This window comes from Streptomyces sp. NPDC026575 (assembly GCF_055567415.1).
The window spans coordinates 344,203-400,522 of sequence record NZ_JBVHQM010000003.1 but is presented as its reverse complement, the minus strand read 5'-3'; the positions used below and the strand labels follow the sequence as shown (position 1 = coordinate 400,522).

General features: G+C 71.8%; 50 protein-coding genes and 7 tRNA genes (2 of these 57 running past the window's edge). 22 read left to right on the top strand and 35 right to left on the bottom strand.

What is annotated here, in order from left to right; genetic code table 11:
- The 3 genes from ACZ4NB_RS06065 to ACZ4NB_RS06055 form a co-directional block, all read left to right on the top strand.
- Positions 1–31 (top strand) — tRNA-Glu (locus tag ACZ4NB_RS06065) (it extends 42 nt beyond the left edge of the window).
- A 48-nt stretch (positions 32–79) separates the two neighbouring features.
- Positions 80–154: transfer RNA gene (locus tag ACZ4NB_RS06060), tRNA-Asp, on the top strand.
- A gap of 4 nt (positions 155–158) precedes the next feature.
- Positions 159–232: transfer RNA gene (locus ACZ4NB_RS06055), tRNA-Phe, on the top strand.
- Between the two features lie 50 nt (positions 233–282).
- Here ACZ4NB_RS06055 and ACZ4NB_RS06050 read toward each other — a convergent pair.
- Positions 283–516, bottom strand: coding sequence for a hypothetical protein (locus ACZ4NB_RS06050; protein WP_467658602.1), 234 nt, complete (start codon positions 514–516; stop codon positions 283–285).
- Between the two features lie 184 nt (positions 517–700).
- Between ACZ4NB_RS06050 and hrpA the strand changes: the two genes are divergently transcribed.
- From hrpA to ACZ4NB_RS06035, 3 genes are all read left to right on the top strand, one after another.
- A complete protein-coding gene (hrpA, locus tag ACZ4NB_RS06045; RefSeq protein ID WP_467658600.1) occupies positions 701–4,786 on the top strand; it encodes an ATP-dependent RNA helicase HrpA in 4,086 nt (1,361 codons plus the stop codon).
- A gap of 95 nt (positions 4,787–4,881) precedes the next feature.
- Positions 4,882–4,956, top strand: a tRNA-Asp gene (locus tag ACZ4NB_RS06040).
- 351 nt (positions 4,957–5,307) lie between these two features.
- Complete coding sequence (locus ACZ4NB_RS06035; protein ID WP_467658598.1) at positions 5,308–5,541, top strand: DUF6274 family protein; 234 nt, start codon at positions 5,308–5,310, stop codon at positions 5,539–5,541.
- 531 nt (positions 5,542–6,072) lie between these two features.
- Here ACZ4NB_RS06035 and bldC read toward each other — a convergent pair.
- Both bldC and ACZ4NB_RS06025 read right to left on the bottom strand, forming a co-directional pair.
- Positions 6,073–6,279: a developmental transcriptional regulator BldC gene (bldC, locus tag ACZ4NB_RS06030; protein WP_003949541.1), complete on the bottom strand. Its 207-nt coding sequence runs from the start codon at positions 6,277–6,279 to the stop codon at positions 6,073–6,075.
- Between the two features lie 510 nt (positions 6,280–6,789).
- Positions 6,790–7,626 (bottom strand): DUF8083 family protein, encoded by an 837-nt coding sequence (locus ACZ4NB_RS06025; RefSeq protein WP_467658597.1) that lies wholly within the window; start codon positions 7,624–7,626, stop codon positions 6,790–6,792.
- Between the two features lie 200 nt (positions 7,627–7,826).
- On the opposite strand from ACZ4NB_RS06025, the gene ACZ4NB_RS06020 reads away from it, so the two are divergent.
- Both ACZ4NB_RS06020 and ACZ4NB_RS06015 read left to right on the top strand, forming a co-directional pair.
- The gene (locus ACZ4NB_RS06020) at positions 7,827–8,945 is read left to right on the top strand and encodes a Leu/Phe/Val dehydrogenase (RefSeq protein ID WP_467658596.1); all 1,119 of its coding nucleotides are present in this window, start codon (positions 7,827–7,829) and stop codon (positions 8,943–8,945) included.
- A gap of 330 nt (positions 8,946–9,275) precedes the next feature.
- Positions 9,276–9,527, top strand: a complete 252-nt coding sequence (locus tag ACZ4NB_RS06015) for a DUF3073 domain-containing protein (protein WP_399150382.1) — start codon at positions 9,276–9,278, stop codon at positions 9,525–9,527.
- A gap of 170 nt (positions 9,528–9,697) precedes the next feature.
- Here the strand turns inward: ACZ4NB_RS06015 and purM are convergent, their stop codons facing one another.
- The 6 genes from purM to purS form a co-directional block, all read right to left on the bottom strand.
- On the bottom strand, positions 9,698–10,792 hold the full coding sequence (gene purM / locus ACZ4NB_RS06010) for a phosphoribosylformylglycinamidine cyclo-ligase (RefSeq protein ID WP_467658594.1): 1,095 nt from the start codon (positions 10,790–10,792) through the stop codon (positions 9,698–9,700).
- Positions 10,793–10,825: 33 nt separating this feature from the next.
- Positions 10,826–12,385: an amidophosphoribosyltransferase gene (gene purF, locus ACZ4NB_RS06005; protein WP_467658593.1), complete on the bottom strand. Its 1,560-nt coding sequence runs from the start codon at positions 12,383–12,385 to the stop codon at positions 10,826–10,828.
- A 471-nt stretch (positions 12,386–12,856) separates the two neighbouring features.
- Positions 12,857–13,651, bottom strand: a complete 795-nt coding sequence (locus ACZ4NB_RS06000; protein WP_467658591.1) for a maleylpyruvate isomerase family mycothiol-dependent enzyme — start codon at positions 13,649–13,651, stop codon at positions 12,857–12,859.
- Positions 13,652–13,788: 137 nt separating this feature from the next.
- Positions 13,789–16,038 carry a phosphoribosylformylglycinamidine synthase subunit PurL gene (purL, locus tag ACZ4NB_RS05995; RefSeq protein ID WP_467658590.1) on the bottom strand — a complete coding sequence of 750 codons (2,250 nt, stop codon included), beginning with the start codon at positions 16,036–16,038 and terminating at the stop codon, positions 13,789–13,791.
- Positions 16,038–16,718: a phosphoribosylformylglycinamidine synthase subunit PurQ gene (gene purQ / locus ACZ4NB_RS05990; RefSeq protein WP_467658589.1), complete on the bottom strand. Its 681-nt coding sequence runs from the start codon at positions 16,716–16,718 to the stop codon at positions 16,038–16,040. Before purQ ends, purL begins: the two co-directional genes overlap by 1 nt.
- The gene (gene purS / locus ACZ4NB_RS05985) at positions 16,715–16,978 is read right to left on the bottom strand and encodes a phosphoribosylformylglycinamidine synthase subunit PurS (protein WP_393499192.1); all 264 of its coding nucleotides are present in this window, start codon (positions 16,976–16,978) and stop codon (positions 16,715–16,717) included. The genes purQ and purS overlap by 4 nt, the downstream gene beginning before the upstream one ends.
- Positions 16,979–17,278: 300 nt before the next feature.
- On the opposite strand from purS, the gene ACZ4NB_RS05980 reads away from it, so the two are divergent.
- The 3 genes from ACZ4NB_RS05980 (at position 17,279) to ACZ4NB_RS05970 (ending at position 17,941) form a co-directional block, all read left to right on the top strand.
- Positions 17,279–17,599 (top strand): histone-like nucleoid-structuring protein Lsr2, encoded by a 321-nt coding sequence (locus tag ACZ4NB_RS05980; RefSeq protein WP_026170169.1) that lies wholly within the window; start codon positions 17,279–17,281, stop codon positions 17,597–17,599.
- Positions 17,600–17,718: 119 nt separating this feature from the next.
- Positions 17,719–17,790: transfer RNA gene (locus ACZ4NB_RS05975), tRNA-Gly, on the top strand.
- 75 nt (positions 17,791–17,865) lie between these two features.
- A tRNA-Gly gene (locus ACZ4NB_RS05970) sits at positions 17,866–17,941 on the top strand.
- Positions 17,942–18,094: 153 nt separating this feature from the next.
- Here ACZ4NB_RS05970 and ACZ4NB_RS05965 read toward each other — a convergent pair.
- The 5 genes from ACZ4NB_RS05965 to ACZ4NB_RS05945 form a co-directional block, all read right to left on the bottom strand.
- Positions 18,095–18,853 carry a class I SAM-dependent methyltransferase gene (locus ACZ4NB_RS05965; RefSeq protein WP_467658587.1) on the bottom strand — a complete coding sequence of 253 codons (759 nt, stop codon included), beginning with the start codon at positions 18,851–18,853 and terminating at the stop codon, positions 18,095–18,097.
- Positions 18,850–19,053, bottom strand: a complete 204-nt coding sequence (locus ACZ4NB_RS05960) for a hypothetical protein (protein ID WP_467658586.1) — start codon at positions 19,051–19,053, stop codon at positions 18,850–18,852. The genes ACZ4NB_RS05965 and ACZ4NB_RS05960 overlap by 4 nt, the downstream gene beginning before the upstream one ends.
- Before the next feature lie 407 nt (positions 19,054–19,460).
- Entirely contained in the window at positions 19,461–20,447 is a 987-nt protein-coding gene (locus ACZ4NB_RS05955) for a helix-turn-helix domain-containing protein (protein WP_467658584.1), read from the bottom strand.
- Between the two features lie 191 nt (positions 20,448–20,638).
- A complete protein-coding gene (locus ACZ4NB_RS05950) occupies positions 20,639–20,878 on the bottom strand; it encodes a helix-turn-helix domain-containing protein (RefSeq protein ID WP_467658583.1) in 240 nt (79 codons plus the stop codon).
- 220 nt (positions 20,879–21,098) lie between these two features.
- Positions 21,099–21,227 carry a hypothetical protein gene (locus ACZ4NB_RS05945; RefSeq protein ID WP_467658581.1) on the bottom strand — a complete coding sequence of 43 codons (129 nt, stop codon included), beginning with the start codon at positions 21,225–21,227 and terminating at the stop codon, positions 21,099–21,101.
- Positions 21,228–21,745: 518 nt separating this feature from the next.
- Between ACZ4NB_RS05945 and ACZ4NB_RS05940 the strand changes: the two genes are divergently transcribed.
- From ACZ4NB_RS05940 to ACZ4NB_RS05920, 5 genes are all read left to right on the top strand, one after another.
- Positions 21,746–22,867, top strand: coding sequence for an ABC transporter ATP-binding protein (locus ACZ4NB_RS05940; protein WP_467658580.1), 1,122 nt, complete (start codon positions 21,746–21,748; stop codon positions 22,865–22,867).
- Positions 22,864–23,691 (top strand): ABC transporter permease, encoded by an 828-nt coding sequence (locus tag ACZ4NB_RS05935; protein WP_467658579.1) that lies wholly within the window; start codon positions 22,864–22,866, stop codon positions 23,689–23,691. Before ACZ4NB_RS05940 ends, ACZ4NB_RS05935 begins: the two co-directional genes overlap by 4 nt.
- Positions 23,692–23,693: 2 nt before the next feature.
- A complete protein-coding gene (locus tag ACZ4NB_RS05930) occupies positions 23,694–24,995 on the top strand; it encodes a sensor histidine kinase (RefSeq protein WP_467658577.1) in 1,302 nt (433 codons plus the stop codon).
- Positions 24,992–25,609 carry a response regulator gene (locus ACZ4NB_RS05925; RefSeq protein WP_467658576.1) on the top strand — a complete coding sequence of 206 codons (618 nt, stop codon included), beginning with the start codon at positions 24,992–24,994 and terminating at the stop codon, positions 25,607–25,609. The genes ACZ4NB_RS05930 and ACZ4NB_RS05925 overlap by 4 nt, the downstream gene beginning before the upstream one ends.
- 54 nt (positions 25,610–25,663) lie before the next feature.
- Positions 25,664–25,736, top strand: a tRNA-Gly gene (locus tag ACZ4NB_RS05920).
- Positions 25,737–25,778: 42 nt separating this feature from the next.
- Here ACZ4NB_RS05920 and ACZ4NB_RS05915 read toward each other — a convergent pair.
- From ACZ4NB_RS05915 to purD, 4 genes are all read right to left on the bottom strand, one after another.
- A complete protein-coding gene (locus tag ACZ4NB_RS05915) occupies positions 25,779–26,678 on the bottom strand; it encodes a phosphoribosylaminoimidazolesuccinocarboxamide synthase (RefSeq protein WP_467658575.1) in 900 nt (299 codons plus the stop codon).
- A gap of 210 nt (positions 26,679–26,888) precedes the next feature.
- Entirely contained in the window at positions 26,889–28,367 is a 1,479-nt protein-coding gene (locus ACZ4NB_RS05910; protein ID WP_467658573.1) for a N,N-dimethylformamidase beta subunit family domain-containing protein, read from the bottom strand.
- A gap of 288 nt (positions 28,368–28,655) precedes the next feature.
- On the bottom strand, positions 28,656–30,479 hold the full coding sequence (locus tag ACZ4NB_RS05905) for a hypothetical protein (protein ID WP_467658572.1): 1,824 nt from the start codon (positions 30,477–30,479) through the stop codon (positions 28,656–28,658).
- A 396-nt stretch (positions 30,480–30,875) separates the two neighbouring features.
- Entirely contained in the window at positions 30,876–32,150 is a 1,275-nt protein-coding gene (gene purD / locus ACZ4NB_RS05900; RefSeq protein ID WP_467658570.1) for a phosphoribosylamine--glycine ligase, read from the bottom strand.
- A 326-nt stretch (positions 32,151–32,476) separates the two neighbouring features.
- On the opposite strand from purD, the gene ACZ4NB_RS05895 reads away from it, so the two are divergent.
- Entirely contained in the window at positions 32,477–33,238 is a 762-nt protein-coding gene (locus ACZ4NB_RS05895; RefSeq protein WP_467658569.1) for an SLATT domain-containing protein, read from the top strand.
- Between the two features lie 473 nt (positions 33,239–33,711).
- On the opposite strand, the gene ACZ4NB_RS05890 is transcribed toward ACZ4NB_RS05895, so the two are convergent.
- From ACZ4NB_RS05890 to ACZ4NB_RS05875, 4 genes are all read right to left on the bottom strand, one after another.
- The gene (locus ACZ4NB_RS05890; RefSeq protein ID WP_467658567.1) at positions 33,712–34,362 is read right to left on the bottom strand and encodes a hypothetical protein; all 651 of its coding nucleotides are present in this window, start codon (positions 34,360–34,362) and stop codon (positions 33,712–33,714) included.
- A 140-nt stretch (positions 34,363–34,502) separates the two neighbouring features.
- Positions 34,503–35,171: a GntR family transcriptional regulator gene (locus ACZ4NB_RS05885; protein ID WP_467658566.1), complete on the bottom strand. Its 669-nt coding sequence runs from the start codon at positions 35,169–35,171 to the stop codon at positions 34,503–34,505.
- Positions 35,172–35,252: 81 nt separating this feature from the next.
- Positions 35,253–36,617 (bottom strand): aminotransferase class III-fold pyridoxal phosphate-dependent enzyme, encoded by a 1,365-nt coding sequence (locus tag ACZ4NB_RS05880; RefSeq protein ID WP_467658564.1) that lies wholly within the window; start codon positions 36,615–36,617, stop codon positions 35,253–35,255.
- A gap of 277 nt (positions 36,618–36,894) precedes the next feature.
- A complete protein-coding gene (locus ACZ4NB_RS05875; protein ID WP_467658563.1) occupies positions 36,895–37,689 on the bottom strand; it encodes a VTC domain-containing protein in 795 nt (264 codons plus the stop codon).
- Between the two features lie 633 nt (positions 37,690–38,322).
- Here ACZ4NB_RS05875 and ACZ4NB_RS05870 point away from each other — a divergent pair.
- Positions 38,323–39,969: a serine/threonine-protein kinase gene (locus ACZ4NB_RS05870; RefSeq protein ID WP_467658656.1), complete on the top strand. Its 1,647-nt coding sequence runs from the start codon at positions 38,323–38,325 to the stop codon at positions 39,967–39,969.
- Positions 39,970–39,981: 12 nt separating this feature from the next.
- A complete protein-coding gene (locus tag ACZ4NB_RS05865) occupies positions 39,982–40,191 on the top strand; it encodes a hypothetical protein (RefSeq protein ID WP_467658561.1) in 210 nt (69 codons plus the stop codon).
- A gap of 32 nt (positions 40,192–40,223) precedes the next feature.
- Here ACZ4NB_RS05865 and ACZ4NB_RS05860 read toward each other — a convergent pair whose 3' ends face one another.
- Both ACZ4NB_RS05860 and ACZ4NB_RS05855 read right to left on the bottom strand, forming a co-directional pair.
- Positions 40,224–40,808, bottom strand: coding sequence for a Uma2 family endonuclease (locus tag ACZ4NB_RS05860; protein WP_467658560.1), 585 nt, complete (start codon positions 40,806–40,808; stop codon positions 40,224–40,226).
- 154 nt (positions 40,809–40,962) lie between these two features.
- Positions 40,963–42,249: an adenylosuccinate synthase gene (locus ACZ4NB_RS05855; RefSeq protein WP_467658559.1), complete on the bottom strand. Its 1,287-nt coding sequence runs from the start codon at positions 42,247–42,249 to the stop codon at positions 40,963–40,965.
- A gap of 206 nt (positions 42,250–42,455) precedes the next feature.
- Between ACZ4NB_RS05855 and ACZ4NB_RS05850 the strand changes: the two genes are divergently transcribed.
- Positions 42,456–43,472 (top strand): diacylglycerol kinase catalytic domain-containing protein, encoded by a 1,017-nt coding sequence (locus ACZ4NB_RS05850; RefSeq protein ID WP_467658557.1) that lies wholly within the window; start codon positions 42,456–42,458, stop codon positions 43,470–43,472.
- Between the two features lie 47 nt (positions 43,473–43,519).
- Here ACZ4NB_RS05850 and ACZ4NB_RS05845 read toward each other — a convergent pair whose 3' ends face one another.
- The gene (locus tag ACZ4NB_RS05845; protein WP_467658556.1) at positions 43,520–44,032 is read right to left on the bottom strand and encodes a GbsR/MarR family transcriptional regulator; all 513 of its coding nucleotides are present in this window, start codon (positions 44,030–44,032) and stop codon (positions 43,520–43,522) included.
- Positions 44,033–44,125: 93 nt separating this feature from the next.
- Between ACZ4NB_RS05845 and ACZ4NB_RS05840 the strand changes: the two genes are divergently transcribed.
- Entirely contained in the window at positions 44,126–45,085 is a 960-nt protein-coding gene (locus ACZ4NB_RS05840) for an ABC transporter ATP-binding protein (RefSeq protein WP_467658555.1), read from the top strand.
- Positions 45,082–46,722 (top strand): ABC transporter permease, encoded by a 1,641-nt coding sequence (locus tag ACZ4NB_RS05835; RefSeq protein WP_467658554.1) that lies wholly within the window; start codon positions 45,082–45,084, stop codon positions 46,720–46,722. The genes ACZ4NB_RS05840 and ACZ4NB_RS05835 overlap by 4 nt, the downstream gene beginning before the upstream one ends.
- A gap of 113 nt (positions 46,723–46,835) precedes the next feature.
- On the opposite strand, the gene ACZ4NB_RS05830 is transcribed toward ACZ4NB_RS05835, so the two are convergent.
- The 10 genes from ACZ4NB_RS05830 to ACZ4NB_RS05785 form a co-directional block, all read right to left on the bottom strand.
- Positions 46,836–47,492: a response regulator gene (locus ACZ4NB_RS05830; protein ID WP_393485355.1), complete on the bottom strand. Its 657-nt coding sequence runs from the start codon at positions 47,490–47,492 to the stop codon at positions 46,836–46,838.
- Positions 47,489–48,808: a sensor histidine kinase gene (locus ACZ4NB_RS05825; protein ID WP_467658654.1), complete on the bottom strand. Its 1,320-nt coding sequence runs from the start codon at positions 48,806–48,808 to the stop codon at positions 47,489–47,491. Before ACZ4NB_RS05825 ends, ACZ4NB_RS05830 begins: the two co-directional genes overlap by 4 nt.
- A 133-nt stretch (positions 48,809–48,941) precedes the next feature.
- Complete coding sequence (locus ACZ4NB_RS05820) at positions 48,942–49,703, bottom strand: alpha/beta hydrolase (protein ID WP_467658552.1); 762 nt, start codon at positions 49,701–49,703, stop codon at positions 48,942–48,944.
- Positions 49,700–50,971, bottom strand: a complete 1,272-nt coding sequence (gene kynU, locus ACZ4NB_RS05815) for a kynureninase (RefSeq protein WP_467658550.1) — start codon at positions 50,969–50,971, stop codon at positions 49,700–49,702. The genes ACZ4NB_RS05820 and kynU overlap by 4 nt, the downstream gene beginning before the upstream one ends.
- A complete protein-coding gene (locus tag ACZ4NB_RS05810) occupies positions 50,964–51,806 on the bottom strand; it encodes a tryptophan 2,3-dioxygenase family protein (RefSeq protein WP_467658549.1) in 843 nt (280 codons plus the stop codon). The genes kynU and ACZ4NB_RS05810 overlap by 8 nt, the downstream gene beginning before the upstream one ends.
- A 148-nt stretch (positions 51,807–51,954) precedes the next feature.
- A complete protein-coding gene (locus tag ACZ4NB_RS05805) occupies positions 51,955–52,368 on the bottom strand; it encodes a DUF3151 domain-containing protein (RefSeq protein ID WP_393485364.1) in 414 nt (137 codons plus the stop codon).
- Positions 52,369–52,846: 478 nt separating this feature from the next.
- Entirely contained in the window at positions 52,847–54,367 is a 1,521-nt protein-coding gene (locus ACZ4NB_RS05800) for an MFS transporter (protein ID WP_467658548.1), read from the bottom strand.
- 87 nt (positions 54,368–54,454) lie between these two features.
- Positions 54,455–55,477: a class II fructose-bisphosphate aldolase gene (gene fbaA / locus ACZ4NB_RS05795; protein WP_467658546.1), complete on the bottom strand. Its 1,023-nt coding sequence runs from the start codon at positions 55,475–55,477 to the stop codon at positions 54,455–54,457.
- Positions 55,478–55,692: 215 nt separating this feature from the next.
- Positions 55,693–56,235 (bottom strand): orotate phosphoribosyltransferase, encoded by a 543-nt coding sequence (gene pyrE / locus ACZ4NB_RS05790; RefSeq protein ID WP_046931064.1) that lies wholly within the window; start codon positions 56,233–56,235, stop codon positions 55,693–55,695.
- 10 nt (positions 56,236–56,245) lie between these two features.
- Positions 56,246–56,320: the 3' end of an aldose epimerase family protein gene (locus ACZ4NB_RS05785; protein ID WP_467658544.1), read on the bottom strand. Its footprint extends 780 nt past the window's final position; 75 of the gene's 855 nt are visible here — the last part of the coding sequence; its start codon lies off the right edge, out of view; the stop codon is at positions 56,246–56,248.

The following is a 56,320-nucleotide window of genomic DNA, read 5'->3' as shown; positions in this document are numbered from 1 at the left end:
GGTAGCACGGGTTCGAATCCCGTTGGGGGCACGCATCACCGTGTGCGAGACTGGCTTCGGCCGCTTTCGCGCAATGCAAGGTCCTGTGGAGCAGTTTGGAGTGCTCGCCACCCTGTCAAGGTGGAGGCCGCGGGTTCAAATCCCGTCAGGACCGCTGCGGCTGGGTAGCTCAGTTGGTACGAGCGATCGCCTGAAAAGCGATAGGTCGCCGGTTCGACCCCGGCCCCAGCCACACCCATTGGGAGAAGGCCCCGATTCCTCGAATCGGGGCCTTCTTCGTGTCTACTCGACGGCGGCTTCCCCGGCGGACCGGGCGAGCTCGCTCTCCGGCTGCCAGAAGATCAGCCGGGCGCCGCCGGTGATGGCGCCCGTGGAGCCGAGACCCATCGCCAACTTCAGCAGCCGCTCTCCCGAGCCTTCCCAGTCGTGCGGCGCACCGAAGACCAGCCACGCGCCCAGGGCGATGCCGACGACCATCAGAAGACCGCCCGCGATCCGTCGTATTCCTTTGTCCATGCGGACATCGTCCCTGGTCGGCGGGGGCGAGTTCCACCCGGTTGCGGCGAGGGCGGCGCCCGGCCCCGCCATGATCACCGTGTGCGCGGACGCGCCGCCTGCGGTGCGGCACCGGCGCCCGCGATCGGCCGCGCGGTCAAATGGTTCGCCAGTCGATTCGGTGAGGTGAGATCCTGGGGGACGTATGTCCAGTCAGCCTGCCTCCGCCCTGCCCGACGGCGCTGCCCCCACCCTGCCCTCCTTGCTGGAGCGTCTGCCCGAGCTGACGCTGCGCGATCAGCAGCGGCTGGGGCGCCGGCTTGAGGGCGCGCGCCGGATCCGTAAGCCCGAAGCCCGGGCCGCCGTGCTCGCCGAGATCGCCGACGGCATCGACGAGGCGGAGCTGCGGGTCGCCCAGCGGCGCGCCGCGATGCCGGAGATCACGTATCCGGAAGAGCTGCCGGTCAGCCAGAAGAAGGACGAGATCCTCGCCGCGATCCGCGACCACCAGGTCGTGATCGTCGCCGGTGAGACCGGCTCGGGCAAGACGACCCAGATCCCGAAGATCTGCCTGGAGCTGGGGCGGGGCGTACGCGGCCTGATCGGGCACACCCAGCCGCGGCGGATCGCGGCCCGTACGGTCGCCGAGCGGGTCGCCGAGGAGCTGAAGACCCCGCTGGGCGAGGCGGTCGGCTGGAAGGTCCGCTTCACCGACCAGGTCGGCGGCGACACCCTCGTCAAGCTGATGACGGACGGCATCCTGCTCGCCGAGATCCAGACGGACCGCGAGCTGCGCCAGTACGACACGATCATCATCGACGAGGCGCATGAGCGCAGCCTCAACATCGACTTCATCCTCGGCTATCTTTCGCAGCTGCTGCCCCGGCGCCCGGACCTGAAGGTCGTGATCACCTCCGCGACCATCGACCCGGAGCGGTTCGCGCGGCACTTCGGCTCCTTCGCCTCCGTGGCCGCCTCGGCGGAGCCCGAGGCGGGCGACGGCGGGGCCGAGAAGCCCGGCGCGCCGATCGTCGAGGTCTCCGGCCGTACGTACCCGGTCGAGGTGCGCTACCGCCCGCTGCTGGAAGAGGGTGGCCAGGACGCCGACCGCGACCAGATCACCGCGATCTGCGACGCCGTGGACGAGCTGCAGGCCGCCGGCCCCGGCGACATCCTGGTCTTCCTCTCCGGTGAACGGGAGATCCGCGACACCGCGGACGCGCTCAACAAGAAGGCGCTGCCCCGCACCGAAGTGCTCCCCCTGTACGCGCGGCTGTCGCACGCCGAGCAGCACCGCGTCTTCCAGCGGCATACGGGCCGGCGGATCGTGCTGGCCACGAACGTCGCCGAGACCTCGCTGACCGTCCCGGGCATCCGCTACGTCATCGACCCGGGCATGGCCCGGATCTCCCGCTACAGCTACCGCACCAAGGTCCAGCGGCTGCCCATCGAGCCGATCTCGCAGGCCAGCGCCAATCAGCGCAAGGGCCGCTGCGGCCGTACGAGCGACGGCATCTGCATCCGCCTGTACTCCGAGGACGACTTCCTCTCCCGGCCCGAGTTCACCGACGCGGAGATCCTCCGTACGAACCTCGCCTCCGTCATCCTGCAGATGACCGCGGCCGGCCTGGGCGACATCGAGAAGTTCCCGTTCATCGACGCACCCGACCGCCGCAACATCAAGGACGGCGTCGACCTGCTGAGCGAGCTGGGCGCGCTCGACACCCGGCAGAAGGACCCCCGGAAGCGGCTGACCCAGCTGGGCCGGCGGCTCTCCCAGCTGCCGGTCGACCCGCGGCTGGCGCGGATGGTGCTGGAGGCGGACCGCAACGGCTGCGTCCGCGAGGTCATGGTCATCGCGGCGGCGCTGTCCATCCAGGACCCGCGCGAGCGGCCCTCCGACAAGCAGCAGCAGGCCGATCAGCAGCACGCCCGCTTCAAGGACGAGAGCTCCGACTTCCTCGCCTTCCTCAACCTCTGGCGCTACGTCCGCGAACAGCAGAAGGAGCTGTCCTCCTCGGCCTTCCGCCGGATGTGCCGCAGCGAGTTCCTGAACTACCTCCGGATACGCGAGTGGCAGGACATCTACTCCCAGCTGCGTACGGTCGCCAAGACCATGGGGATCCACCTCAACGAGGAGGACGCGGCACCGGACCGCATCCACACCTCCCTGCTGGCCGGTTTGCTTTCGCACATCGGACTGAAGAACGGTGGGACCGAGGGCGGCAAGGACGGGGCCGGCAAGAACGAGTATCTGGGCGCCCGCAGCGCCAAGTTCGCGGTCTTCCCCGGCTCCGCGCTCTTCAAGAAGCCCCCGCACTGGGTGATGTCCGCGGAGCTGGTCGAGACCTCCCGCCTGTGGGCGCGGGTGAACGCCAAGATCGAGCCCGAGTGGGTCGAGCCCCTCGCCCAGCACCTGGTCAAGCGCACGTACAGCGAGCCGCACTGGGAACAGAAGATGGCCGCGGTGATGGCCTACGAGCGGGTGACCCTCTACGGCGTCCCGATCGTCTCCCAGCGCAAGGTGAACTACGGCCGGATCGACGCGGAGACCTCGCGCGATCTGTTCATCCGCAACGCCCTGGTCGAGGGCGACTGGCGCACCCACCACCAGTTCTTCCATGACAACCGCAAACTGCTCGGCGAGGTCGAGGAGTTGGAGCACCGCGCCCGGCGCCGCGACATCCTCGTGGACGACGAGACGCTCTTCGACTTCTACGACCAGCGCATCCCCGCGGACGTCGTCTCCGGGGCGCACTTCGACTCCTGGTGGAAGCAGAAGCGCCAGGACGAGCCGGAGCTGCTCAACTTCGAGCAGTCGATGCTCATCAACGAGTCCGCCGAGGCCGTCACCAAGGACGACTACCCGGACTCCTGGCGCCAGGGAAAGCTGAAGTTCAAGGTCACCTACCAGTTCGAGCCGGGCGCGGACGCGGACGGCGTGACCGTCCACATCCCGCTCCAGGTGCTCAACCAGGTCTCCTCCGAAGGCTTCGACTGGCAGATCCCGGGCCTGCGCGAGCAGTTGGTGACCGAGCTGATCCGGTCGCTGCCCAAGCCGATCCGGCGCAACTACGTCCCGGCGCCGAACTTCGCGGCCCGCTTCCTGGACTCCACGGTTCCGCTGCAGGGCGCCCTGACGGCCTCTCTGGCGGCCGGGCTGCAGCGGATGGTGGGCGTCCCCGTCGAGGCCGCGGACTTCGACCCGGGCCGGATTCCCGACCACCTCAAGATCACCTTCCGGGTGGTCGACGAGCGGCGCCGCAAGCTCGCCGAGGCCAAGGACCTGGAGGCGCTGCGGCTGAAGCTCAAGCCGAAGACCCGCGCGGCGATCTCCAAGGCCTTCGAGCAGGCCGCCGAACGGCCCGCCAAGGGCGGCAAGGGCCGCGCCGGCGAGGGGGCGGCCCCGGCCGGCCCGGAGCAGCGCACGGGGCTGACGTCGTGGACGATCGGCGCACTGCCGCGCACCTTCGAGACCCGGCGCGCCGGCCAGCCGCTGAAGGCGTACCCGGCGCTGGTGGACGAGGGCAGCAGCGTCGCCGTGCGCCTCTTCGACACCGAGGCCGAGCAGCTGACGGCGATGTGGGCGGGTACCCGCCGCCTCATCCTGCTCAACATCCCCTCCAACCCCGCCAAGTTCGCCCAGGACAAGCTGAGCAATCAGCAGAAGCTCGCGCTGTCCCGTAATCCCCACGGCTCGATCGGGGCGCTCTTCGAGGACTGCGTGACCGCCGCCGCCGACCGCCTGATCGCGGCCCGGGGCGGCCCGGCGTGGGACGAGGAGTCCTTCCGCAAGCTGTTCGACGCGGTCCGGGCCGATCTGGTGGACGTCACGCTGAAGACGATCCAGCAGGTCCAGGAGGTGCTCGCCGCCTGGCAGGCGTGCGAGCGCCGGCTGAAGGACACCACCTTCCCCTCGCTGCTGCCCTCGCTCGCCGACGTCAAGGAGCAGCTGGCGGCGCTGATCAAGCCGGGCTTCGTGACGGCGCACGGCGCCAAGCGGCTGCCGGACCTGATGCGCTATCTCGTCGCCGCCGACCGCCGTCTGCAGCAGCTGCCCACCAACGCCGAACGGGACCGCACCCGTATGGCGAAGGTGAAGGAGATGCAGGACGAATACGCCTGGCTGCTGGAGCAGTTCCCGCCGGGCCGCCCGGTGCCGGCCGCGGCCCTGGAGATCCGCTGGATGATCGAGGAACTCCGGGTGAGCTACTTCGCGCACGCCCTGGGGACCGCGTATCCGGTCTCCGACAAGCGCATCGTGAAGGCGGTGGACGCCGCGGCGCCCTGACCGGCGGGCGGTCACCGGTATCGAGTTCGACCGCACCCCCTGACCTGCTGTACAGTCTTGCTTCGCAGCCCGCCGCAAGCGGAAAGCAAACGCAAGGTCCTGTGGAGCAGTTTGGAGTGCTCGCCACCCTGTCAAGGTGGAGGCCGCGGGTTCAAATCCCGTCAGGACCGCAATCGGCCCGCATCGTCAGCGATGCGGGCCGCTTCTTTTGTGCGGCCCTTCGAACGGTCACCCCGCGCCGGCATCCACGGCCTGCTGCCCGTTCACCGCCTCCCGACGTTCACACCTTCCGCTTTTTTCGGCCGTCCCGCCGTGACGGCCCCTCCCCGCCGCACGGCGCTGCCTCCCACGCCCACGAGGCAGCGGCTGAGCGACGGGAGGAAAGCCCCCGCCACGGAACGGCCGAGAACGCCCAAAGCAGGCGCAGCACAGCGTGACTGCTTTGCTGCCCGCTGTATTGACGGCGGGCGCCCCCGCCGGTACTCACATGGGAAGGTGTGGGGGCCGGGGAGGGATGCGCGATGACGACTGCGGTACGGCACGAGACCAGGGCGCTGCTGAGGGCACATCTGTCCGCGGCCACGGGCTACCGCCATCTGACGCGGCACTGCCCCATCTGCCACCAGCTGCTGCGGCTCGCCATGGAGCCGCACACGCCGCGTTCCGGGCGCCCGGCGCCCGCGTCCGCCCCCGCCCCGTCTCCGGCCGCCTCCGAGCCGTCCTCGACCGAGGACAAAAGTCCCGCCACCCGGTGACCAAGGACGCCTGCGCCACCGCCCGCGCGGTGGCAGGCTGTTGAGCGAGGACGGGGAAAGTGCACTACCCCAGGGGACGTATCGGCTTCAAGCGACGCGCCGTGTGACGGGTGTCACCGAACAAGTTTGACGAGCCGGGGAACTTACACCCTCCCTACAACCAGTCAATTTAATATGTGCAATTGCACTACCCTCGAACGGGTTCCAAAGGGGGTCGCGAGGTCCGCGCGGAAAGGCCCTCCACGGCCCTCTGAAGGCCCCCTGGGCGCCGCCATGGGTGACTCCGGCGGCACGCCGGCCCAACCGCCCCGACGGGCCCGGGAGCGGCCGCACACAAAAAAATCGCGCTGGACCCGGCGGAGTCCAGCGCGATCGATGACGTACCCAGATGGAGCGGGTGAGGGGCCTGTTGGGGCAGGCACCGCGTCGTATGGAGCTATGTGGAGCGTGGGTGGAGCAGGTCGAGCTATGTGGTGCGAAGTAGGCGTTTTCGGGTTGGGGGCCCCGAAAACGGCCTGGTTATGCGGTTGTTCAGGCCTCGCTGCGCTGCTGCGGGATACCCGCGAGCAGTGCGCGGACCTCAGCCTCGCGGTAACGCCGGTGTCCTCCGAGCGTGCGGATGGACGTGAGCTTGCCTGCCTTGGCCCAGCGGGTGACCGTCTTCGGGTCCACGCGGAACATCGTGGCAACCTCGGCAGGGGTCAGCAGCGGCTCGGCGTCAGGGGTGCGAGCGGTCATGAGCGGCCTCCTCGGGAGAACCGAACCATCACGGTTCTTTCCTCTAAATTCTGCACCTTGACCCACGTTGCCCGAAATGGCGGACGCGGGCCGAGTCGGTTATAGGACGAACGGCTTGTCCTCGGCACTACAACTACACCATCTGTCCAGCCACGTCGGCCAAACCGATGGAATTGCCCTCTCAGGTGTTCAACCTCGGCGGATGCCGATGGACCGTGCCATAGCGGACAGTCACACGGCCGTGACGATCAGTCACAGCGTGATCAGTCGCCACAGACCCCTCAAGGACCGCAATACCGATCTACCCGCCCTTAGTTGGACGGAAGGAGCCCAGGTCGGGCTCCTTGTCCTATTTTGGCACGAGGGTGCGCCTTGGTAGCAAGACCCGAAGTCAGTGCTTTAGGTCACGCTTGAGGCAATCGCCCGGTTAAGGACCTACGTCCCTTACCGCCCGACCACCGAGAAGCGAACACGGCACTTCCGCACCACGAACCTTCGGCATTCTCACCCTCAGCTGGAGAACTGGCGTTCGCGCACCGCACGCCACCGCTGAGAAAGCTTCTCGTACGCGGCACCGGCCCGCTCGCCGTCCCCCTCGCTCAGCGCCGCCAACCCCTCCGCCACCTCCGCGGCGGAACGGTCCTCGGCGAGCTGCCCCTCGGGCACCGCGTGCACCAGCCCTCCGTAGTCCAGCTCCACGAGCGAACGCGGGTGGAACTCCTCAAGCCAGCGCCCCACATCTACCAGGCCGTCGATCAGCGGCCCCTCTTCCAGGGCGTCCCGCAGCGTACGCAGCCCGCGCGCGACCCGCCGCCTGGCCTGCACCATCGGCGTCCGGTAACGCAGCACAGGCGACTGCTCACCCTTCGTGTACTCCCGCTCGCCGTCGTCGAAGAGGACGAACCACCGGACCGGCACGTGCCAGGACGCCCCACGGATCCAGGGCCGGGCGTCCGGATTGCGCTCCCGCCACCGCTCGTAGTCGGTGGCCGCCTGCCGGCGCACCACCGGGGGGAGCGCCGCGTCCAGCACCGCCGCCGGCAGCAGCTCCTCCAGACCCTCCAGGGCCTGCCAGCCGCGCAGCCGGGTGCGCCACGGGCAGACGCAGATCACCTCGTCGACGACGGTGACGAACGCGTCCGCGCTCTCATGGACCGGCACCGGCACCGGCGGGGTCGGCAGCAGATCGGCCAGCGCCCGGCGCTGCTCGTCCTGGGCGGTGGGGGTGTCCGCCCGCTTGGCGTAGCGCGCCCAGTAAGAGCGCTCCGGCTCGGGGAACGCTGCCAGCGGCTCATAGACCCGTAGATATGCCATGTACGGGACCTTCACCGACGACGCCACGGCCACGCCCGCTCCTCCATAGGGAAGTCCACTGCCGGGAGACGCGCCCAAGGGCCCCCGGCCGGCCTGCGATACGACCAGATCGTCCCACGTCCGTCCCCCGGGAGAGGGTGATCCTCGGCACCTGACGGATCAACCCGCCCCGCAGGTCTTACGCTCTTTTCAACCGGCCCTCCCCACCCGCAGGAGGGCGTCCTTCGCGACTTATGGGAGTCACCACAGTGACTGACGTACGTCCGGCCCCCGCCGGCACCGACGGCGGCGTTCTGCACACCCTGTTCCGCACGGAGCAGGGGGGCCATGAGCAGGTCGTTCTCTGCCAGGACCGCGCCAGCGGCCTGAAGGCAGTGATCGCCATCCACAGCACCGCCCTGGGGCCCGCCCTCGGTGGCACCCGCTTCCACGCCTACGCCTCCGAGGAGGAGGCGGTAGTGGACGCCCTGAATCTGTCGCGCGGAATGTCCTACAAGAACGCCCTCGCCGGGCTGGACCACGGCGGCGGCAAGGCCGTGATCATCGGTGACCCCGATCTGATCAAGACCGATGAACTGCTGCTCGCCTACGGCCGGTTCGTGGCCTCCCTCGGGGGCCGCTATGTCACCGCGTGCGACGTCGGTACGTACGTCGCCGATATGGACGTCGTCTCCCGTACGAACAAGTGGACCACCGGCCGCTCCCCGGAGAACGGCGGCGCCGGCGACTCCTCCGTCCTGACCGCCTACGGCGTCTTCCAGGGCATGCGCGCCTCGGCCCAGCACGCCTGGGGCGACCCGACGCTGCGCGGCCGCAAGGTCGGTATCGCGGGCGTCGGCAAGGTGGGGCACCTCCTCGTCGAGCACCTCCTCAAGGACGGTGCCGAGGTCGTGATCACGGACGTGCGCGGTGCGTCGGTGGACCGGGTCCTGGCCGATCACCCGCAGGTCACCGCGGTGGCCGACACCGAGGCGCTGATCCGCACCGAGGGCCTGGACGTGTACGCGCCGTGTGCGCTGGGCGGTGCGCTGAGCGACGACTCGGTGCCGGTGCTGACCGCGAAGGTGGTGTGCGGCGCGGCCAACAACCAGCTCGCGCACCCGGGCGTCGAGAAGGACCTGTCCGACCGCGGCATCCTCTACGCGCCCGACTACGTCGTGAACGCCGGCGGCGTCATCCAGGTGGCCGACGAGCTGCACGGCTTCGACTTCGACCGCTGCAAGGCCAAGGCCGCCAAGATCTTCGACACCACGCTGGCGATATTCGCTCGTGCGAAGACCGACGGCATTCCGCCCGCCGCGGCCGCCGACCGGATCGCCGAACAGCGTATGGCGGAGGCGCGGCACGCCTGACCGAGCGCCCCGACCGGCGGAGTCATTCGGCCTCGTCGGCCGGAAACACGGCCTTGCGCGACCCGCCACGGGTGGTCGAGGAGACATCCCTCACCACCCGTCGGCGGGTCGCCGTACGGGACAGGTTAAAATCGCAGTTGACCAGCGGGGACGGGGCGCCTTGCCGGTCATGCCGAGCGGCGGGTGATGCGGGCGACGTACCGTATGGCCGCGGAAGCAGGTACCGTTAAAGCCCTACGGGCCGGTCTCTCTGTCGAGAGCCCGCTCTGATCCATGAACGCGTGTCAAGACTCTGGGGCCATCGAGCCCCGTCATTGAGGGGGTCGACCCATGGGGCGCGGCCGGGCCAAGGCCAAGCAGACGAAGGTCGCCCGCCAGCTGAAGTACAGCAGCGGTGGGACGGATCTCTCACGACTGGCCGACGAGCTGGGTGCATCACCGTCGAACCAGCAGCCTCCGAACGCAGAGCCGTTCGAGGACGACGAGGACGACGACCCGTACGCACGGTACGCAGATCTGTACAACAAGGACGACGACGATGAGGACGAGGGCGACTCGTCCCAGCAGCGTCGTCGCGCTTGACGCGCCGTGCGCCAGCGGCACCCATAACAGCATCACGGACCCGGTCCTGGGCATCGCCCGGACCGGGTTCTGTGCTGCCCAGAAGTCCGCAGGCACGGCAGTGACCGCCGCCGCGGCGTGAACCGCCGCCGCGGTGGCCGCACCGACGCCTGCCGGTGCGGCCCAGGTGATCAGCCGGCGTAGTCACCGGTCAGGGTCACGGCCTCCGCGTGGTCGCCGCGCTCGACGATCTCGCCGCTGACCCAGGCGTCCACGCCGCGGTCGGCGAGCGTGGTCAGGGCGACGTCCACCGACTCCTGCGGAACGACGGCGATCATGCCGACGCCCATGTTCAGGGTCTTCTCCAGCTCCAGGCGCTCGACCGAGCCGGCCGTACCGACCAGGTCGAAGACCGGGCCCGGCGTCCAGGTGGAGCGGTCGACCGTGGCGTGCAGCTCGTCCGGGATCACCCGGGCGAGGTTGTTGGCCAGACCGCCGCCGGTGATGTGCGAGAAGGCGTGCACCTCGGTCGTCCGGGTCAGCGCCAGGCAGTCCAGCGAGTAGATCTTGGTGGGCTCCAGGAGCTCCTCGCCGAGCGTCCGGCCGAACTCCGGGACCTCCCGGTCCAGGGTCATACCGGCCCGGTCGAACAGCACATGGCGGACCAGTGAGTACCCGTTCGAGTGAAGTCCGGACGAGGCCATCGCGATCACCGCGTCGCCCGTACGGATACGATCCGCGCCCAGCACCCGGTCCGCCTCGACGACACCCGTACCGGCGCCGGCGACGTCGAACTCGTCCGCGCCCAGCAGCCCCGGGTGCTCCGCGGTCTCGCCGCCGACCAGCGCGCAGCCGGCCAGCACACAGCCCTCGGCGATGCCCTTGACGATCGCGGCGACCCGCTCGGGGTAGACCTTGCCGACGCAGATGTAGTCGGTCATGAACAGCGGCTCGGCGCCGCAGACGACCAGGTCGTCGACGACCATGCCGACGAGGTCGTGGCCGATGCTGTCGTAGACGCCCATCTTCCGGGCGATGTCGACCTTGGTTCCGACGCCGTCGGTGGCCGAGGCCAGCAGGGGGCGCTCATAGCGCTTGAGGGCGGACGCGTCGAAGAGGCCGGCGAAGCCGCCGAGCCCGCCGACGACCTCGGGGCGGGTGGCCTTCTTCACCCACTGCTTCATCAGGTCCACGGCGCGGTCGCCGGCTTCGATGTCGACGCCCGCGCTCGCGTAGCTGGCACCAGTGCCCGTGTGCGGAGCACGCTCAGATGATTCAGCGGACATGCGGAGAACTTTCGTGTCGTGTGTGTACGAGCTCTACGGGCGACGCAGCGCGTCGGCGCCGCCGATCCCGGCCGTGAGCGTCTGGACGCCGTCCACGTCGGACTTGGTCGGTGCCGCGGTCTCCGACTCCAGGAGGTGCTTGCCCAGCAGCTCCGGGTCGGGCAGCTCCATCGGGTACTCGCCGTCGAAGCAGGCACGGCACAGGTTCGGCTTGGCGATCGTGGTCGCCTCGATCATGCCGTCGATGGAGATGTACGCGAGCGAATCGGCGCCCAGCGACTTGCCGATCTCCGCCACGCTCAGCCCGTTGGCGATCAGCTCCGCGCGGGTGGCGAAGTCGATGCCGAAGAAGCAGGGCCACTTGATCGGCGGCGAGGAGATCCGGATGTGGACCTCGGCGGCGCCGGCCTCGCGGAGCATCCGCACGAGCGCGCGCTGGGTGTTGCCGCGGACGATCGAGTCGTCGACGACCACCAGGCGCTTGCCGCGGATGACTTCCTTGAGCGGGTTGAGCTTGAGGCGGATACCGAGCTGGCGGATGGTCTGCGAGGGCTGGATGAAGGTCCGGCCGACGTAGGAGTTCTTGACCAGGCCGGATCCGTAGGGGATACCGCTGGCCTCGGCGTACCCGACGGCGGCCGGGGTGCCGGACTCCGGCGTCGCTATCACCAGGTCGGCGTCGGCCGGGGCCTCGGCGGCCAGCTTGCGGCCCATCTCCACCCGGGAGAGGTACACATTGCGGCCGGCGATGTCGGTGTCCGGGCGGGCCAGATAGACGTACTCGAAGACGCAGCCCTTGGGGCGGGCCTCGGCGAAGCGGCTGCTGCGCAGGCCGTTCTCGTCGATGGCGACCATCTCGCCGGGCTCGATCTCGCGGATGAAGCTGGCACCGCAGATGTCCAGGGCGGCGGTCTCGGAGGCGACCACCCAGCCGCGCTCCAGGCGGCCCAGGACCAGCGGGCGGATGCCCTGCGGGTCACGGGCGGCGTAGAGCGTGTGCTCGTCCATGAAGCAGAGCGAGAAGGCGCCCTTGACCTTGGGCAGGACGCGCGGGGCGGCCTCCTCCACGGTCAGCGGCTTGCCGTCCTCGTCGACCTGGCCGGCCAGCAGGGCCGTCACCAGGTCGGTGTCGTTGGTGGCCGCGACCTGCGTCGCGCGGCCGCCCTCGCGGGGCAGCGCGGCGACCATCTCGGCCAGCTCGGCGGTGTTGACCAGATTGCCGTTGTGGCCGAGCGCGATCGAGCCGTGCGCGGTGGCACGGAACGTCGGCTGGGCGTTCTCCCACACCGAGGCACCGGTGGTGGAGTAGCGGGCATGGCCCACGGCGATATGGCCCTGGAGGGAGCCGAGCGAAGTCTCGTCGAAGACCTGGGAGACCAGGCCCATGTCCTTGAAGACGAGGATCTGGGAGCCGTTGCTCACTGCGATGCCCGCGGACTCCTGTCCACGGTGCTGCAGCGCGTACAGCCCGAAATAGGTGAGTTTGGCGACCTCTTCACCCGGAGCCCAGACACCGAAGACGCCGCAAGCGTCCTGGGGGCCCTTCTCGCCGGGGAGCAGGTCGTGGTTGAGTCGTCCGTCACCACGTGGCACGCCCCCGAGTCTAGGGCAGGTCGCGGATTCATCCGAACCGGGGATGGGCGCGGATCTGGAGGAGTGCATGAACGGCGGGCGAAGCACGCTTGACGTGGGCACGGCCATACGGACGGGTTTTCCGCCCTCGCAGACCTCACAGCCCTTGGCGCGCCTGGCCAGTCGCCGGGTGCCCCGCCGCGCGGAGCACCCCGCACGACGGCGCCGGGTCGGCCTCGGCGCACCGCCGGCGGCCTCTGCCGCTGAGCGAGGTCGCGGTGGCCGCGGGTAACGGCGCACTGCTCCACTCATTCGCGGCACCCGCCCTGAGCTGCGCCTTCTCGCACTTTCAGCCGCTCACCCCGTATGACGGGTTTTCCGTGTATGCGGCTTATACCGCGTACGTACTCTCGCGCCGCCGTGTGAGATACGCGACGCCCCGCGGAAGGGGTGCGGGCGCAGAAGGGACGCCCGCCGACGGGCCGCCCGGCTTCAGCTCATCACGGGCAGATACGCCGCGAGGTCGGCCCGCTCGCCGCCGGCGGTGACCTGCGCGGCGGCCAGCTCATCGGCCCAGGTCGTACGGCCGGTCGCCAGGCGGATCCAGGTGAGCGGGTCGGTCTCGACGACGTTCGGCGGGGTGCCGCGGGTGTGCCGGGGGCCCTCGACGCACTGGACGACGGCGAACGGCGGCACCCGTACCTCCACCGACCCGCCGGGCGCCTTGGCGGCCAGCGCGTCGGCCAGCAGCCGGGTGGTGGTGGCCAGGGCCTGGCGGTCGTAGGGGATCTTCACGCCGGTCGCCGCGGCCAGGTCGTCGGTGTGCACGACCAGCTCGACACAGCGGGTCACCAGAAAGTCGGCCAGCCGCATCACGCCCACCCGGGTGGGCAGCGGCCGGTCCTCGAAGGAGGGCGGTACGGCCTCGGCGAACTCCTCGGCCGTGCGCGCGAGCAGCTCCACGGGCTCGTCGGCGGCGACGGCCCGGGTGTCGTCGTCGATGCCGGAGGCCAGCGGCGCGGTGGCGAACGGCCAGTCCAGCAGGGCGGTGTCCGCCGGTGCCGGGGCCGGCTGCCGGAGATTGCGCGCCACACTGGCGACCGCCATGGACAGATGCGCCACCAGTTCCCGCACCGTCCAGTCGCCGAGCCGGGTCGGCAGCGCGAACTGCTCCGGCGCCAACTCCCCCACGGCCGTGCGCACATGCGCGAACTGCGCGATGACCGCGGCGCGGGTCTTGGCGGGGTCGTAGCTGCGGGTGCGGGACGTACCGCGGGCGGGAGACATGGCCCGAGGGTACTGGCGGCTCCACCCCCGGAACCTCCCCTTTTTGGGGACGGGGGGTTCCGGGGGTGGAGGAAGCCGCGCGCCTCGGTCCTGGTGCCTCACCCGGCCGGCCGATCAGCCGGCCGGGCGTGCGGCACTCAGGCGATCAGGCCCGGAATGGTGCCCTCGTGGGCGGTGCGGAGCTCGCTCAGCGGGATGCCGAACTGCCCCTGGACGTCGATCTCTTCGCCGTCGATCACACCGATCCGGGTGGCCGGCAGCCCCCGCGCACCGCACATGTCGGTGAAGCGGAGCTCCTCGCTGCGCGGGACGGCGACGATCGCCCGGCCCGCCGACTCGGAGAAGAGCAGGACGAAGGGGTCCAGCCCGTCGGGCACGACAAGGCGGGCGCCCTTGCCGCCCCGCAGGCACGACTCCACCAGCGCCTGGATCAGACCGCCGTCGGAGAGGTCGTGCGCCGCGTCGATCATGCCGTCGCGCGAGGCCGAGATCAGGATCTCCGCCAGCAGCTGCTCGCGGTCCAGGTCGACCTTCGGCGGGAGCCCGCCGAGGTGGTCGTGGACGACCTGCGACCAGGCCGAACCGCCCAGCTCCTCCCGGGTGTCACCCAGCAGGTAGATCAGGTGGCCCTCGTCCGCGAACGCGATCGGCGTACGGCGGTTGACGTCGTCGATGACGCCGAGCACCGCGACCACCGGCGTCGGGTGGATCGCCACGTCACCGGTCTGGTTGTACAGCGAGACGTTGCCGCCGGTGACCGGGGTGCCCAGGGTCTGGCAGGCGTCGGCGAGACCGCGGGTGGCCTCGGCGAACTGCCACATCACCGCCGGGTCCTCGGGCGAGCCGAAGTTCAGGCAGTCCGAGACCGCCAGCGGCTTGGCGCCGGACGCGGCGACATTGCGGTACGCCTCGGCCAGCGCCAGCTGGGCACCCGCGTACGGGTCGAGCTTGGCGTACCGGCCGTTGCCGTCGGTGGCCATGGCCACGCCCAGGTTCGACTCCTCGTCGACCCGGATCATGCCGGCGTCCTCGGGCTGCGCCAGGACGGTGTTGCCCTGCACGAAGCGGTCGTACTGGTCGGTGATCCACGCCTTGGATGCCTGATTCGGGGAGCCGACCAGCTTCAGGACCTGCTCCTTGAGCTCGGCGCCGTTCTGCGGGCGGGCCAGCTTGCCGGCGTCGTCGGCCTGGAGGGCGTCCTGCCATTCCGGGCGCGCGTACGGCCGGTGGTAGGTCGGGCCCTCGTGGGCGACGGTGCCCGGCGGCACGTCCACGATGAGCTCGCCGTGCCAGAAGATCTCCAGCTGGTCACCGTCCGTGACCTCACCGATGACGGTGGCGGTGACGTCCCACTTCTCGCAGATCTCCATGAAGCGGTCGACGTGCTGCGGCTCCACGATCGCGCACATGCGCTCCTGCGACTCGCTCATGAGGATCTCCTCCGGCGAGAGCGTCGCATCGCGCAGCGGCACGGTGTCCAGCTCGACCCGCATACCGCCGGAGCCGGCGGAGGCCAGCTCGGAGGTGGCGCAGGACAGACCGGCACCGCCGAGGTCCTGGATGCCCGCGACCAGCTTCTCCTTGAAGATCTCCAGGGTGCACTCGATGAGGAGCTTCTCCTGGAACGGGTCGCCGACCTGGACGGCGGGGCGCTTGGTGGGCTTGCTGTCGTCGAAGGTCTCGGACGCGAGGACCGAGACGCCGCCGATGCCGTCGCCGCCGGTGCGGGCGCCGTAGAGGATGACCTTGTTGCCGGGGCCGGATGCCTTGGCGAGGTGGATGTCCTCGTGCTTCATCACGCCGATGCAGCCGGCGTTGACCAGCGGGTTGCCCTGGTAGCAGGAGTCGAAGACGACCTCGCCGCCGATGTTGGGCAGGCCCAGGCAGTTGCCGTAGCCGCCGATGCCGGCGACGACGCCGGGCAGCACGCGCTTGGTGTCGGGGTGGTCGGCGGCGCCGAAGCGCAGCGGGTCGACCACGGCGACCGGGCGGGCGCCCATCGCAAGGATGTCGCGCACGATGCCGCCGACACCGGTGGCCGCGCCCTGGTAGGGCTCGATGTACGAGGGGTGGTTGTGCGACTCGACCTTGAAGGTGACCGCGTAGCCCTGGCCGACGTCGACGACGCCGGCGTTCTCCCCGATGCCGACGAGCAGTGCGTCGTTCTCCGGGGCCTTCTCGCCGAACTGCTTCAGATGGACCTTGCTGCTCTTGTAGGAGCAGTGCTCGGACCACATGACGGAGTACATGGCGAGCTCGGCGCCGGTGGGACGGCGGCCGAGGATCTCCCGGATGCGCTCGTACTCGTCCTGCTTGAGGCCGAGTTCCTTCCAGGGCTGCTCGACGTCGGGCGTCTCGGTCGCGTGCTTGACCGTGTCCAGAGTCATCAGGCGTTGACCAGCTTCTTGAGGATCGAGGTGAAGAAACCGAGGCCGTCGGTCCTGCCGGTACCGATCAGCGGCTCGACGGCGTGCTCGGGGTGCGGCATGAGGCCGACGACATTGCCCGCCTCGTTGGTGATCCCGGCGATGTCGCGGAGCGAACCGTTCGGGTTGCCGTCGAGATAGCGGAAGGCGACCCGGCCCTCCGCCTCCAGCTCGTCGAGGACCCGCTCGTCGGCGACGTAGCGGCCGTCGATGTTCTTCAGCGGTACGGAGATCTCCTGGCCGACCGAGTAATCGGTGGTCCAGGCGGTGTCCGCGTTCTCCACCCGCAGCTTCTGGTCGCGGCAGATGAAGTGCAGATGGTTGTTGCGCAGCATGGCGCCCGGCAGCAGGTGGCTCTCGGTGAGCACCTGGAAGCCGTTGCAGATGCCCAGGACCGGCATACCGGCCTTGGCCTGCTCGATAACGGTCTCCATCACCGGCGAGAAACGGGAAATGGCCCCGGCCCGCAGGTAGTCGCCGTAGGAGAACCCGCCGGGCAGCACCACGGCGTCGACCTGCTTGAGGTCCTTGTCGCGGTGCCACAGCGGCACCGCCTCGGCGCCGGCCACCCGGACCGCGCGCTGGGTGTCGCGGTCGTCGAGCGTGCCGGGGAAGGTGATGACTCCGATGCGAGCGGTCATGACCCGGCCTCGGCCGGTTCGTCGACGCGCACGGTGAAGTCTTCGATGACGGTGTTGGCGAGGAAGGTCTCGGCCATCTCTTGGATGCGAGCGAGGGCGGCGTCGTCGACCGGACCCTCCACCTCAAGTTCGAAACGCTTGCCCTGACGGACGTCGGCGATCCCCTCGAAACCCAGGCGTGGCAGTGCGCGCTGCACCGCCTGCCCCTGCGGGTCGAGGATCTCCGGCTTGAGCATGACGTCGACTACGACGCGTGCCACTGGCACTCCCGGTGGTGTGGTGCGTAAGGCGGTGTCCTCACAGTACCGCGTTCGAAAATCTACGCGCATAGATATCCAGGGCGCCCGATCACGGTCCGGTATCGGCGGGAGTGCGCCTCAGGGAAAATTCTTGAAAAGATCCGGAGTCGGGATTGCGGCAAGACACGCTGACAAAATTAACTGGGCTTCACAATGCAATGCCCATCGCTGTACAAATGAAAAAGCATTGATCCCAATCAGCCGGATCCGGAGCATCACTCCATGTCAACAAGGGGTTGCTCCACGAAAGGACCGATATCCGTGGCGCAGCGCGTAGTAGTAACGCTCTCCGATGACATCGACGGAGGAGAAGCCGCAGAGACGGTCGCCTTCGGATTGGACGGGAAGTCGTACGAGATCGACCTCAATCCCGCCAATGCGAAGAAACTGCGCGGCGCGCTCGCTCCCTTCGTCGAGGCCGGCCGCAAGCGGGCCAAGTCCGGCAAGGCCTACCACCGGACCGCGGTGACCCCCGACCCCGCGGCCGTCCGCGCCTGGGCCCGTTCGAACCAGATGGACGTCCCGCCGCGCGGCCGGATCCCGAAGAAGGTCTACGAGGCATTCAACGCCGCCAACCACTAACCGACTTGCCGGCGTCCCGCGGAGCGAGCGCAGCCGACTTGCACAGCACCCCTACTGATCAGCTAGAGTCTGGAGCACGCCGAGGGGCGAGGCCGGAAGGCCGGACCTCACGGAGTCACGCGGGTGTAGCTCAGTAGTAGAGCGCCCCCTTTCCAAGGGGGAGGCGCAGTGTGCAATCCCTGTCACCCGCTCTGACAGTCTCGACCTCTCCAATGGATCAGGTAGAGTAGCTGTCGCGCCGCTCGGTGAAAGCCGAGTGGATGCCTGCGGACGTAGCTCAGTTGGTAGAGCGCAACCTTGCCAAGGTTGAGGTCGCGAGTTCGAGCCTCGTCGTCCGCTCCAGAAAGAAAAGGCCCCGGTCATCGCGACCGGGGTCTTTTTGTCGCTGCGGTGGTTGTCGCTGCGGTGGTTTCTGCCGCGGGGCCCGGCCCCCTGGCGGGCCCGGCCCCGCCGGCCGGACGCCTTTGGCCCGGCCGGAGTCTTTGCCCACGTCACCTAATTCGGTTTCCGGTAGATCGCGACGTACATCGGCGACCCGACGGCGTACGGGGTGCCGGCCCAGTCGGCGCTGCGGCGGACGGGCTCCAGGCCCGCCTCGTCCGCGGAGGAATCCACCTCACCGGGAGATGTGAGACGGCTCACTTCGGCGCCGATACGGAAGGTGCCGTTCGCCAGCCAGATGTGCGAGACCTGCCACAGGGCCTGCTTCTCGTCGATCATCCAGGAGGTCAGCAGGCCCGTGTCCGGCTTCGGGTAGGGCACGAAGAAGGTGGTGGCCACTCTGCCGTCGGCGGTCGCCAGGACACCCGCAGGGTTGTGGGTCTCGATCACCAGATGGCCGCCGGGGGCGAGGCGCTCGGCCATCCGCCGCACGGCCTGCCGCTGCTCGTCGGGGTCGAGCAGCATCGAGAGGGTGCCGCAGACCGCGTGGACCAGCGCATAGCAGCGGTCGTCCTCGTAGCCGCGCAGATCGCCGTGCACGGCCTCGACGGCGGCGCCGGACTCGGCGACCGCGGCCCGCAGGTGCCCGAGCATCTCGGGCGAGGAGTCGACGCCCACGACCGAGCCGATGCGGGCGGCGAGGGGCAGTGCGATCCGGCCGGTGCCGACGCCGAGTTCGACGGCGGCGCCGGGGCCGGGCATCAGGGCGGCGAGGGTGTCGGCGACGCGCTCGGCCGACTCGTCCTGGGGAAAGACCTCGTCGTAGAACGACGCGAACTGGTGGCCGTATCCGATGTCGTCGATGCGGGTCATGCTGCCGTCTCTTCCTGTTGCGCCCGGGCCTGCGCGCCTGGTTGCTCCGGTGCCGGTGCGGTGACCGGGACGAACTGGGAGGTGAACAGGTACGTGGGGGCTTCGGAGTGGTCGTGTCCGCTGTATTGGACGATCAGGAACTGGAACCCCCGGACCGTCGGCCAGGCCGCCGGGCCCGACTCCTGAATGTGCCGGCCCACGTAGTCCCGCAGCAGCCGGAAGGGGACGGACTGCGGGACCTGCTCGCCCCTCCTGCCGACGTACAGGGCGAGTTGACCGCACAGGTCGAAGACCGCCTTGCTCTCGCGGCGGCGCGGGAACCACCCGGCCTGGGTTCCAGGTGCGCGCGGTGATCTCCGAGGCCGGGCGCCACTGCGGCTGCTCGTCCGAGGTGGACAGGGTCCGGTACAGCAGGTGGTAGTCGTGCCGGGAGGGGTTCGGGGCGAAGAAGCGCCAGTTCGGGATGAGCATGCCGAAGCGGTCGTACCTGCGCAGCCGGTCCAGGGTGGCGTTCGGGTGCTGGCTCAGGACGGTCGCGGCGAACCAGCCGGCCAGGCCCCCGCCTCGACCGCGCGCCGGGCGATCTCACCGCGCGGTGACTGCGGCTTCACCGGAGGTTTGGGCACGGGCCTCCCCTCAGGGGTCCGCGAGGCGCTCCGCTGCCCGCAGGGCCAGGTATCCGCCCAGGGAGTGGCCGACGAGGACCACCTGGCGGTTCCGCAGACTCCGCGGACCAGGTCGGCCAGGTCCGCCGCGGCGAGTCCAGGGTGAAGTCGCGGCGGTCGCGGCGGCGGCTGCGTCCGTATCCGGCGCGGTCGTAGGAGAGGACGGCGTACTCCTCCCCGAGCGCGCGGCGCAGCCACGACCAGTGGGCGGCGGTGGAGACCATGCCCGGCTCGAAGACCAGGACCGGGGGCTCGGGTGCGCCCGGCCGGGGTGCGGCACCGGCGGCCTCGGTGAAGCGGTGGGCGAGCAGATTGCCCGCCCCGGTCTCCCAGACGGCCTCGTCGCCGTGGCCGCGGAGCACTCTGCGGTGCCGTCGGTGCTGGGCGGCCAGGCCCGCGGCGGCGACCGCGGCGCCGGCGGCACGGGGCAGGGTGTCGCTGCGGGGGCTCACCGGGCGGCTCCCCGGCCCCGTAGGGCGGCTGCGGTCGGCCCGGGGGGCGAGCCGGGAGGCCGGCGGTATGACGCGCCGGGAGGGTGCGGACGCCTGCGGTGCGGCCGGCCGGGTGCCCTGCACCGCGTACCGCACCGCCGGATAGGTCCCCAGGAACGCCCGGACGAACCGGGACAGCCCCATCACCCGGGCGTTGACTACGTGGAAGGTCGCCGTCGGCCGGAGGACGTCGTGGTGGACGGTGGCGAGCAGGGCCGCCTCAAGTCGCGAACGGACGCCCAACTTGCGGGTGATACTGGTCAGATGAGCCCGTACGGTGCGCTCGGCGACACTGAGGTGCTGGGCCAGCGAACGGTTCGAGGGACCGCCCGCCAGGAGCAGCAGCACCTCGCGCTCGCGGCCCGCGAGAAGTCCGAAGTCCGGTGCCGGGGAGCGCCGAACGTCCCCGATCGGCACCTTTGCCAACTGCCGCGTCACTGCGTTTCCCCCTGTCTCGGCGAACCGCCAAGAAGAATGTGCCGGTCATTCGGTCGGTGATTCGACCGGCCACGTCCCGGTTCGCACATTTCAGCTGGCGCGGCGGCCGCCCATCCAGCTCTTTCCTCCCCCGAAGTGGGGGTTGCCGCCGGCCACAACCGCCTGTTGTCAGCGGTGATTTGGCGGGCGAATCAGGCGGACATCGCCTCGCTGCCGGTGCGTTCGGCCGGCGGGACGATGCCGTACGCCAGCAGCGCCGCCTCCACGCGGCCGTTCACCCCGCACTTCATGTAGATCGAGCGAATGTATTCCTTCACGGTGTCCGGCCGCAGCGAAAGCCGGCGCGCGATCTGCATAGTGGTGAGGCCGCGGGCGAGGAAGAAGAGCACGGAGCGCTCGCGCTCGGTGAGTTCCGCCGGCCGCGGATGCACCGTCGGGGAAAGGACCGGCCGGGGACCGGACGGGTGGCCGGGAAGACCACGGCCGCCCCCTCGCCGAGCAGGTGCACCGCGCGCCGCAGATGCTCCGGCGGGCCATCGCGCGGAACGACGCCGGACACCCCGGGGCTCAGCGTCGCATCGACGTACGCCGGGAACGGGGCATCGCGCAGAACGGCGATGGCGGGCGGCTCGGGGAGGAGCGAGAACTCCTCTACCAATAGCCGAAGTCGGGGAAGTCCGCACCGAGAAGAGTGACGTCGGGCCGCTCGCTCCAGGCGAATTCCAGCGCCTCGTCCGGCGTTAACGAGGCATGGACACCGAATCCTGCACCGTAATCCAAAGAGCTGATGAGACCGGGTATATGGCCGTACATGGGGCGCAGACGGGGCGCGTATCGGTCGCGCATTGGCGGAATTTCCCATCCCTCCCCCCGTAATGGACCCTACCCGGGGTGATCAAAAAGAATAGGAACAAATATGCCCTTTTCGCGCTCTGGGGGAGAGGTGGTCGGAGAGCGGGAGGGAGGAAGGGGGCGGTGGGGGAAAGCAACGGTGGGGAAGGCAGCGGTGGGGCGCGAGGTGTCGGACCGTGGGCGCCGGCGGGTGGGGGCGCGGGACCGCGGCCGGGCGGGGGCGCGTACGGCCGTGGCCGGCGGGGCGCGGAGGCGGCGTCTGCGCCCGATCGAAGGTGGTCCGTGCACGGTCGCGGTGGCCTGTGGGCGGTCAGGGTGGCCTGTGGGCGGCCAGGGTGCCCTGTGGGCGGTCGAAGTGGGCCCGTGCGCGGTCAACTGACATTTGTCATCTATAGCGATGACACCGCTCACCGGCCGGGCCGTCGATGGCGCGGGAGTCTTGAGGCATGAAAACCGGGGAGTTCGGCGGAACCGAGACCGTGATCGAGGTCGGCGGGCTGCGGCGGCGCTATGGGGCGTCGGGCAGGGGCCGCAGCGGCGAGGGCAGGGGGAGCAACGGATCTGGACCGCGCGGGGGGCGGCCCAGGTCCGTTGCCGAGGGGGGCAGGGGACGCAGCGGGGGCAGGCAGGGGTACGAAGCCGTGCGCGGCGTCGACTTCTCGGTCGCCCGCGGGGAGTTGTTCGCGCTGCTGGGCACCAACGGCGCGGGCAAGACCTCCACCCTTGAGCTGCTGGAGGGGCTGGCCCCGCCGAGCGGCGGGCAGGTGCGGGTGCTGGGCCACGACCCGTACAAGGAGCGGGACAAGGTACGGCCGCGGATCGGGGTGATGCTCCAAGAAGGCGGCTTCCCTTCGGAGTTGACGCCCACGGAAACCCTGCGGATGTGGGCCGGCTGCACCAGTGGCGCACGGCCGGTGGACGAAGCGCTGGCGATCGTCGGGCTGACGCCGCGCAAGGACGTACGGGTCAAGCAGCTCTCCGGCGGGGAGCGGCGCCGTCTGGACCTGGCGCTGGCGCTGCTGGGGCGGCCCGAGGTGCTGTTCCTCGACGAGCCGACGACCGGGCTGGACGCCGAAGCGCGCCACGAGACCTGGGAGTTGGTGCGTTCGCTGTGCGACGTCGGGACGACGGTGCTGCTGACCACGCACTACCTCGAAGAGGCCGAGGAGCTGGCGGACCGACTGGCGATCATGCATGCCGGACGGATAGCCGCGGCCGGGCGGGTCGGTGAGGTGGTGGCCGCGCAGCCGTCCCGGATCTCCTTCGAGCTGCCGGGCGGGTTCCTGGTGGGCGATCTCCCGCCGCTTGCGGAGCTGGGGGTCACCGGGCACGAGCAGAAGGGGCGCACGGTGCGGCTGCAGACCGGCGAGCTGCAGCGGGCCGCTACCGGCCTGCTGGTCTGGGCCCGGGACAAGGGCGTCGAGCTGCACGGCCTGGATGTGCGGGCGGCGTCGCTGGAGGAGGCGTATCTGCAGATATCGCGCGGCATCGGCGGCGGCACCGACAGCGGGTCCGCAGACGGGTTCGGGAACGGGAACGGGATGGAGAAGGGGGCGGAGAGCAAGTGAGTGCTGTCGGCGGTGAGATGGGGGCTCGCGCGGAAGTGGGACCGGGGGCGAGCCGTGCGACGAGCGCGGCGGGGCGACTGATCGCGCTGGGGCGGGCGGAGCTGACGCTGCTGGGGCGCAGCAAGCTCATGATCTATTCGGGCGTGTTCGCTCCCCTGCTGATCACCTATGGCATGAAGGCGTACTTCAGCGAGCAGTTGGATCCGGAGGAGACCGGGCTGTCCCTCGGAGCGCTGATGCTGCCCGCGGCGCTCGGCATGGCCCTGCTCATGGCCGTCTACAACAACCTCGTCGGCGTGTATGTGACCCGGCGTGAGGACCTGGTGCTCAAGCGGTTGCGGACCGGCGAGCTGGCCGATTGGGAGATACTCGCCGGCGGCGCGCTGCCCGCCGTGCTGATCATGCTGGCGCAGTGCGTGCTCTATGTGGCCGGCGGCAGCCTGATGCTGGGGGTGGAGATGCCCAAGGCTCCGCATCTGGTCGCGCTGGGCGTCGCGATCGGTGTGGTGGTGATGGCCGGACTGGCCGCCCTCACCGCGGGCATCACCAAGTCCGCGGAGGCCGCTCAGCTGACGCCGACCCCGCTGTTCATGGTGTCGCTGGTGGGATCGGGAGTGTTCTTCCCTCTGGCGATGCTGCCGGACCGCCTGGCCCAGGTACTCGAACTGCTGCCGCTGTCCCCGGTGATGGGGTTGCTGCAGGCCGGGTGGACCGGTGGAGCCGATCCGGGTGAGACGGTGAAGCAGCTCGTCATCGGGTTGGTGTGGTGCGCAATCGCGGTGTTTGCTGGACAGCGGCGGTTCCGCTGGGAGCCACGGCGGTAGAGATGGACGACGAGGGCGGGGATCGTGTGATCGGGCGGGTGCGGCGGAAGTGGCGTGGGCGCAGCACCCTCGCATGGATCGACACCTACTCGCGTTGGATGCTCCAGGGGCAGCCATGGCTCAGCCTGGCCTTCACCTCGCTGATACTGCTGGTCCCGGACCACCTCACCGGCGCGCAGCTCGCCGTCGTCCGCGCCATCCTCGCGCTGTGCGCGCTGCATGCCCTCGTGTTCGTGCCGCTGGGGCGCCGGGCCTTGGACCGGTATATGGGGAAGGGGCCCGCGCCGTGGGGACTGCTTGCCGTCTCGATGGTGCTGACCGTCGCGGTGTTCGGCGCCCTGACCGCGCTCAGCCTGCTCGTCGGCCCGCCCGACAGCGCCAACGCCAGCACCCTGGGCATGCTGGTGGGCGGGACGATGGTGACGGCCCTGATACCGAGCGGCGCCGCACTGAGTCTGCTGATCCGCAAGCGGGTCTTCCTGGGGGGATGCGGCTTGTGCGCAGCGGCGCTGCTCCTCGTGGGCGGCGCACTCGGCGGCGGTTGGTCGCTCTGGGGGTCCGTGGCGGCGCTGGTGGTCACCGTGGGGCTGATGGCCAGCTCCACCGGGCGGTCCGTGGGCTGGTTCCTCGCCGTGATGTGGAAGCTGGAGGCCGCCCGCGGCGTGCAGGCCCGCCTCGCCGTCGCCGAGGAGCGGCTGCGGTTCGGGCGGGACATGCATGACGTACTGGGGCGGAATCTGGCGGTGATCTCGCTGAAGAGCGAGCTGGCCGTGCAGCTGGCGCGGCGGGGACGGGACGAGGCCGTGGACCAGATGGTGGAGGTGCAGCAGATAGCGCAGGAGTCGCAGCGGGAGGTGCGCGAGGTGGTGCGCGGCTATCGGGAGGCCGATCTTCAGGCCGAGCTGGCCGGGGCCCGTTCCGTACTCCAGGCGGCGGGGGTGGGCTGCCAGATCGAGGGCGACGGCGGGGCGGGACTGCCGGCCGACGTGCAGTCGGCGCTGGGCTGGGTCGTGCGGGAGGGCACCACCAATGTGCTGCGACATGCGCCGGACGCCGGACGCTGTGTGATCCGGACGCGGGTGAGCGCCGGACAGACGGTGCTGATGATGGAGAACGACGGCATACGGGACACCGCCCCGGGACCGAACGCGAGCGGCGGGGGCAGTGGACTGAAGGGCCTGCGGGAACGGCTCCTGCCGCTGGGGGGCACGCTGGAGGCGGAGTGGCGGCCGGACGGCTCGTACCGCCTGACGGTGCAGCTCCCGGTGCCGGCCGCCGCCGTACAGGAAAGCGGGGCGATATGAGCGGGGCACCGATCCGGGTGCTGCTGGCCGACGACGAGCATCTGATCCGGGGCGCGCTGGCCGCGTTGCTGTCCCTGGAGGACGATCTGCTGGTGGTGGCCGAGGCGGCCTCCGGGCCCGAGGCGCTGGCGATGGCGCTGGCGCACCGGCCGGACATAGCGGTACTGGATCTGCAGATGCCGGGGGCGGACGGTGTGGCGGTGGCCACATCTCTGCGGGGCGAGCTGCCGCAGTGCCGGTCGATGATCGTGACGAGCCATGGGCGGCCGGGCCATCTGAAGCGGTCACTGGAAGCAGGGGTGCGGGGGTTCGTGCCGAAGACCGTGTCGGCGCAGCGGCTGGCGGAGATCATCCGCACCGTCCATGCCGGAAACCGCTATGTGGACCCGGAGTTGGCAGCGGACGCGATCAGCGCCGGGGACTCGCCACTGACCGTCCGGGAGGCGGAGGTGCTGGAATTCGCCGAGGCCGGGGCGCCGGTCACGGAGATCGCGGAGCGGGCGTCGCTGTCGCCGGGGACGGTGCGGAACTACCTCTCGTCGGCGACCGCGAAGCTGGGCGCGGAAAATCGTCATGCGGCGGCACGCCTCGCCCGCGAGCGAGGTTGGCTATAGTGGACCCCGCACCGCGCGGTGGCGACTGGATTCAGGAGCCGGGACGCGGAGCATGCGGACGTAGCTCAGTTGGTAGAGCGCAACCTTGCCAAGGTTGAGGTCGCGAGTTCGAGCCTCGTCGTCCGCTCAAGGTGAGAAGGCCCCCGGTCGGTGACCGGGGGCCTTTCCGTTATGACCAGCTGAGGCCGGTCAGGCGCTCGTACGCCTCCAGGTACTTGGCGCGGGTGCGCTCGACGACCTCGTCCGGGAGGGCGGGCGGCGGCAGCTCGCCCGAACGGTCCCAGGCCGTGGCGGGCGCGGTCAGCCAGTCGCGGACGAACTGCTTGTCGAAGGACGGCTGGGCGTGGCCCGGCTCCCACTGGTCGGCGGGCCAGAAGCGCGAGGAGTCCGGGGTGAGCACCTCATCGGCCAGGGTCAGCCGCTCCCCGTCGAAGCCGAACTCGAACTTGGTGTCCGCCAGGATGAGACCGCGCTCGCGGGCGATGTCGCGGGCCCGGCTGTAGATGGTGAGGGTGGCCTGCCGCAGCTCGGCGGCGACCTCGGCACCGATCTGGCGGGCGACCTCCTCGTAGGAGACGTTCTCGTCGTGGTCGCCGACGGCGGCCTTGGTGGCCGGGGTGAAGATCGGCGCGGGGAGTTCGGAGCCGTCGGAGAGTCCTTCGGGCAGCGCCAGTCCGCAGACCGTACGGGACTGGCGGTACTCGACGAGGCCGGAGCCGGTGAGGTAGCCGCGGGCCACGCACTCGACGGGGACCATCCGCAGCGACTTGCAGACCAGGGTGCGGCCCGCCCAGTCGGCGGGCGCGCCGGCCGGGAGGTCGGTGGAGATGACGTGGTGCGGGGCCAGGTCGGAGAGCTGGTCGAACCACCACAGGGACAGCTGGGTCAGGACGCGGCCCTTGTCGGGGATCTCGGTGGGCAGCACCCAGTCGTAGGCGGAGATGCGGTCGCTGGCGACCATGACCAGATCGCCGGCGGCGTTCTGGTAGAGGTCGCGCACCTTGCCGGTGTGGAGGTGGGTGAGCCCCGGGACCTCCACAGGCTCAGGCTTTTCTACAAAACCGGACACGCTTCCTCCGCGTAGGTTGATCCAGGAGTCGGTCCGATTCTCCCGTATACGGAAAGGCGACGCCGCATGGGGGCGGGGGCTCTGCTGGGGGTGGTGGACGGCCGCTTGCTCGGGCGGGCGGCCTCTAGGGGGTGGGGGAACAGATCCCGTAGGGGTCGCGCGGACCCCCTGCGGGCCACAACGCGGCGGGGGCGGAGGGGATTCCCCTACCTAGTCGCGTTTGCAGATGCGGTCGAGGAGGTTGGCGGTGGCGCGTTGGATGCGTTCGTCCACGTGGCCGGGGCGGTCCAGGGCGGGGGACCAGGCGAAGGTGCCGGAGGCGAAGACCAGGGCGCCGCTGGGGGCGCGGTAGAGGGAGGTCTCCTGATGGCGGGGGGCGCCCTCGCCGTCGCGGTATGGGGAGTGTGCGAGGAGGATGCGGCCGGTGTGCTCGGGGAGGCTGGTGCGCGGGAAGTAGCGGTCGGCCTCGCCGGCGACCATGCCGGGGAGTTCGTCGCCTTCGTGGGCGCCGGTGGCCTCCCACAGCCAGTGGTCGGCGTTGCGGACGACCATGGGGGCGGGTTCGGGCACCCGGCCGGCGTACTGGATGCCCATCAGGCGCTGCTCGGCGTTGCCGAGCTCGCGCCAGAGGGCGGGGCGGCCGGGGCCCTGACGTTTGCGGCAGTTGAGCAGGGAGTCCGGCCCCGAGGGCGACGGGGAGAGCTCGACCTGCCAGTACATGGTGTTGGCGGAGAGGAAGACCAGCGAGGTGCCGGTGTCGCGGGCCAGCTCGACCGTGCGGCGCATCGGCACCGACCAGTACTCGTCGTGGCCGGGGAAGACCAGGCCGCGGTAGCGGGACGGGTCGACGCGGCCGGCGTGCAGATCGCGGGCGTCGGCGTAGGCGAGGTCGTAGCCGTAGCGCTCGGCCCAGCGGATGAAGTCGTAGGCGTGGCCGACATGGAGGGGCAGGCCGGCGCCGGCATACGGGCGGTCGAAGGAGACCGTGGTGGCGGCGTCCCGCTCGCCGAGCAGGGCGCCTTTCTCGTCCCAGGCGTGGTAGAGGCTGGCGCCGGTGCGGCCGTCCTCCGGGTAGAGGTTGTATGCCTGCCAGGTGATGTCGGGCAGCAGCAGGAGCAGGTCGGCGGGGTGGTCGTCGCGGACCGTGAAGGGGATGTGGGAGCGGTAGCCGTCGGCGGTGGTCAGCACCGCGACATAGGCGCCGAGCTGCCAGTACGCGGGGACCTGGAGGCGCCAGGAGAGCCACCAGTGGTGGCAGGAGACCGTGCGGTCGACGGTCAGCGGCGGCGGCTGGACGATGCCGGCCAGCCGCGGGCTGGTGGTGATCTTGGCGGCACCGGCGCCGCCGTAGTGGCCGATGCGGTACACGTCGATGCTGAAGGGCTGCGGCGGGTCGACCGAGACCCGGAAGTCGATCGCTTCTCCGGGAGCCACCGCGCCGGTGCCGGCGAAGCCCTTGATCTGGCGGTGGACGTCGTCGGCGCTGCGCGGGCCGTTGTGCTTACGGGGCGCGGGCAGCCGCAGGTCTCCCTGGGCGACGGCGGGGTCGACGTACCAGGGAATGATCTGGCCGGATTCGAAGTAGTTCTCGCTGCCGCGCAGCCAGGGCAGCGGGCCCTGCCCGAACGGGTCCGTGACCGCGTGGGCGAGAGCGCCCGATTCCCATCGCCTGATCTGTTCCGTCGCCACCTTCCGCTCCCCTCCCGCGTCCCCCGTCGGCCTGGGCCGATCGGGCCGGTGCTGCGTCCGCTGAGCGGACCCGGCCACCCCCCAGCACATCACATTACGCACTCACTTCGTCACCCTTCGTTGTGAATTTAGATGCCACCGCCCCGAAGCACGAACTGGAAGGGAACATTCAGCCGGAGCTCCGGGCGGTTGCGGGTGACGGCTTCGGGCTCGTGTTCGCCGATCGGAGCGGCGGTCGGGGCACGGGCGGGCGCGGGCCCCGGCGCACGCTCCGGCCGGTCGCCCGTGTCATACGAGCCGGACCGGCTTCTCGGGGCGTACGCCGACCGTCGTCAGCCAGCCCCGGAGCGGTTCCGCGTCACCGTCGTCGACCAGGCTGAGCACCGGGCGGCCGAGGTCGGCGCGGCGGGCGCCGTCGACCAGCAGCGCCGGGCCGTCGAGCCAGTCGAGGCCGGGAGCGGCGCCGGCGGTGTCGACGGCGGCACAGCAGACCATGGCCGTGACGTGGTCGGCGAGCAGCTCGCGGCCCGTCCGGGGCGGCTGCAGCGGGAACAGCGGAAGGCCGCCCTCGACCATCCCGTCGCCCCAGGCCACACCCACCGCGGCGTCCTGCGCACGGCTGCCGAGGGCGGCCTGGCGGGCCGCCTCCTCGCGCTCCTCGCGCTCGACCTCGGCGCCCAGCCGGGCGGCGACGAGGTCGCCCGCCTGCTCGTCATGGACGAGCCGGTCGATGACCCGGGCCAGGGTCGGGCCCGCGGGCGGGGCGGCGGGCTCGCCCGCCCGGCGGTCGGCGGGGGCGGCCGCGGGGTTCGCGGGCGGACCGCCGCCGGGGCGGCGGCCGGCGGCCCCGCGGGCCGGGGTGCTGGCGTACGACAGGGTCGGGGCGGCGGGGGTCGCCTTCGGGGCCGTGGGCGGGGTCGTCGGGAGCGCCGCCGGGAGGTCGTCGAGGACGCGGTGGAGGCGGGCGGCCTCCAGGCGCCATTTGCGGTCCACGACCTCTTCCGGGTACTGGTGCCAGCCGACCGGTGACCAGTCGGGCCCGGGCTCGGCCGGGCCGCCGTGGAAGAGGCGGGCGGCCAGCAGGGAGGCGGCGCGGTCGATGGCGCCCGGCTCCTCCAGGAGGTCGCAGGCGGGGCGCTCGCCCAGACGGGAGGCGAAGCCGTCGGCGAGGCGGTCGCGGCGGGAGAGTTCGGTGAGGGCGGAGACCACGCCGGCATCCAGCCGGGAGGGCCAGCGGCCCATCCGCCAGGCGGGCAGCGCGACCCGGGTGAGCAGCCGGTCCCAGCCGGCGTAGGCGAGGCCGACCTGCTCCTGGGCGACGATCCGCAGGCCGTAGTCGACGGTCTGGGCGCGCTCGGAAGCGGCGGCCGCGACGGCCCGTTCCATGATCGTGGCGTGCTCGCGGCAGGCCCTCAGCAGCAGCCGCGCCACCTGGCCGACGAAGCGGAGCACCGGGCCGCGCAGGGGGCCACGGGCGCGGGCCGAGACCGCGGCCGCGGCGTCCAGGCCGCGGATGAAGCGGCGGGCGGCGGCTATGTCGGGGTGGGCCGAGGGGCCGGTGCCGGCGACGACGGGGGCCAGCAGGGCGCGCAGTTCCGCGACGCGCATCCACCACAGGAACGGGGAGCCGATGACCAGGACCGGTGCCTTCGGCGCCCGGCGCGCCTCGGCCGGGGGGTGCCCACCTCGGTCGGGCGGGCCGTGGGCGCGGTGCGTACGGTCCTCCAGCCAGCTGTCGCAGTCCGGGGTGAGCGCTATCGCGGACGGCGCGGGGACCTCCAGGCGCTCGGCGAGGTCGCGGACGAGGCGGTAGAGGTCGGGGGCGGACTTCTCGGAGATCGGCACCGAGGGGCTGAGCGCGGGCCGGGCACGCGCGACGACGGTCGCCACCAGGGCCGCCAGCAGCAGGCTGAGCACCGCCGCGCCGCTGACGATCCAGCGGGCGAGGTCCCAGCCGCCGCCCGCGCCGAGATGGCCGCTCGCCCGGCCGGCGAACAGCACCACCGCCGCGGCCGCGGGCAGCAGCGCCACCGCCAGCGCCGCGCCGCGCACCCTCAGCACGGCGAGGGCGCGGGCACGCGCCGCCAGGACGCCTGTTTCCGGACTTGCCACGAGCCTGTACACCCCCTGCTGTCCTGATGGAGCCGGACGGAGAGAACACGGGACGGACGCCTTCGAACACTGCGCTTTGTAACGGACGCCTTCGAACACTGCGCTTTGTAGTGGTGCGAGCGAGCTCGCTCATCACCACTGTGGCACTGGCCACTGACATCGCAATGCCGGTGAGCCACTTGCCGGACGTCGCCGCGGCGACCGTGCCGTATCAGGGCACGGCATCCGCAGGACGCTTGCGCGGCACCCTAGTTGGGGGTGCGGGCCTCGTCAGCCGGAATCTGGTGTGGTCACTCGATGGAATGGCTTTGGGTAAAGCCGGGAACCCGCGGCAAGGCGGTACGGGCACCCGGGGCCGTGCGGCCGGGGCCGCAGGTGGCCCCGCGGCCGCACTGCCTACGCGCCCGGTGCCTGCGCCGCCTCGTCCGCGACTTTGGCGGCGATGTCCGTACGGTGCTGCGAGCCGTCCAGGGAGATCCGGCCCACGGCGCGGTAGGCACGCTGCCGGGCGGTGGTGAGGTCGGATCCGGTGGCGGTGACCGACAGCACCCGGCCGCCCGCGCTGAGCACCGCGCCGGAGTCGTCGCGCCGGGTGCCGGCGTGCAGGACGTACGCCTCCGGGGCGTCCTGCTCGGCGACCTCGGCCAGCCCCTCGACGACGTCGCCGGTGCGCGGGGTGCCCGGGTAGTTGTGGGAGGCGATGACGACCGTCACGGCGGCGTCGTCGCTCCAGCGCAGCGGCGGGAGGGCGGCCAGCTCGCCGGTGGCGGCGGCCCGCAGCAGGCCGCCGAGCGGGGTCTTGAGGCGGGCGAGGACGACCTGGGTCTCGGGGTCGCCGAAGCGGGCGTTGAACTCGATCACCCGCACACCGCGGGAGGTGATCGCCAGGCCCGCGTAGAGCAGCCCGGAGAAAGGGGTGCCGCGGCGGCGCAGCTCGTCGACCGTGGGCTGCAGCACGGTGGCCATGACCTCGTCGACCAGCTTGGGGTCGGCCCAGGGCAGCGGGCTGTAGGCACCCATGCCGCCGGTGTTGGGGCCCTGGTCGCCGTCGTAGGCGCGCTTGAAGTCCTGGGCGGGCTGCAGCGGGACGACGCTCTCGCCGTCGGTGATCGCGAAGAGCGAGACCTCCGGGCCGTCGAGGAACTCCTCGATCACGACGCGGTCGCAGGCCAGCGCATGGGCGCGGGCCGCCTCGACGTCCTCGGTGACCACGACGCCCTTGCCGGCGGCCAGGCCGTCGTCCTTGACGACGTACGGCGCCCCGAAGGCGTCCAGGGCCTCGTCGATCTCTTCCGGGGTGGTGCAGACATAGCTACGGGCCGTGGGGACGGCCGCGGTGGCCATCACGTCCTTGGCGAAAGCCTTGGAGCCCTCCAGCTGGGCGGCCTGGGCCGAGGGGCCGAAGACCGGGATACCGCGGTCGCGTACGGCGTCCGCGACGCCCGCCACCAGCGGGGCCTCGGGGCCGACGACGACCAGGTCGGCCTCCAGGCCGACCGCGAGTTCGGCGACGGCCGCGCCGTCGAGGGCGTCGACCCCGTGCAATTCGGCCACCTCGGCGATGCCGGCGTTGCCGGGAGCGCAGTGCAGCGCGGTGACGTCGGGGTCGAGGGACAGAGAGCGGCACAGGGCGTGTTCGCGGGCGCCGCCGCCGATGACGAGGACCTTCACGGTGGCAGCCTAGACGAATGCACCAGGCGGCCGGACGGCGGCCTTGCGCCGATCGCACAACGACCGTGCGGCGGCCGGAAACCAACGGAGTCCCTGCGCGGCCCTGGCAACTCTTTCGGGTGAGATCCCCGATGTCCCTATAGCCGACTCCGCACCACTTCTGGGCGGAAATAGCGTGATCTTGCGGCCGACGCCAGCCGTTCGGCGGTAGGAAGGGAGCTGTGCGTGACGGTCGTCACGTTATGTCACGCGTGCACCACGTATGTCACGCGCGCACCGCACGTTCTGGCGGGGTGGAGCAGAGAGCGCAGAGAGGGAGTGCACGGGTGAGTCAGCCGGAGATGCAGCCCGAGGGGCCCCCTCGGGAGGGCGGCCGCTCCCCTCGGCGGTACGGGAGGCGGGGCCGCGCCCGGCGGGACCTCGCCGGGCGGGCCTTTCCGCTCGGCGACTGGGGCGAGCCGGGCGGCCGCCTTCAGGCGCTCTATCTCTGGACCGAGGAGGGCGCGCTGCGCGCCGCCGACTGGTACCTGCACGACCGGCTGGCCAAGCGCCGCGGTGCACGGGCGCTGCGGCTGGGGGCCGCGGCCGGGATGACGGTGGGCGGGGCGCTGCCGCTGCTGGATCTGGCCGGGGTCTGGGAGGGCGGGGCGTCCTGGGGCTGTCTGTCGCTGCTGCTGGCGGCGGTGTGCGTGGCCGGCGACCGGTACTTCGGGGTGACGGCCGGCTGGATGCGGGATCTGGCGACCGCCCAGGCCATTCACCGGCGGCTGGAGGCGCTGCAGTTCGACTGGGCGTCGGAGGGCGTACGCGAGGTGCTCGGGCCGACGGAGGGGACGGCGAGCGAGGCGGTGGAGCGCTGCCTGGGAGTGCTGCGGCGGTTCAACGAGGACCTCGGGGAGCTGGTGCGGACCGAGACGGCCGACTGGATGGCGGAGTTCCGGGCCGGTCCGGTGCCGCAGGCCACGCAGGCGATGGTCCCGTGGGCGGCGGCGCGGCCGGACGGAGCGGGCCCCACGGGCCGGTTCGCGGTGCCGCACCGCACACGACCGAACATGCCGCGGCAGCGGCCGCCGGAGGCGGGGCGCTAGGCGCTTGGCGCTTGGCGCTTGGCCTGCTTCCCACGTTTCGCTGCGCTTTGCCCGCCTCCCACGTTGTTGTCTGGCCCGCCGTGGTGGTTGTTCGCCGTTGCGCCTGGCGGCGGGCGTTTGTGTGTCGGGTGCGGTGACAGCCCTACGGACTTCGTCCTACTGTCTGTCCCCTCCCGTGGGTGGATGGGAAGAAGGGTCGGTGGGGGCGAGCCTCATCTGTCGACCACGCGCGCACGAAGGCCGACGTCCACCCCCACGGCTTTTTTCCACCCATCCACGGGAGGGGGCGGGCCGGAGGGGCTGGGTGTCCGGACGTAAAGCGCAGCAGTCCGGACACCCAGCCCCGGAGGACCGACACCGGCACCCGAACAGCCCCGCGCAGCGGACCCCGCCCGCCGCAGGCGAACCCAGAGAAACCCCCACGGCGGGCCAGACAACAACGTGGGAGGCGGGCCAAGCGCAGCGCCCAGCGACTAGCTGAAGACGATCATGGACCCTTGGCCCAGGCTTCGGGTCGCGGCCGCGTGCAGGCCGAGCCACACATGGCGTTCCCGGGCGAAGGGGCCGTCGTCCAGGGGCACCGCGCCCGCGCGCTCCTCCAGGGAGGTGGGACCGGACGGCGGTGCGGGGGCGGCCGGAGGATTGGCCGGATCGATGCCCAGGGACGGCGCGACCAGTTCGAGGTCGCGCAGCAGGCCGTGCGAGGAGCCCAGCGGGCCGCCGCCCTCCAGCAGCTCGTCGTCGGCGAGCGGATGCGGGAAGTCGACCGGGACGTAGGCGCCCGCGTGGTCGTAGTGCCACACCAGGTGGGACTGCTGCGCGGTGGTCTCGAACATCTCCAGCAACTGCTCGTAGTCGCCGCCCAGTTCGTCGACCGGCGTCACCTCCAGGCCGCACAGGCGCAGCAGGTAGGCGCGGCGCAGGAAGTGCAGCGCGTCGTAGTCGAACCCGGCGATGGGGGCGACGTCACCGGACAGGCCCGGCATATAGCTGAAGACCGGGACCGGTGGCAGTCCCGCCTCCGTCAGGGCCTTGTCGTAGGCGGCGATCTCTTCGGAGAACGGGTTGTCGGGGCTGTGGCACAGCACATCGACGAGGGGTACCAGCCACAGGTCACATGCCACGAGTGAGGGCTCGCTTCCGGTCGGGGACGGGGACACCGGCGCACGTACGCTTACGAGTACGGCCCATTACGGCCGAGTCGGGACAGCGTAGTGCCAGCCGCGCGATCCGACGAGGGTGAGCGTCGGGCGGCTGAGGGCCGCTATCGGACGAGCGCGAGGGAGTGCTCGTTGTACTCGGCGATCAGTTGTTGCGCGGCGGGCAGGTCGTGGCGGATCAGGGCGTCGGCAAGGGCGCTGTGGCCCTGCCAGAGGTGGCCCTTGAGGTCGTCCTCGCGGCGCAGCAGCGGGACCGCGAACATCCAGGTCTGCACGCGGATCCGGTCGAGGAAGTCGCTGATGTAGGGGTTGTTCACGATGCTGCTCAGCTCGCGCCAGAACCGCAGGTCGTAGCCGATGAGCACGTCCAGGTCGCCGGCCCGGGCGGCCCGCTCGGCCTCCTCGGCGCGGCGGCGGATGGAGATCAGCACCTGCCCCGGGGTGGCGCGCAGCGCCCGGTCGGCGTCGCTGCGGAAGATGCCCTCGATGATCAGGGTGCGGGCCTCGACCATGGCGCGGAAGTCGTCGGCGGTGAAGGCGTGCACCTTGAAGCCGCGGTGCTGCTCCACGTCGAGCAGCCCCTGTGCGCTCAGGTCGAGCAGGGCCTCGCGCACCGGGGTCGCGGAGACGCCGTACTGGTCGGCGATCTCCTTGACGGTGAAGGGGTGACCGGAGGGCAGCCGGCCCGCCAGCAGCTCGTCGCGCAGCGCGTCGGCGATCTGCTGGCGCAGGGTGCTGCGACGTATGACTGAGCTGTCTCCGCCGGCGGCCATCGTGTGCGTCTCCTTCGACGTCCATGACCGCGCAGGTGGGAGCGGCCCCCGCCCACGATAGGCGAGGGCCGCGCGGGCGTCTCAGACAGTGTGCGCATCCGCCGCGGTCAACGCCTCGTCGAGGGCGCTCAGGCCCTCCTTCGCCTCGGCCTCGGTGATCGTGCAGGCCGGGACGACATGGGTGCGGTTCATGTTCACGAACGGCCACAGACCGCCGCGCTTGCAGGCCGCGGCGAATTCCGCCATCGGAGCGTTGGCGGCGCCGGAGGCGTTGTAGGGCACCAGCGGTTCGCGGGTCTCCTTGTTCCTGACCAGGTCCAGGGCCCAGAAGACGCCCAGGCCGCGGACCTCGCCGACGGACGGGTGCCGCTCGGCGATCTCGCGCAGGGCCGGGCCGATGACCCGCTCGCCGAGGTCCGCGGCGTTCTCCACGATCCGCTCCTCGGCCATCGCGTTGAGGGTGGCGACGGCGGAGGCGCAGGCCAGCGGGTGGCCGGAGTACGTCAGACCGCCCGGGTAGGGGCGCTGGTCGAAGGTGGCGGCGATCTCGGCGCTGATCGCCACGCCGCCCAGCGGGACGTAGCCGGAGTTGACGCCCTTGGCGAAGGTCAGCAGGTCCGGGGTGACGCCGAAGTGGTCGGCGGCGAACCAGTGGCCGGTGCGCCCGAAGCCCGCCATGACCTCGTCGAGGATGAAGACGATGCCGTAGCGGTCGCAGATCTCGCGGACGCCGGCGAGGTAGCCGGCCGGCGGGACCATGATCCCGGCGGTGCCCGGCACGGTCTCCAGGATGATCGCGGCGATCGACTGCGGGCCCTCGAAGGCGATGGTCTGTTCCAGGTGGGCGAGGGCGCGCTCGCACTCCTGCTGCTCGCTCTCGGCGTGGAAGGGGGAGCGGTAGAGGAACGGGCCCCAGAAGTGGACGACGCCGGCGGAGGCGGTGTCGGAGGGCCAGCGGCGCGGGTCGCCGGTCAGGTTGATCGCGGCGGCGGTGGCGCCGTGGTACGAGCGGTAGGTCGACAGGACCTTGGTGCGGCCGGTGTGCAAGCGGGCCATCCGGACGGCGTTCTCGACGGCCTCCGCGCCGCCGTTGGTGAAGAAGATCTTGTCGAGGTCCCCGGGGGTGCGCTCGGCGATCAGCCGGGCGGCCTCGGAGCGGACGTCCACGGCGAAGCCGGGCGCGATGGTGCACAGCTTCGCGGCCTGCTCCTGGATCGCGGCGACGACCTTGGGGTGCTGGTGGCCGATGTTGGTGTTGACCAGCTGCGAGGAGAAGTCGAGGTAGCGGTTGCCGTCGTAGTCCCAGAAGTACGAGCCCTCGGCGCCGGCGATCGCCACCGGGTCGATCAGGCCCTGCGCGGACCAGGAGTGGAAGACGTGTGCGCGGTCGTCGGCCTTTACGGCCCGCCCGGCGGCAGGGTCGGCGGCGGAGTGCGTCGTGGTCACGGTCAGTACCTCGGATCGGGTCGCTCGGGTCCGCCGGGGGATGGGCGCGGCGTACGCGTCTCAGCCTAAGGATCAGCCTCCGCAGACCGATACCGACAGTCTGTATGGCACTCACCACCCGCACGGACAGAATGTCGGCGCTGCTGTAGGAAGCTCCAGCGCGGCGGGCGGCGGGCGGCGGACGGCGGGTTCCGTCGCCGACGAGGACGACGGGCCCGGCTTCCCCGACGGCCAGGTCCCGGCCGTCGGGGCAAACAGCGCCAACCGGCGGGCGGCGTCAGGCGGCCGCGGGGAAGGCCGTGCGGACCGCCGGCCGCCAGTGGGTGGCGGACAGGTCCGGGCGCAGCGCCGCCAACGCGCCGCAGTACTTGGTGAATTCGGCGGCCCGCAGGCCGTGGTCGTGCAGCAGCCGGTCCACCGCCGTCAGACGGCCGGCGGTCTTGATCCCGACCAGGACCAGTCCGCCGTCGGCCCGTACCGTGCGCCCGGTGGCCAGGTCCCGGCATTCCAGCGCCGCGTCGCAGGTGATGCGCTGGCCGTCCGCGACGAAGGTGGCCCGTATGTAGTCGGTCTCGATCGAGCGGTCCAGCTCGGTGGGGGCCGCGAGGCCGTAGCGGCGGTCGAGTACGGAGGCCAGGAAGCCGCGCGAGGCCGGGCCGAGGGCCGCGTCGCCCGGCAGCAGCGGCCGGCGGTGCTTGACCGTCTCGCCGCGCCGCCCCATGAGCTTGATCTCGAACTGCCGCTCCCCGGTGTCCTCGTAGAGCCGCTCGCGGATCTTGTAGCGCAGCCGGCCGCCCTGCCGGTGGTCGTGGAAGGACCGCAGGTCGGGGGTGTCGTAGTGGACGGAGTGGTAGCGGAACCAGCGGCGCCCGTTGATGCACAGCGCGGCGAACGGGCCGCCGGGCCTGCGGTGGTCGGTGAGTTCGGCGGCGAACGCGGCGAAGACCTCCACCGGTACCAGGTAGCTGCGGTCGAAGCGGGTGAGGAGTTCGGCCCGTGCCTGGACGTCGGCGAGCGGTACGGGGCGCGCGGCCATGGCGGCGCGGGCGAGGGCGCGTACGGCGGGGATCACACGGTCTCCTTGGCAGGCGGGTGACGGGGGGATCGTGCGGGACCGGGGAGCGCGCGACGGCGTGGTCGGCGCCGTGGTCTTGGGTGTTGCCGTCGTGGGTGGTGCCGTGGTCTTGGGTGGTGCCGTCGTGGGTGGTGCCGTCGTGGGTGTTCTACGCCTGGCGGACCGGGAAGGTTCCGGTACTCGGAAACAGATATCCGCCACCATCACGTCCCGGACGGAATCCACCGTGTGCACCGTCCGGCTCAGCGGCTCCCTTGGGCGCCGCGCCAAGTCGGCGCGCAGGGCGTCCCGGTCGGCGTGCAACGCGTCCCCAGTGGCCACCGCACGGCGGGCGCGCGACAGCAGCCGCGGCGCGTCGGCGACTTGGACGACCAGCGGCAACGGCACGGCCGGCGCTCCGGCGAGGGCGAGCGGCGCGGGACCGCCCGCGGGACGGGGCCCGCGGGCTCCCGGCGGCCCGGGGCCCCTCGATATCCTCACCAGGGAAGCGGGTGGCGGGGACCCGTATGCGAACGCGCCCGCGCCTGATCGCCCACAGGGCGAATTCGGGGGGAAGGACGACGGATCGTGGAAGAGCCGGGACGTGCTGGGCGGCTGGGGCAGCCGGGGCGCGAGGGGCGGCCCGCGGGGCTGGCGCCGTTGGGGGCGCGGGATCCGCGGCAGATCGGTGAGTACCGCCTGATCGGGCGGCTCGGCGAAGGCGGGATGGGACGGGTGTTCCTGGCCCGTTCCGACCGCGGCCGTACCGTCGCGGTCAAGCTGGTGCGCGCGGAGCTGGCCGACGAGGAGGAGTTCCGGGCGCGCTTCCGGCGGGAGGTGCGGGCCGCGCAGCAGGTCGCCGGGGAGTGGACCGCGCCCGTACTGGACGCGGACACCGAGGCCGAGACCCCCTGGCTGGCCACGGGCTACCTCGCCGGCCTCTCCCTCCAGCAGGTCATCGGCGGCAGCGGCACCCCGCTGCCCGAGCGCACGGTGCGGATCCTGGCGGTCGGGCTGGCCCGTGCGCTGGGCTCGATCCACGCCGCCGGCATCGTCCACCGCGACCTCAAGCCGTCCAACGTGCTGATCACCATCGACGGGCCCCGGGTCATCGACTTCGGCATCGCGCGGGCGCTGGAGGGGCTCACCGCCAGCGGCGTCACACGGACCGGCGGGGCGGTCGGCTCGCCCGGTTTCATGGCGCCCGAGCAGGTGCGCGGCGAAGCGCTCACGCCGGCCTGCGACGTCTTCTCCCTCGGGTCGGTGCTGACCTACGCGGCCACCGGGCGGCAGCCTTTCGGGACGGCCGACAGCGCGGCGCACGCGCTGATGTACCGCGTCGCCCAGGAGGAGCCGGACCTGTCCGCGCTGCCCGAGGGGCTGCACGAGCTGATCAGCGGCTGCCTGGCGAAGGACCCCGCGCGGCGGCCCACCCCGGAGCGGCTGGTGGAGTTGGCGGAGCGGGACGGCGCCGGGCCGGGCGCGGACGAGGAGCCGTGGCTGCCGGGTGCGCTGACCGCCCGGCTGGGGCGGCACGCCGTGGAGCTGCTGGAGGCGGAGAACCCGCACGGGGAGGAGCCGGCGGACGGCGCGACGGACCCGTCGGGCGCACCGGCCCCCGTGCCCTGGCCCGCGCCCGCGGACCCCGGTGTGCACGCCCTGCCCACCAGCGTCCCGCCCGCCCCCGGCGGCACCCCGCCGCCCCGCCCCGTTCCGCACACCCCGGCGCCCCACCCCCCGGCCGCCGCCCAGTGGCAGCCCGCCTTCGCCGCCCCGCCGCCCGCTCCCGCCGCGCCCCGGCCCCGGCCGCGCCGCCGGATCGGCACCGCCCTGCTCACGGTGGTGGCGCTGGCGCTCGCCGGGGCCGGTGCGGCCACCGCGTACTCGCTGCTGACCGACCGGGACAGCGGCGTACGGTCGGCGGAGGGGAACGGCGGCCGGCCGACCACGGGGCCGGCGCAGTCCGCCGCGCACGGCGGGATTCCCACCGCCTACCTGGGCACCTGGGAGACGACGGTCGACGACGCCGGCACCGACGTCCGGCGCTTCACCCTCACCCAGGGCAAGGCCGGCGACACCGTGCTGACGATGACGGCCACCGGTGCCAGCTACCGCTGCGAGTTCACCGCCACCCTCACCAGCACCGGCCCGCCGGTCCGGCTCGGCCCGTCCACCGTGGTCTCCGGTCCGTCCGACAGCTGCACCCCCGGCAAGCCGAGCACCCTGGAGATGGTGAGCGGGGCGCTGCGCCGGGTCTCCGACGACGGCAAGGCGCTGTCGTACCGCAGGACGGGGTGACGGCGCGGGCCCGTGCCGGTGCTGGACGCGGACACCGAGGCCGAGATGCCCTGGGTCGCCACCGGCTACATCGCCGGGCCGACGCCGGTCGTCGAGCGGACGGCCGCACCGGGCTGCGCCCCGGAGAGCAGCTCCGTCCTCCGCCTGGCGGGCGACGGGACCGTGCACCGCGAGTTCCTGGGAGGCGGTGAACAGCCACGCCGCTACTCCAGGGCCGGGTAGCGGCGCGACCGGTGTTCCGGTGGCACACCTCGTCAGCGCACGTAGTTCTTGAGGGCTTCCGTGTCGAGGGCGATGTCTACCGGAGCGGGGAGGGTGACCTGCTCGCCGAAGGGCACCCGATGGACAACGAGGTAGCAGCCCCTCTCCGGGGCGGGGTTGTCGTGTACGACGACCTCACAGCGGTCGCGGTCCACGAGGAGATGGACGGGGATGCCCGCGGCTGCGTAGGCAGCGGGTTTCTCCTGCCGATCGCGGCGTTCGGTGTCCCCGTCATACGACGTGACCTCGACGGTCATCAGCACACCATCGGGATTGGCCCACTCTCCGTGGCCGGCGAAGTGGTCGACGGGCACGAGCGTGCCATCAGGGCGAGCCCGGCCCTTGCGGTACTCCCCGACCTTCAGGCCCCTGGTTGTGTAGAGGTCCAACTCCGGGCGGGCCTGCATGCACTGCCTGAGCAGCCACATGATGATCGCGTCGTGATCTCCGTCCGGCACCGGCTTCTCCTCGATCCGTCCGTTGATGAACTCCAACGTGACGGTCTCGGGCGCGGCGGAGGCGATCTCCTCGAACTCCTCCACCAGCATGTGAGACGTGCGCTCGGCCATAACCGTCATGCTGCACTCCTTTCTGGGCGAAAGCCAGTGTTGCCAGGCGCAGTCGGGGCCGGAGTGGCCTTTCCCAGCAGACCACTCGTTCGATCACACGCGTGTACGCACAAGGGCCCGCCCACCGCCGGACGACGGTGTGCGGGCCCCTGGGCCGACGGTGCTACGACAGGAACGAGTTGATCTCGATCGTCTCGTTGCGGCCGGGGCCGACGCCGATCGCGGAGATCGGGGCGCCGGACATCTCCTCCAGCGCCTTGACGTATGCCTGGGCGTTCTTCGGCAGGTCGGCGAAGGTCTTCGCCTTGCTGATGTCCTCGGACCAGCCCGGCAGCATCTCGTAGACCGGCTTCGCGTGGTGGAAGTCGGTCTGGCTGTAGGGCAGCTCCTCGACGCGCTTGCCGTCGATCTCGTACGCGACGCAGACCGGGATCTGCTCCCAGCCGGTCAGCACGTCCAGCTTGGTGAGGAAGAAGTCGGTCAGGCCGTTGACCCGGGTCGCGTAGCGGGCGATGACCGCGTCGAACCAGCCGCAGCGGCGGTCGCGGCCGGTGGTGACACCGCGCTCGCCGCCGATGGTGCGCAGCGCCTCGCCGTCCTTGTCGAACAGCTCGGTCGGGAACGGTCCGGCGCCGACCCGCGTCGTGTAGGCCTTGAGGATGCCGATGACGCGGTTGATCTTCGTGGGACCGACGCCGGCACCCGTGCAGGCGCCGCCCGCGGTCGGGTTCGAGGACGTGACGAAGGGGTACGTGCCGTGGTCGATGTCGAGCAGCGTGCCCTGGCCGCCCTCGAAGAGCACGACCTTGTCGTCGTCGAGCGCCTTGTTGAGGATCAGCGTGGTGTCGGCGACGTAGCCCTTGATCTGGTCCGCGTAGCCCAGCAGCTCCTCGACGACCTGCTGCGCCTCGATGGCGCGGCGGTTGTAGAGCTTGGTCAGCAGCTGGTTCTTGACGTCGAGGGCCGCCTCGACCTTCTGGGTCAGGATCGACTCGTCGTAGAGGTCCTGCACCCGGATGCCGACGCGGTTGATCTTGTCGGCGTAGGTCGGGCCGATGCCGCGGCCGGTGGTACCGATCTTCCGCTTGCCGAGGAAGCGTTCCGTCACCTTGTCGAGCGTCGTGTGATACGAGGTGATCAGGTGCGCGTTACCGCTGAGCAGCAGCTTGGACGTGTCGACGCCGCGCTCGTTGAGTCCGCTCAGCTCGGAGAGCAGGACCGCCGGGTCGACGACGACGCCGTTGCCGATGACCGGGGTGCACCCCGGCGAGAGGATTCCGGAAGGGAGAAGGTGCAGCGCGTACTTCTGGTCGCCGACGACGACCGTGTGGCCGGCGTTGTTGCCGCCCTGGTAGCGCACCACATAGTCAACGGACCCACCGAGCAGGTCGGTGGCCTTTCCCTTGCCCTCATCACCCCACTGAGCACCGAGCAGCACAAGTGCGGGCACAGGCGTACACCCCTTCCGGGCGGGGCATGTCCAACGTGCGTGGATGGCGTCAGCGTGCGTGTTCACGCGTCCGTCATCGCTAGAGCCGTCGAACCGGTGCCCCGGAATAGACGAAGCCCCTGGCGCAATAGCGCAAGGGGCTCTTGCACCGAGATGCTACCTGAGGAAGGACCGAGGTGTCGGCGCAGCCTTCTGGGCACTCTCCCGTGGACTCCGTTCGGGGGCATCCCCTGCTCGTGGTCATCGACCCGGTCGCCCGCAGTACCGACGGGGAATCCGTGCGGATCGCGAAGGACGTCCTGTGCGCGGGCGCGGGGGCGAAGATCTGCCTGCCCGAGGGGCCGGAGGAATTCGCGCGGATTCTTGCCCGGCGGGGGCAGCGGCGGCCGGTGGTGATCGGCGACGACCGGGCGCTGCTGCGGGTCGTGGGCCTGCTGCACAAGGAACGGGAGCTGGCCGGGGTGCCGGTCTCGATGGTCCCGGTCGGGGCGCCGGCCGCCGTCACGCTGAGCCGGACCCTGGGCGTGCCCACGGACACCGTCGCCGCCGCCCGGGCCGTCCTGGACGGCGGGGAGCGGCCGATGGACCTGCTCACGGACGACAGCGACGGCATCGTGCTGGGCGGGCTGCGCATCCCGTGCGGAAGCGACGCCGGCGGCGGCAGCGGTGCCCGGCACGGGCGTCCCGGGGCGTTCGTGCCCGGCGCGGCGGCCCCGGCCGACCCGACGGGCCCGGAAGCCGCCCGGGGCGGGCCGGCGGACGGGTGCTGGGAGTCCGCGCGCCCGAGCGGGGCCGGGCGCCCGGAGGAGCATCGGCCCTGGTGGGGTCCGGCCGCGCGGACCGCCCGTACGGCGCTGTCGCTGCTGGCGCCGGCGGCGGGCCTGGGCGGACGGCGCGCCCGGGTGCCGGGCCAGCGGCTGCGGATCGAGGCGGACGGGGTGGTGCTGGCGGATCTGGACCGGCCGGTGCGCGGGGTGTCGGTGGTCCCGGGCGCCCAGGCCGGGGCGCGGTACGGCCGGGCCGACGGCGGCCCGGCGCTGGCGGAGGTCGTGGTGCACTGGCCGGACGAGGGACGGCCGGTACGGGCCAGGGCGCGGGCGGTGACGGTCTCCGGCGCGGATTTCCACTACCGGGCGGACGCGGTGGTCGGCGGCCCGGTCAGAACCCGGACCTGGACCGTGCAGCAGGGGGCCTGGCGGCTCCAGCTCCCGCGGAACGGGTGAGGACCGCGGCCGACGGGGGCCGGTGAAGGCACCCCATCGGACAGGCCCTAGTCCTCGTACCGGCTGCGCAGCTCGTCGCGGTGCTCGCGCCAGCGCTCCAGCATGACGGGCAGCTCCTTCTGGAGGAACTCGAAGAAGACGACGGTCTCGTTGAGCCGGCGGCCGGCCGGGGTGGTCGCGCCGAGGCTGTCGACGCCGTCGCGCAGGGTGCCCTCCCAGCGGGTGAGGACGTTCTCCCGGCGCGCCAGCGCCTCGTACCACTGGTCGCTGTGGACGCGGTAGCGGTCGCGGCGGGAGCCGGGCTCGCGCTCCCGGCTGACCATGTCGACCTGGGAGAGGTAGCGGACCGCGCCGGAGACTGCGGCGGGGCTGATCTGGAGGCGCTCGCCCAGCTCGGCCGAGGTCAGCACGCCGGAGTCCGAGGAGAGCAGGCAGGCGAAGACCCGGGCGGGCATCCGCGCCATGCCCGCCTCGACCAGCTGCGCCGCGAAGCGCTCGACGAACAGCGAGACCGCCTCCTGGGTGCGTCCGTCGTCGCTCTGCTGTCGCTGCTCACTCATATCCGCATCATCTCCCCTGATCAGACCCGCACCCCCGACTTTATACGGTTTCTTAACTTCACAAATTTGTGAAACTAGCGTAGCTTCCAAAGCATGACCACGGCAATCGCTCCCGCTCCCGCCATCCGGGTGGACGGCCTCCACAAGTCGTTCGGGCGGACCCGCGCACTGGACGGCCTCGACCTCCGCGTCGGGGCCGGCGAGGTACACGGCTTCCTCGGCCCCAACGGCGCCGGGAAGTCCACCACGATCCGCGTCCTGCTCGGCCTGCTGCGCGCCGACGGCGGCACCGCCCGGCTCCTGGGCGAGGACCCCTGGCACGACGCCGTCGCACTGCACCGCCGCATCGCCTACGTCCCCGGTGATGTCACCCTGTGGCGCAACCTCTCCGGCGGTGAGGTCATCGACCTCTACGGGCGGCTGCGCGGGGGGCTGGACACCACGCGGCGGGCCGCGCTCCTGGAGCGGTTCGAACTCGACCCCACCAAGAAGGGGCGGACGTACTCCAAGGGCAACCGCCAGAAGGTCGCCCTGGTCGCCGCGTTCGCCTCGGACGTCGATCTGCTGATCCTCGACGAGCCGACCTCCGGGCTGGACCCGCTGATGGAGGGGGTCTTCCAGGACTGCGTCGCCGAGGAGCGCGACCGCGGCCGTACGGTCCTGCTCTCCAGCCATGTGCTGTCCGAGGTCGAGGCGCTCTGCGACCGCGTCAGCATCATCCGCAAGGGGCGGACCGTGGAATCCGGCTCCCTGGGCGAGCTGCGGCATCTGACCCGCACCTCGGTCGTCGCCGAACTCGCGGGCCCGCCCAACGGGCTGGCCGCGCTCCCCGGCGTGCACGGCCTCGCCACCCAGCCGATCGAGCAGGGGCGGGCGCACCGCGTCCGGCTCCAGGTCGACACCGACAAGCTCGACGCCGTACTGCGCTCGCTCGGCGCCTCCGGCGTCCGCAGCCTGACCAGCACCCCGCCCACCCTGGAAGAGCTCTTCCTGCGGCACTACCAGGACGACGGGCACGGCGAGGCCGCTGCCGAAGGGGCGGTCGCACGATGACCGCCGCGGCCGCACACCTCTCCGCCCGCCCGGCACGCGCCCGCCATCTGGCGGGCACCGGCGCCCTGTTGCGCCTCGCGCTGCGCCGCGACCGGGTGCTGATCCCGGCCTGGGTGCTGGCGCTGGGCGTCGCCGTCGCCTCCATGGGGGCGTCCTTCGAAGCGCTCTACGACACCGCCGCCAAACGCGTCGAGCTGGCCGGCTCGATGAACGCCAACGGCTCGATGCGGGCGCTGTACGGACCGGTCTTCAGCGACTCCGTCGGCGGCCTGATCGCCTGGCGGATGGCCGGCTTCGGCGCCGTCCTCGCCGCGGTGATGAGCCTGCTGATCGTCGTCCGGCACACCCGCGAGGAGGAGGAGACGGGCCGTCAGGAGCTGCTCTCCGCCGCCGTGGTGGGCCGCCGCGCACCGCTGACCGCGGCCCTGCTGTCGGCGCTGCTCGCCAACGCCGTACTCGCCGTACTGATCGCCGGCGGCCTGGCCAAGTCCGGTCGGCCGGCCGCCGGTTCGCTGGCGCTGGGTCTGGCCGTCGGCTGCACCGGCATGCTCTTCGCCGGCCTGGCCGCCATCGCGGCCCAGCTCACCGAGAGCGCCCGGATGGCCAAGGGGCTGACCGGTGCGGTCCTCGGACTCGCCTTCGCGCTGCGCGCCGCGGGCGACGCCGCCACCGCCGACGCCACCTCCCCGCTCACCTGGATCTCTCCGATCGGCTGGTCGGAGAACCTCCGCCCGTACGCCTCGGAGCGCTGGTGGGTGCTGCTGCCGTTCGTCGCGGCGACCGCGCTGGCGGTGGCTGCCGCCTACGCCCTGACCGCCCGCCGCGACATCGGCATGAGCTTTCTGCCCGCCCGCCCCGGACCGGCCTCCGCACCGCGCTCCCTGAGCGGCCCCTTCGGCCTGGCCTGGCGGCTGCAGCACACCACCCTGCTGGGCTGGACGCTCGGCTTCCTGTGCGCCGGCGGGATCTTCGGCGGCATCGCCAAGGGCGCCTCCGATCTGGTCGGCGACAACCGGCAGACGCGGGAGATCTTCGAGCGGATGGGCGGGCAGCAGGGGCTGACCGACGCCTTCCTGGCCACGATGCTGGGCATGCTCGGCATGGTCGCGGCGATCTACGCGGTCGGCGCGGTGCTCCGGCTGCGCGGCGAGGAGACCGGTGAGCGCGCGGAGCCCGTGCTGGCCGGAGCGGTGGGCCGGCTCCGCTGGGCCGCCGGCCATCTGGCCGTCGCCTTCGCGGGCACCGCCGTCATCCTGGCGTCCGGCGGCCTGGCCCTGGGCCTGTCGTACGGCCTCTCGGTCGGCGATGCCGGCGGCCACCTGGGCCCGGTGCTGGCCGCCGCGCTCGCACAGGTCCCGGCCGTCTGGACGCTCGCCGGCCTGGCGGTCCTGGTCTTCGGGGTGCTGCCCAAGGCCACCACCGCCGTCTGGGCCGCGGTGGGCGGCTGCCTGGCGATCGGGTGGATCGGGCCCAGCCTCACGTTCCCCCAGTGGGCCATGGACCTCTCGCCGTACGGCCATCTGCCCAAGCTCCCGGGGGCCGAGGCCACCGCGGCCCCGTTCCTCTGGCTCCTGGGCCTGACCGCCGTCTTCACCGCCGTCGGCCTCGCCGGTTTCCGCCGGCGCGACATCGGCTGAGCCCCGGGCGGCGGTTTCACGTGAAACCGCCGCCCCCACATCCGTGCGCCGCCGGAGCCGTAGCGGACTCCGGCGGCGCACTCGCTCGTCCACAGCCTGTGGACGGCCGACGGTCAACCCCCGGGCGTCACCAGTCGCGCCTCGTACGCGAACACCGCCGCCTGCGTGCGGTCGCGCAGCCCCAGCTTCACCAGGATGCGGCTGACATGCGTCTTGACCGTGGATTCGGCGACGACGAGATGCTCGGCGATCTCACCGTTCGACAGGCCCTGGGCCACCAGCACCAGCACCTCCGTCTCCCGCTCGGTGAGATCGGCGATGCGCTCCTGGGCGGGGGCACGCGGGGTGCCCAGGCGGGAGAACTCGGAGATCAGGCGCTTGGTCACGGTCGGGGCGAGCAGCGCCTCCCCGGAGGCGACGATGCGCACGCCCTCGGCGAGCTGGCCGGCCGAGGCGTCCTTGAGCAGGAAGCCGCTGGCTCCGGCGCGCAGCGCCTGGTAGACGTACTCGTCGAGGTCGAAGGTGGTCAGCACCAGGACCTTGGCGTCCGCGTTGGCGGCGACGATCTCGCGGGTCGCCTCCAGGCCGTTCATCTCCGGCATACGGATGTCCATCAGGACGACATCGGGCTTGAGGACGGCGACCTTGCGCACCGCCTGGCGCCCGTCGACCGCCTCGCCGACGACCTCGATGTCCGGCATGGCGTTGAGCAGGACGGAGAAGCCCTCGCGGACCATCACCTGGTCGTCGACGATCAGTACCCGGATCATGCGCCGCTCCCCTTGGGCGTGGTCTCCCCCGCCGCGCTCGACACCGGGATGAACGCGGCGACCTCGAAGCCGCCGTCCTCGGTGTGGTCTGCGGTCATCTCGCCGCCCAGCATTTGTACCCGCTCACGCATGCCCAGCACGCCGTGCCCCGCGCCCGGCGACGGCTTGGCCAGCCGGCTCGGGGCGCCGTTGACGATCCGCAGGCCGATCCCGCCCAGGACGTAGGAGATCTCCACCCGGGCGTCGGCGCCCGGCGAGTGCCGCAGCGCGTTGCTCAGGGCCTCCTGGACGATCCGGTACGCGGAGAGCTCCACGCCCTGCGGCAGCGGCCGGGGCGAGCCGGTGATCACGGCCTCCACGTCCAGTCCCGTGCTGCGGACGCTGTCGAGCAGCGAGTCGAGGCTGGCCAGCGTCGGCTGCGGGGCTTCGGGGGTGCTCTCGGCGAAGGCGTCCGGGTCCTCGGAGCGCACCACGCCCAGGATGCGGCGGAGTTCGGTGAGCGCGGCGACGGCGTTCTCCCGGATCGTGGCGAAGGACGTGGCCAGCTCCGGCGGGGTGTTCTCGACGCGGTACGGGGCGGCCTCGGCCTGGATGGCGATCACGGACATGTGGTGCGCGACCACATCGTGCAGCTCGCGGGCGATGGTGGCGCGCTCCTCCAGGAGGGTGCGCCGGGACCGCTCCTCGGCGGTGGCGGTCTGGGTCTCGACGACCTGCCGGCGCTCCTCGCGCCAGGCCCGCACCGCCGCGGCGGCGATCAGCACCAGGCCGGAGAAGAACGCCACCGGCGGCACATCGCCCGCACCGCTTCCGCTGAACACCGACAGCACTCCGGTCACACCGAAGGTGACCAGCCACATCTCCACCGCCAGCCGCGGCCGGGTCCGCAGCACCACGAGGGTCATCACGGCCAGGTGGGTGGGGAAGGCCGCGTCCCCGAAAGGACTGCCGTACGGGGAGAAGGCCGAGGTGACGAACCACCCCGCGACCACCGCGAACAGCGAGATCCAGTAGGCACCCACCGGGCGGAAGAGCGTCAGCGCGGGCGGGGCGGCCACCAGCAGGCAGTAGCCCGCCGCCAGCAGGCCCCGCACCGGGCCGGCGCCGTAGCTCATGGTGAAGGTCGCCAGGAAGACCAGCGCCGCGAAGCCGCCCACGATGAAGTGCGGCAGCCAGCGCGCCCAGTGCCGTATCCGCTCGGGCAGCCAGGGCACCCACCGGGACACCTTGGCGTCCTCCAGCGGCGGCATCGGGCGGAAGGCGAAGGCGTCGACGAACAGGTCCTGGCGCAGCCGGTGCAGCGCGCCATGAGCCATCCGTGCCTCGGAGCGCAGGGTGCTCTGCGTCTGGGTCTTCTCGTTCACGCTGACAACGGTAAGCAGAGACCGGCCCCCGGGCGTCCCCACCAATGGGGATCTCCCAGGGTCCGTCTCAAGTACTACTCGTCGGTCACAACAGCGCGACCAGCAGGCGGCAGCTGGGCGTGCCGGGCGTGACCGGCGCGTAGTGGCCCACGCCGGGCAGCTCGCGCAGGTCCGTACCGTCGGGGTGCGCCGCCGCGTAGCGCTGGGAGACGCCGAGCGGGACATCGTCGTCGTCGGCGCCGTGCAGGATCGTGACCGGGACGCCCGGCGGCGGGCGGCGGGCCGGGTCCGCGGCGGCCAGCCGCTCCGGGAGCCCGGGGCCCGCGCCCAGCAGTTCGGCGACCGCGCCGTTGCTCAGCCGCAGCTCATGGGCGTGGGCGAGATCGGCGACCGGCGAGACGGCGATCACCCGGGTCACGGGGGTGCCGGGGCGGGCGGCGGCCAGCAGCGCGAGATGGCCGCCCGCGGAGTGCCCCACGAGGACCACGCCCCCGGTGCCCGGGACCTCGTGCACCGCCGCCTCGACGGCCGCCGCGACGTCCTCGAACGTCTGCGGCGCACCGCCCCCGGCACCGACCCTGCGGTACTCCGCGAGCGCCACCGGCAGCCCCCGCCCGGCCAGCTCGGCGGCGAGCGGTGACAGATGGCGCCGGTCGTAGGCCGCGCGCCAGAACCCGCCGTGCAGGAGCAGCACCAGCGGACCGGGCGCCCCCGAGGGAGCGTCCGCGCCCGCCCGCGGCTCGTAGAGGTCGACGATCTGGTCCGGATGCGGCCCGTACGCCACCGTGCGGTCCGGCGCCACCGGGGCGAGCCCCAGCAGCGCCGTCTCCTCGTCCGTCACGCTCACCCGGCCGCTCCCGGCTCCCCTTCGGGCAGCGCCCCCAGCACCTCGCCGAGCGTCCACGCCGCCCGCTCCGCCTCCGCGAAGGAGGTGTAGAGCGGGGTGAAGCCGAAGCGCAGCACGTCCGGCCGGCGGAAGTCGCCGACCACCCCGCGCCGGATCAGCTCCTCCATCACCACGCCGGCACCCGAGCACGCCAGCGACACCTGGCTGCCGCGCCGCTGGTGGTCCGCCGGTGTCACCGACCGGACCCGGCCCGCTGGTACGTAGGCGCCGACGCACTCCAGGAAGAAGTCCGTCAGGGCGAGGCTCTTGGTACGGACGTCCTCGATGGCGACGCCGTCCCAGACCTCCAGCGCCGCCTCCAGCGCGAGCAGCGACAGGATGTCGGGGGTGCCGACCCGGCCGCGCACCGCGCCGTCCGCCGGGGTGTAGGCGGGGTCCATGGCGAACGGGTCGGCGTGCGAGTTCCAGCCCGGCAGCGGCGATTCGAACCGCTCCTGGAGGCTCTCGCGGACGTAGAGGTACGCGGGCGACCCCGGGCCGCCGTTGAGGTACTTGTACGTGCAGCCGACGGCGAGGTCGACGTGGTGCGCGTCGAGGCCGACCGGCAGGGCGCCGGCGCTGTGGCACAGGTCCCAGACGGCGAGCGCGCCCGCGGAGTGCAGCGCGTGGGTGATGCCGGGCAGGTCGTTGAGCTCGCCGGTGCGGTAGTCGACGTGGTTGACCAGCGCCAGCGCGGTCCGCTCGGTGACCTCGTCGGCGATCCGCGAGGGCTCCACGGGCCGCACCGCGAGGCCGGTCATCCGGGCCGCGGACCGGGCGATATAGCCGTCGGTCGGGAAGGTCGCGGCGTCGACCAGGATCTCCGTGCAGCCCTTCCCGGCCATCCGGACGCCGCCGACCACGGCCTTGAAGATGTTGACGCTGGTCGAGTCGCCGACCACCACCCGGCCGGGAGCCGCCCCGATCAGCGGGGCGATCTTGTCGCCGATCCGCTCGGGCGCGGTCCACCAGCCGGACTCCGTCCAGGAGCGGATGCGCAGCTCGCCCCACTCGCGCTCGATGACCTCGGCTATCCGGCCGGGCACCGCGCGGGGCAGCGCCCCGAGGGAGTTGCCGTCGAGGTAGACGGTGTCGTCGAGGGTGAAGCGGTCGCGGATCGCGGCGAGCGGATCGGCCGCGTCCAACTGCCGCGCGCGGACGGCCGCTTCCCGCTCGCCGGCGGACTCGGAGACGTCGGTGCTGCCGGGGGGTCGGTAGGTCTCAGACATGGCTGCGCGCCGTCCACAGCTCGGGGAAGACGTTCTTGCGGGCCCGCTTCTCCAACCAGGCCACACCCGCGGAACCGCCTGTTCCCATCTTCGCCCCCATCGCCCGCCGGGTCGCGACGAGATGGTCGTTGCGCCAGCGCCACACCAGCTCGCCGACCTCGGTCAGCGCCTCGCCGAGCCGGACCAGCTCCGACTCCTGCGGACCGGCGTAGATCGCGGCCCAGGCCGCCTCGACGGCCGGGTCCGGCTCGTAGCGCTGCGACGGGTCCCGCCGCAGTACGGCGTCGGGGAGGGCATGGCCGCGGCGGGCGAGCAGCCGCAGCACCTCGTCCCACAGGCTCGGCTCCTGGAGGGCCTTCTCCAGCTCGGCGTGGACCCGGGGCGCGCCGCGGTGCGGCACCAGCATGGACGAGGACTTCTCCCCGAGCAGGAACTCCATCCGCCGGTACATCGCGGACTGGAACCCGCTGCCCTCGCCGAGCGCACTGCGGTAGGCGTTGAACTGCGCCGGGGTCAGCTTCGCGAGCGGCTTCCAGGCGGCGTTGAGCGCCTCCAGCTCGTAGCCGGAGCGGCGCAGCGCGTCCATGGCCACCGTCAGGTCGTCGCGGCGCAGCGCCGCGGCGGCGGTCTGCCACTCATGGACGATGACGGTGAACCACAGCTCCATGACCTGTGTGGTGACCAGGAAGACCATCTCGCCGGGGTCGTCGGAGAGCGGGTGCTGGAGGTGGGTGAGAACGTCCGCCTGGACGTAGTCCTCGTACGGGGTGGTACCTGCGAAGTCGAGGTTCGGGGTCTCAGACTCCTGAGCCCCGCCGGTTACCTCGTGGGACATCGCTGTCTCCTCGAAACGTACTCCGGGTAGCGGTCCGCCCCTGCCATGCCGGCACGGGGGCCCCGGTCCCCACCGGGCATCTTCCGCAATGGTCCCCGCAGATGGCAAGGCCCGCCTGGTCAGAGAGCCAGGCGGGCCCGTTCACGGCTCAGGAGAGGGTGTCGGCCGCGGTCGGCGAGGAGTCGCGCAGGAAGGTCGTGCAGCGCTCGTACTCGTCCTGCTCCCCGATCGCCTGGGCGGCGCGGGCCAGGGCGTGCAGGGCACGCAGGAAGCCGCGGTTGGGCTCGTGCTCGAAGGGCACCGGGCCGTGGCCCTTCCAGCCGGCCCGGCGCAACGCGTCCAGGCCGCGGTGGTAGCCGGTGCGGGCGTAGGCGTACGACTCGACGACCCGGCCTTGCTCGAAGGCGTCGTCCGCGAGCTGCGCCCAGGCCAGGCAGGAGGTCGGGTACTTCGCGGCGACATCGGACGGCGCGGTGCCCGCGGCGAGCAGATCGCGGGGCTCCGGGTCGTCGGGCAGATGGGTCGGGGGCGGTCCCCCGAGCAGGTTCTCGTGAATGGCCATGGGTCCAGTATCGCGTTTCGCTGCGCTTGGCCCGCCTCCCACGTTTTCGGCTTTCCCGCCGTGAGAGCTTCTCGCCGTTGCTCCCCCACTGCCTAAAGGGCGTGGGAGGTACCCCCAGCGGCGGGCGGGGCCGCTGCGCGGGGCTGTTCGGGTGCCGGTGGCGGTCCTCCGGGGCTGGGTGTCCGGACTGCTGCGCTTTACGTCCGGACACCCAGCCCCTCCGGCCCGCCCCCTCCCGTTGAGGGTGGGAAAAAACCGTGGGGGTGGACGTCAGCCTTCGGGCGCGCGCGGTCGACAGATCAGGCCCGCCCCCACCGGCCTCTTCACCATCCACCCACGGGAGGGGACAGACCGTAGGACGAAGTCCGTAGGGCTGTCACCGCACCCGACAAACAACCGCCCGCCGCCAGGCGCCACGGCGAACAACCACCACGGCGGGAAAGCCGAAAACGTGGGAGGCAGGCCAAGCGCCGAGCGCCTAGCGGCCGGGATCGCCAGGATCGAGGGGCGGGGCGCTCACCCCGCAGTGGTAGGCGCACTCGGGATGGCACCGCTTCTCCGGGGGCGGCTCAGGCCCCCGGAGGACCGCGGGGCGGACCGTCGACCAGGCGATCAGTGCGCCGACCACCAGCACGCCGGCGCACAGCGGCATCGCGCGCCGGAACGTCGCCGCGAACTCGTCCGCCGAGCGGTACGCCTCCGGGCCCATGCCCGCGAGCAGCGGCAGCGCGGCCACCGCCATCAGGCCCGCGGCCCGCGCCGCCGCGTTGTTGATACCGCTGGCCAGGCCCGCCCGGTCCACGTCCACCGAGGCCAGCACGGTCGCGGTGAGCGGCGCGACCAGCGTCACCATCCCCGCGCCGAGCACCACCATCGCGGGCAGCACATCGGCGAAGTACGACGCCTCGCGGCCCACCCGCAGCATCAGCAGCATCCCGGCGGCGCAGAGCACCGGGCCGACGGTCAACGGGATCCGCGGCCCGATGCGCTGCCCCAGCTCCCCGGAACGGGCGGACAGCAGCAGCATCAGCACGGTCGTCGGCAGCAGCGCGGTACCCGCCTGCAACGCCGAATAGCCCGCCACGACCTGGAGCTGGAGCACGGAGAGGAAGAAGAAGCCGCTGAACGCGGCGTAGACGCACACCGTCACCGCGTTGATGGCGGAGAACAGCCGGATACGGAAGATCGCGGGCGGCAGCATCGGGTCGGCCTGGCGCCCTTCGACGCGCACGAAGCCCACCCCGAGCAGCACCCCGGCCACCGCGGGCACCAGCACGCCCGGCGCGGCGCCCCGGTCCGGCGCGGTGATCAGCGCATAGGTCACCCCGGCCAGCGACAACGCGCCCAGCACCGCGCCCCGTACGTCGAAGCCGCCGCGTGCGCGGGCGTCCCGCTCCCGGGTCTCCGGTACGTGCCGCAGCGCCACCGGCACACACACCGCCGCGATCGGCACGTTCAGGAAGAACACCCAGCGCCAGCCGGGGCCGTCCACCAGCCAGCCGCCGACGAACGGGCCGACCGCCGCCGCCACCCCGCCCAGCCCCGACCAGGCGCCGACGCCCCGGGCCCGGTCGTCGGGGTGGAAGACGGCCTGGATCAGCGCCAGCGAGCCGGGGGTGAGCAGCGCCCCGCCGACGCCCTGCAGCGCCCGGGCCGCGATCAGCACCCCGGCGCCCGGCGCGAGGCCGCACAGCAGCGAGGCCGCGGCGAACCAGACCACACCGATCACGAAGATCCGGCGCCGCCCGTAGCGGTCGCCCAGCGCCCCGCCCAGCAGGATCAGCGAGGAGAGCGTGAGCAGGTACGCGGTCACGGTCCACTGCAGGACCGCCAGATCCGCGTCGAGGTCCTCGCCGATCCTCGGCAGCGCGACATTGACGACCGTGCTGTCGAGCAGCGCCATGCCGGAGCCCAGCACGGCCGTGGTCAGCACCCACCGGCCCCGCGCCGAGGCCAGCCGGACCTCGCCGGGAACCTGGGGCTCCTGCCGTTCGCTCATAGGGCGAGCTTGCCCGTCGGCGGGGAGCCGCGCACGGCGAAGGCCCCGCACCTCACCCGAGATGCGGGGCCTTCGAGCCGTACGGGACTACTTGATCTTGGTGCCCGTGGAGCGCAGGTTCGCGCAGGCCTCGGTGACGCGCTTGGCCATACCGGCCTCGGCCAGCTTGCCCCAGCTGCGCGGGTCGTAGGTCTTCTTGTTGCCGACCTCGCCGTCGACCTTCAGCACGCCGTCGTAGTTGCGGAACATGTGGTCCGCGACCGGGCGGGAGAAGGCGTACTGGGTGTCGGTGTCCAGGTTCATCTTGACCACGCCGTTCTCCAGCGCGGTGGCGATCTCCTGCTCGGTGGAGCCGGAGCCGCCGTGGAAGACGAAGTCGAACGGGGCGGCCTTGCCGTACTTGGCGCCGACGCCCTCCTGGAGGTCCTTCAGCAGCTCGGGGCGGAGCACGACGTTGCCCGGCTTGTAGACGCCGTGGACGTTGCCGAAGGAGGCGGCGAGCAGGTAGCGGCCCTTCTCGCCCAGACCGAGCGCCTCGGCGGTACGCAGCGCGTCGTCGACCGTGGTGTACAGCTCGTCGTTGATCTCGTGGGTGACGCCGTCCTCCTCGCCACCGGTCGGGGTGATCTCGACCTCAAGGATGATCTTGGCGGCGGCGGCCTTGGCGAGCAGCTCCTGGCCGATGGCCAGGTTGTCGGCCAGGTTCTCGGCCGAGCCGTCCCACATGTGCGACTGGAACAGCGGGTTCTGGCCCTTGGCCACCCGCTCCGCGGAGATGTCGATCAGCGGGCGGACGTACCCGTCCAGCTTGTCCTTGGGGCAGTGGTCGGTGTGCAGCGCGACGGTGATGTCGTACTTGGCCGCGACGACGTGCGCGAACTCGGCGAGCGCGACGGCGCCGGTCACCATGTCCTTGTTGTACTGGCCGCCCAGGAACTCCGCACCACCGGTGGAGATCTGGATGATGCCGTCGCTCTCGGCCTCGGCGAAGCCCCGCAGCGCGGCGTGCAGCGTCTGCGTCGACGTGACGTTGATGGCCGGGTAGGCGAACTTGCCGGCCTTCGCCCGGTCCAGCATCTCGTTGTAGACGTCGGGGGTTGCGATGGGCATCTGTCCGCTCCTTGTGTATGCGGGTGTGCGTTCTTGGCCCTGACCAGGCGAGGACTTCGCCGGGCCACATCTTTCCAGACTCGGCCGACTGCTCCACATCGCCCATCCGGCCGTCATGCGAAAGGGGTGCGGTGTTTCACGTGAAACACCGCACCCCTTAGCAAAGGCGCAGGTCAGAGCGGCATGCACCAGCTCTCGCGGTCCTTTGGCCGACCTCAGGCCAGGCCGAGGTCACCGAGCTGGTAGCCCGTGATATAGGGCAGCCCGGCCTCGGCGATCGCCGAGGCGGCGCCACGGTCGACGATCGTCGCGACCGCGACGACCTCGGCACCCGCCTCACGCGCCGCCTCGACGGCGGTCAGCGGCGAGCCGCCCGTGGTGGAGGTGTCCTCCACGACCAGAACCCGGCGGCCCTTGATGTCCGGGCCCTCGATACGGCGCTGCATACCGTGCGCCTTCTGCGCCTTGCGGACGACGAAGGAGTCCAGCCGGCGGCCGCGGGCGGCGGAGGCGTGCAGCATCGAGGTGGCGACCGGGTCGGCACCGAGCGTCAGCCCGCCCACCGCGTCGTAGTCAAGGTCGGCGGTGATGTCCAGCATCAGCTGCCCGACCAGCGGCGCGGCCTCGCCGTCCAGGGTGATCCGGCGCAGGTCGATGTAGTAGTCGGCCTCCTTGCCGGAGGAAAGCGTCACCTTGCCGTGCACCACGGCCTTGTCCTTGATCTGCTGCAGCAGCTCGCCGCGCACGTCGTCACTCATGCCCATGAGCTTAGGCGGTGCCCGAGGACAGGCTCCGCCAGCTCCAGGTCGTCGAGATCTCCAGCGGATCGATGGGGGTGACCAG

What these genes read in the sequence shown, in the direction of transcription:
- ACZ4NB_RS06050 (WP_467658602.1), bottom strand. Translation starts at nt 516, where the DNA reads ATGGACAAAGGAATACGACGGATCGCGGGCGGTCTTCTGATGGTCGTC.
- hrpA (WP_467658600.1), top strand. Translation starts at nt 701, where the DNA reads ATGTCCAGTCAGCCTGCCTCCGCCCTGCCCGACGGCGCTGCCCCCACC.
- ACZ4NB_RS06035 (WP_467658598.1), top strand. Translation starts at nt 5,308, where the DNA reads ATGACGACTGCGGTACGGCACGAGACCAGGGCGCTGCTGAGGGCACAT.
- bldC (WP_003949541.1), bottom strand. Translation starts at nt 6,279, where the DNA reads ATGACCGCTCGCACCCCTGACGCCGAGCCGCTGCTGACCCCTGCCGAG.
- ACZ4NB_RS06020 (WP_467658596.1), top strand. Translation starts at nt 7,827, where the DNA reads ATGGGAGTCACCACAGTGACTGACGTACGTCCGGCCCCCGCCGGCACC.
- ACZ4NB_RS06015 (WP_399150382.1), top strand. Translation starts at nt 9,276, where the DNA reads ATGGGGCGCGGCCGGGCCAAGGCCAAGCAGACGAAGGTCGCCCGCCAG.
- purM (WP_467658594.1), bottom strand. Translation starts at nt 10,792, where the DNA reads ATGTCCGCTGAATCATCTGAGCGTGCTCCGCACACGGGCACTGGTGCC.
- ACZ4NB_RS06000 (WP_467658591.1), bottom strand. Translation starts at nt 13,651, where the DNA reads ATGTCTCCCGCCCGCGGTACGTCCCGCACCCGCAGCTACGACCCCGCC.
- purL (WP_467658590.1), bottom strand. Translation starts at nt 16,038, where the DNA reads ATGACTCTGGACACGGTCAAGCACGCGACCGAGACGCCCGACGTCGAG.
- purQ (WP_467658589.1), bottom strand. Translation starts at nt 16,718, where the DNA reads ATGACCGCTCGCATCGGAGTCATCACCTTCCCCGGCACGCTCGACGAC.
- ACZ4NB_RS05965 (WP_467658587.1), bottom strand. Translation starts at nt 18,853, where the DNA reads ATGACCCGCATCGACGACATCGGATACGGCCACCAGTTCGCGTCGTTC.
- ACZ4NB_RS05940 (WP_467658580.1), top strand. Translation starts at nt 21,746, where the DNA reads ATGAAAACCGGGGAGTTCGGCGGAACCGAGACCGTGATCGAGGTCGGC.
- ACZ4NB_RS05930 (WP_467658577.1), top strand. Translation starts at nt 23,694, where the DNA reads ATGGACGACGAGGGCGGGGATCGTGTGATCGGGCGGGTGCGGCGGAAG.
- ACZ4NB_RS05925 (WP_467658576.1), top strand. Translation starts at nt 24,992, where the DNA reads ATGAGCGGGGCACCGATCCGGGTGCTGCTGGCCGACGACGAGCATCTG.
- ACZ4NB_RS05885 (WP_467658566.1), bottom strand. Translation starts at nt 35,171, where the DNA reads ATGGCCGCCGGCGGAGACAGCTCAGTCATACGTCGCAGCACCCTGCGC.
- ACZ4NB_RS05860 (WP_467658560.1), bottom strand. Translation starts at nt 40,808, where the DNA reads ATGACGGTTATGGCCGAGCGCACGTCTCACATGCTGGTGGAGGAGTTC.
- ACZ4NB_RS05845 (WP_467658556.1), bottom strand. Translation starts at nt 44,032, where the DNA reads ATGAGTGAGCAGCGACAGCAGAGCGACGACGGACGCACCCAGGAGGCG.
- ACZ4NB_RS05840 (WP_467658555.1), top strand. Translation starts at nt 44,126, where the DNA reads ATGACCACGGCAATCGCTCCCGCTCCCGCCATCCGGGTGGACGGCCTC.
- ACZ4NB_RS05835 (WP_467658554.1), top strand. Translation starts at nt 45,082, where the DNA reads ATGACCGCCGCGGCCGCACACCTCTCCGCCCGCCCGGCACGCGCCCGC.
- ACZ4NB_RS05830 (WP_393485355.1), bottom strand. Translation starts at nt 47,492, where the DNA reads ATGATCCGGGTACTGATCGTCGACGACCAGGTGATGGTCCGCGAGGGC.
- ACZ4NB_RS05825 (WP_467658654.1), bottom strand. Translation starts at nt 48,808, where the DNA reads ATGGCTCATGGCGCGCTGCACCGGCTGCGCCAGGACCTGTTCGTCGAC.
- kynU (WP_467658550.1), bottom strand. Translation starts at nt 50,971, where the DNA reads ATGTCTGAGACCTACCGACCCCCCGGCAGCACCGACGTCTCCGAGTCC.
- ACZ4NB_RS05810 (WP_467658549.1), bottom strand. Translation starts at nt 51,806, where the DNA reads ATGTCCCACGAGGTAACCGGCGGGGCTCAGGAGTCTGAGACCCCGAAC.
- ACZ4NB_RS05805 (WP_393485364.1), bottom strand. Translation starts at nt 52,368, where the DNA reads ATGGCCATTCACGAGAACCTGCTCGGGGGACCGCCCCCGACCCATCTG.
- ACZ4NB_RS05800 (WP_467658548.1), bottom strand. Translation starts at nt 54,367, where the DNA reads ATGAGCGAACGGCAGGAGCCCCAGGTTCCCGGCGAGGTCCGGCTGGCC.
- fbaA (WP_467658546.1), bottom strand. Translation starts at nt 55,477, where the DNA reads ATGCCCATCGCAACCCCCGACGTCTACAACGAGATGCTGGACCGGGCG.
- pyrE (WP_046931064.1), bottom strand. Translation starts at nt 56,235, where the DNA reads ATGAGTGACGACGTGCGCGGCGAGCTGCTGCAGCAGATCAAGGACAAG.